Genomic DNA, 41,636 nt, shown 5'->3' with positions numbered 1-41,636 from the left:
GTGGGCGCAGACGGTTTCGAACCGCCGACATCTGCTTTGTAAGAACATCGTTTTGACGCTACCTCACCTGCAATGATGTCACTTCTGAAGATCATTTAGGGGAAATTTAGGAGATCAACTCCCCCAGATCTGATCCCACCCCAGGTTGGCCATCGCCTGCTCGTAGATGGCCTGGAGGCCGTCGAGCCGCTCCTTCCGCATCTCCGGCGTCGGGTGCTGGTACACCGCCTTGATGCCGCTCATTCGGTGGCCGGCCTGCTCGTAAGCCAACACCGCCTTCACGCCGATCTGCGCCTGGAAGGTGTCGTGGAGGTGCCGCAGCAGATCCATCGTAAGGTTCGGGAGGATCGGTTCCCATGCCTCCCGTGCCTTATGGCCCTTGGACACCGGCAGCGCCTTGCGGCCATCTGCCGCCGGTCGCATGACCTGCCGGCCGAAGTTGGAGTTCCGCCACCAGGTACCGGAGCGCGTGCAGAACAGGTACTTGCCCTTCACGCGGCTTTCGTGCTCATCGAGCAGCGCGTCCAGGAAGGGCGGGACGTCGATGTCTCGCAAGGAGCCGTCCGTCTTGACCGGCTCCAGGTCGAAAAACATCGGCCCCTTCTTGCCGGTCTCCGGGTCGCGCGTCTGATACTCGGCAACTTCCTGCCTGATCTGCAGGGTCGGGCAGGTGAAGAAGCCGTTCCCGTAAGGCTCTTTACGCTCCCCCCGACTCTCCCGGGTCAGCGCGAGCCCCTCACCCCACCGTGGCCCGAGGAATGCGGTCGTGAGGATGTGCATGCCGTCGATCGGCCCAACACGGCGCGCCAGCTGGAGGACGCGCTCGGGCGACGCGGGCGCACTCTCCTTGGCCTTCAGCTTCGCTTGGGTCTTCGCCTTGATGGCGGCGGTCCGGCTACGTCGGCGCCCGAACAAGGGATTGACGGTGATCTTCCCCGCATCGACCGCGCCAGTCATGATCTGAGACATGATCGTGAGGCACTGCGTCGCCGTCACGTCGTCGTGCGTCTCGCCTACCTTGTTAGCCCAGTTCTCGGCGTCGAACCAGGTGATCTGGTTGAGCGGCGTGTGCTTCCACTTCGGCAGGATGTGCGTGTCGAGGCGGTCCCACCGGGTGGTGTTCGTGCGACCGCGCGGCGCCTTCGCCGCCATCCACTCCCGCGCCCAGACACCGAAGTGCGTGCGAGGCAGATCCGGATCGATCCACCGGCCAGCCCGGATGAGGGCTTCCTGCTCATTGCCCCAGTCCTCGGCCGTCTTCTTCGTTGCGAAACCTGGCTCGCTGCCCAGCTTTCCGTCAGGCTTCATGTAGCGGGCCCGCCAGGTGTACTGGGTGGTCTTCTTGCCGTTCCGAACCTTGTAGACCTTCTCGGCATGCGCCATAGGATCCCCTCCCTGTTTACGGCAGGCGGGGCCTGCCGTCCCGCAGTCCCCGCCGTGCCACAGGGTGGTGCTACACGTCGGCTCCGCCGAGCGCCGCCAGGAAGTCCGGGTCCGAGCGGAGCCGCTGGCTGAGCTGTTCCGCCTGATCCTCGGTCACGAGGTCGGCGTTCAGCAGGACCAGCACCGGCGTGCCGGGCTTCCTGATGACGGCGGCGAGACCGCCGTGGGGGATGTCCGATACGCGCTGGATCCGCATGGGGCGGTCCTCCCCCTTACCTGGTTGGGTGACCCCCCTCTCAGGTACCCGGAATAATCGCACACCTGTGGCATTTGCGCGTGGGATTTGCAGGTGTTTCACATGATTGTCGACTTATTGGCCTGGTTCGTCCTCGGCGAAGATCTCGTGCGCGGCCCGCTGGAGCCGGGCCCACTTCCTCCGGACGTCAAGCAGCTGCTCGGGCGTGAGGTTGGGCTGGTCGCCGCGCTTCCAGATCAGCACCACGCCCGCATCCGGGTCGTCTGAGCCGAGATCGATTGCTGCGGCGTCAGCCACCTTCCCGCCGAGCAGGGTCTGACGAACGCGCTCGGTCAGGTCATCGAGCAGCTCGTCAACCTGGCCAGGATTCTCATCGGCCGGCGCTGCCAATGCCACCGGCTCGGTGGCCGGTTCTGTGGGCGTGGGGTCACCCCCCGCCAGCACCGCCTCGACACTCGCCTCAGTCCACCCAATCGCCCGAGCTACGGCACGGTGCACCGGCAGAACCTTGGGCTGGGTGCGCGCGCCGCGCTCCAAGGTCTGAATGGTCGACAGGCTGACGCCGACGGCCTCTGCAAGGCCAATCTGTGTCATGTCCCTGGTGAGGCGTTCGGCCTTCACCATGTGACCCAGCCGGGCCCAGTCTCGCTCCATGGGTCCCATGATGCCGCATGATCATGCAACTTTGACGGCCGGATCCAGCCTTTTGAGCTGCACTTGAGGCTCAGCATGTGCGTCGGACTGTTGCATCGTGAGCGCCCCACCACTGCAAGCCTCAACTCTTACGCTCTGAAACTGTGGCCAGACCGTAGGCAGAACCCTTGAAAACTGAGGCTCACTGTGGTGTCCTTCTGGTGTGACACCGAACGGCACCGCCATCAGGGCCATTCGAAAGGCTCAGAAACTGAGCCTTCGCGAAGTGGCTGCCCGTACCAGTCGAGACGCCGGTTTCCTCTCAAGAGTTGAGCGGGGCGAATCCGGAGCAAGCGAGGACACGCTGCGGCGAATCGCTGCAGCCCTGACGGTGCCTGTCGCCGCCATCAACCGAGAGGAACAGCCGTGACCAAGAAGGTCGCGCTCGCACTGCCAGAGTGGCTCACCGCCGCCGAACGGCTCCGGCTCTACACGCCGGAAGAGGTCATCGCGATGCAGCTGCTGCCCTACACCGTCCGCACCTTGAAGGACGCCGCGTACGGCAAGCGCATCCCGCACACGACGGTTGGCCGAAAGGTCCGGTTCCGTCTGGACCACATCTGGGCCATTCAGCAGGCCAGCGACGTTGACCCGGCCGCCCGCGGCCGCCGTCGCGCCGCCTGATCCACCCACAGACCTGGGCGGGCCGCCCGGGGGGCAACCCGGAACGGCCCAGCAGCCCACCGATCAACACCTCACGAGAAGGAGGCAGGCCGCAAATGCAGCCTACCGAACTCCAGCTCCAAGCCGACGCCCTGATGGTGATCGCCGAGCTGGCCGACGCCGCCATCGAGGCCGGCGCCCCGCCGATCGCCCCCACCTGGACCATCCACGGCGGACTGGTCTCGGGTCACTTCCGCAGCGCCGACGACACCGCCCTGCGCGTCCTCGACCGCTGGCGCCGCGCCCTCGGCGCGCACCGCGTCGGTTCCTACTCGGCCGCCGGCCCCGAGGGCCCGCTGACCGTCTGGGTCGTCAACGGCATCGTCGGCGAGGTCAGCGTCCGGCTCACCGCGGCCATCCCGCCCGCCGCCACCACCTCCCGCCCCGCCGACCGACAGTTGGTGACCGCATGACCACCCAGCACCAGAAGTACCGCGCGGCACTGAACGTCGCCGAGATCCTCCTGCCGATGCTCAACCCGGCACCGAACCAGATCACCATCACCTGCCGTCCGCAGACGCCGGAGAAGGTCAAGATCGAGGCGTTCGTCCTCCGGGACGTTGAGGCCGTGACCCGGTGGCACGCGGTCGTCGGCGGCGAACTCACCAGCGAGCCCCACGGCGAGCAGTCCGTCCGATGGTTGGTCCGCGCCGAGCTCGCCGGAATCCCCCTCGAACTGTGGACGCTGGTAGACGCCCCCACGGCGGTGCCGCTGCCGGTGCGCGAGCGGCACACCAATGCCGCGCAGGCCGCCCTCGGCGAGTGGATCGACGCGCACGGTGACCCGGGCGACTGGTCCGAGGACGTCCGCCTCGCCTACGCGGCGCAGATCGCCGAGCTCCGCGCCGACGGCCGGACGGAGGGCGCGCAGTGATCTGGTCCCTGCTGATCATCGCGATCTGGGCCGGGCTCGGCCTGTACGTCGCCCGCGGCGAGATCGTCGCTGCCGTCCGCCGCCGCAATTCCCGGAAGCGGGGCCACCGATGAAGGCGCCCCTGCGGATCGTCCGCATCGACGACCCCCGGCCCGCCCTGGAACTCCAGCGGCCGGACGGTGCCGGGTGGTTCCTCGTTCCGCTGCCGCCTCGGGCCCGCCTCCGCTTCCGCTTCCGGGCCTGGCCCATGCCGCATCTCCGCCTGGAGGACACCCCGCGGCCCGGCTGCCCCGACTGCGACGGCACCGGCGAGATCGAGACCGGCGGCGACGAGGACGGCCCGTACGAACCGTGGCCGTGCCACTGCTGGATGCCTTTCCGAGACCCGGTCCTGACGATCCGCCTGCCCCTCTGGGGCGCCCGCCGCTGGTTCGGCTGGACCGAGCCGACCTACAGCACCGAACCCCCGTTCTGACAGCACCCCGGCGGCCGGGCACCGTCCCGGCCGCCGGCCAACCCCGACGAGGACACGTGAGCTACCTGTATCCGTCCGGCGCGCAGGTCATCCTGCCGCCGGACGCCACCCCCGACGATCCCGCCTGGCACGCCGCGCGCCGCGGTGGCCTCGGTGGGTCCGACATGGCCGCGATCTGCGGACTCGACAAGTACACGTCGCCGCTGGAGGTCTGGCACACCAAGACCGGCAGCACGGTGCCGCGCCGCGACGACCCGGTGCTGTCCGAGGCCGCGCTGATGGGCCACATCCTCGAACCCGTCGTCGCCCAGCGATTCAGCGACATCACCGGCCTGCCCGTGTACGACGGCGGCGGCACCATCCAGGCCCTCGACCCGGCATGGGCCCTCGCGAACGTCGACAGGGTCACGCAGGAGAACGGCGAGTACGGCGTCCTGGAGCTCAAAACACGCAGCTCGTACGCCCTGGACGAGTGGCTCACCGAGCCCCCCACCGGCCCGTGGATGCAGGTCCAGCACTACCTCATGGTCACCGGCTGGCGGTACGGCCACATCGCCTGCCTGATCGGCGGCCAGCGGACCATCGTCCACCGCGTCGAGCGCGATGACGACCTAATCGACGGACTCCGCACCATCGGCGCCGAGTTCTGGCAACAGGTCCAGGACGGCACACCGCCGCCCGTCACCGGCAGCGCGGCCTGCACCGACCTGATCAACCGCCTGCACCCGACTCCGACCACCCATCAGGTGACCGCCGACGCCGCAGAGGTAGGGGCCCTGCTCCGGCAGCGCGCGGCAGCGCTTGCCGAGCTGGCCGCACCAACCGCCGCGATCGACGAGGCCGAGAACCGCCTCCGGGCGATCGCCGGCGACGCCACCGAGGTCCACGTCCGAGGCGAACTCGCCTACAGCTGGCCGCAGTACAGCCGCCGCGGCTCGATCAACTGGCGCCGACTGGCCAGCGACTACCCGACCGTCGACCTCGACGCCTACCGGGGCCCCGACACCACCTACCGAGTCCTCCGCATCCCTCAGGAGACCCTGTGACCCTCGCCGATGCCCGCGCTGCCGTTGCCCAGCGCGCCCAGACCACCGGCCAGCCCGCGCAGCAGGCCCCGGCGACCCTCGCCCAGCAGATCGACCGCATGCGGCCCGAGATCGCCCGCGCCCTGCCCAAGCACATGGACGCCGACCGGATGGCCCGCATCGCCCTAACGACCCTGCGTCGGACGCCGAAGCTGGCCGCCTGCACCCCGGAGTCGTTCCTCGGCGCGCTGATGACCTGCTCGCAGCTCGGAGTCGAGCCCGGCGCAACCGGTGAGGCTTACCTCGTGCCGTACGGCCGGGAGTGCACGTTCATCCTCGGATACAAGGGCATGGCCAAACTGTTCTGGCAGTCCCCGATCGCGCGGAGTCTCGCCGCCGAGGTCGTCTACGAGAACGACCACTTCGAGTGGGAAAAGGGACTCGAACCGCGGCTGGAACACCGGCCGGTCCTCGCCAACCGCGGCCGGCCTGTGGCCTACTACGCCGTCGCCACGACCGTGAACGGCGGCTCCGCCTTCGTCGTGATGTCGCCCGAGGACGTCGAGCAGCACCGCAAGCACTCCAGGTCCGGCAACTCGGGACCGTGGCGGGATCACTACGACGCCATGGCGAAGAAGACCTGTGTACGCGAGCTGTTCAAGCTGCTGCCGGTGTCCGTCGAGCTCTCGCAGGCGATCGCCCACGACGAATCGATCCGCACTGACCTGGACACTGCGGTGATCGACGTCGAGCCCGAGTACATCCCGGGCGAGCTCGTTCAGGACGGTGCCGAGTGACCCCGACCGAGCGCAGCGACCTTGCCGAGCGACTGCTCCCGATCGCCGCCGGCCTCGCCTGCATCACCCACGGCGATGGGGGCCCGGACGACATCGCCCAGACCCTCGCCGACCTCGACCAGACGGAGCGGGATGCCCTGATCGTCGTCCTCGCCGCCCTGGTCGACCCGGACACCACCATCACGGACGCACTCGGATACGTCACGTGGGACGAGCACGGCCGGCCCAGCGCGCCGATCCGGTCGCCGGAGACCCTGCGCGACATCGCTGTCTACCAGCACGCCCCCAGCGGGGTGCACCAAGCGCTCCAGGCCGAGCAGCAGATGACTGCCCGTGTCCTGCACCGGCAGTACGGCCACGCGCAGACCGACGTCGCGCGCCGTCTCGGCGTCCACGAGCGCACGATCCATCGCTGGGTCAATCCGGCCGCCTGACCCTCCTGTACGGCCCGGGGCGGAGAGGCCCGAACCTCCGCCCCGGGTGACCAACCCCCGCACCGCTAACCGGAAGGCAGCCAGTTGAGCACCGAAGCAGTGAAGTGGGCCATGGACGACGCGCCCATGCTGCTGACCGAGAAGGGCCGGCCGGACACGACTGCCCGGCACGTCCTCCAGGCGCTCGCCGAGCATGCCCACAAGGACGGCGGCGGCGCTCGCCCCTCGAACCGGCGCCTTCGATACCGCACCGGCTACGACGAGCGGACCATCCGCCGCGCGCTGCGTCGACTCGAAGACGGCGGCCTGATCGTGGCCGACGGCACGGTCAGCGGCTGCACCCAATACCGGCTGATGCTGGCGAAGGTCCGACCTATGTCCGATTGGGAGGCGTTGGAGGTGGAGGAAGAGCGTCTGCGGGAGGCGGCTGCGGCTCGGAAACGGAAGTCCCGGGCGAAGACGGTCACGCACTCAGACCGCGTGACCGTCACGTCGTCGAACGACGTGACAGGCCCGGTGTCACGCACTCTGCGCCCGGACGTCACGCACTCAGGCGACGTGACAGAGGGGGATGTCACGCACTCAGAGTGCGTGATGTCACGCACGCAGTGCCCCCCGAACCATCAGGAGAACCACCCAACTACAGAACCACCAGGGAACCACCACCACCCGGACCCCCTGCCCAACCTGCCCGCCGTACCGGCCGCCGCCGAAGCAGACGAGCGGCCCGCATGGCTCCGCCAGCTTCAAGACGCCCTCAGCGCCAACAGCATCAACGTCCCCTGGACGTTCAAGGGCAAGGAGGAACTACTCCTCCAGAACGACGTTCAGCGCCTCGGAATCCCGCTCATGGTCCGCTTCGCCGTCCAAGCCGCCCAGGCCGCCCAGCGCGGGCCATTCAGCAGCCGGTTCTTCTACCCCGGTTGGCGCTCCATCCCCACCCCCGTAGACCCCAACGTCATCCCCATGCAGCCCAAGACCCGCCAGCAGCAGGAAACCGACAGCTGGTTCGACCGGGCCATGGCCCGCGCCCAGGCCCGCGACGAACAACGCAAGGAAATCTCATGATCGAAACCGAATGGGTCGTCCTGTTCCGGTACGTCCGGGCGATGTTCCCCCAGCAGCGATTCGACGAGTACACCCCCGAAGCCTGGTACGACGTCCTCGGCCAGTACGGTGCCGCCGAGACCCGCGCCGCGATCGCCGCCTGTGCCGCGAACAAGCCGTTCGTATCCCCGGCCGAGATCGTCACCGCGATCCGCCAGCACCGCGCCGATGTGGACCGTGACCTCCACGGGGCTGGCCAGTACGCCGAGATCCCCGACGCCGACCCCGACGACGTTCCCGCCTACCTCGCCGCCCTGCGCACCCAGCGCACCCGGGCCGCCGCCGGGCAACAGCTCACCTACCGGCCCAGGCTGGCCATCGCCGCCGCCAGTGTCGGCCGCGAAGTCCCCACCGAGGAACCCGTCCGCCGACCCGGCCCGCGCAGCATCCGCTGCCCCCACTGCGGCGCCGAACCCGGCAAGTCCTGCCGGACCACCGTTCTCGGCCGCCGCATGGCTGACGTCCATCCCTCCCGCCTCGACGCCGCCAAGAGGGCCGCCTGATGGGCCGCCCCATGCCGCCGGGCCTCCGCCCCCAACGGCCGCCCGAGTGGGCCGTCCCCTGCCCGGTCCCCACCTGCAAGGGCCGCCCCGGGAGCCCCTGCACCGGGCTCCGCGGCCGGATCAAGGCGGACGTCCACCCCAGCCGGTACGACGCCTGGATCGTCCAGCAGAACGCCGCATGACGCCCGAGCCGCACCACACCCGCCGCACCCGCCACACACGCCCCTGGAGGGCCTCGTGACCGCCGACATACAGACCCGGTTCGCCCGCGACACCGCCCAGCACGAAATGACCGTCCTGCACACCAACGGGCTCTACCGGCACCTGCGGTTCAAGAACCCCACCAACTTCGCCTACTGGTTCGACCTGATCACCTGGCCCGGCTGCCTCACCATCCGCGGCGACCTCGGCGACAGCTACACCTTCAGCCGCCTGCCCGACATGTTCGAGTTCTTCCGCGGCAAGCAGATCAACGCGCACTACTGGGCCGAGAAGCTCGACACCGGCCGGAACAGCGCCAAGGAGTACTCCGAGGACCTGTTCCGGCAGCTCGTCACCGAGCACGTCGCCGGCGCGATCCGCCACAGCGACGCGCCCCGCGGAATCGGCAAGGCCGTGCGTGCCGAGATCCTCGACCAGGACCTGACCGTGGAGGCCGAAGCGCGCGACCTGCTCGAAGACTTCAGGTACCAGGGGTTCGAGTTCCACGACATCTGGGAGTGGTCGTTCAGCGACTACACCCGGCAGTTCCTGTGGGCCTGCCACGCGATCCAGTGGGGCATCGCGCAGTACGACGCCCGGCCGGCCTCCAGCTCCGAAGCCGCCGCGGTCGCCCGCCTCCGCACCGCCTGGCAGTCCGCCCGGAAACGCGCCGCCCACGCCAGCGCCTCCATGCCCCAGTGCCCCACCTGCGGCGCCTCATGCACCAACCGGACCCACGACCGCGTCTACCGAGAGCAGGGGTACTGACCATGGCCGCCACCACCGCCACCCCGCAGACGATGCGTCTCCTCGTCGAGATTGACGGGGCCGTCCACCCGCTCGCTGACTGCCGGTGGGTCCGCATCGAGCCGAACGACTGTGTCACCGGCTCGCTCGTCGGTAACGCCGTCACCAGCCCCCAGCACGCCGCCGAGCGCTTCACCACGAGCAAGCGGGAGCGGGCCCGCGAGGAACGCGCCGGCGTCCGCTACCAGCTCGTCACCCCCGACCGCTGGGCCACCCACGCGAAGCCGTGCCTGCTCGGCGACTGCGCGCACGAGTGGCTCGCCTGAACGCCTGCCCCCGGCCGCCGCACCGCGCGGCGGCCACCACCCCGAAGGAGCACGCCATGCACCACGACCCGAACGCCCCGGCTGTTGCCCAGTTGACCGACCTCATCGAGCAGGTCATCGAGCACTACACCCGAGAACTGGACGACCTGAACGACCTCGACATCCGCGATCTCGCCGAGAACATCGCCCTCCAGGTCGCGTGGCAGGTACCGGCCGCTGGCGTCCAGGATGCCGAGGAGCGGTCGTGACCGACCCGGACAGCCAGTTGGACACCCTGATCGACCGTGCCGCCCGCGGCGTCCTCACCAGCGCCGAGGGACCCGCACTCCGCCTCGCCGTGCAGGGCCTCCGCGAGGAACTGCAGCAGGTCCGGCGGACCGCCGGCGGACTCCGCACCAAGGTAGAGCGGCTCGGCGGAGAGCTCAGCCAAGCCCAGGCCCGCATCGCCGCCGCCGTGGAGGCGCTTCAGGCCGCCGACGACTACGTGGCCCCCTGCCACGCCATCGACGACGCGCTGACGGAGGCGCCCGGCCGGAGACGACCGGGCGCCCGACGGCCGACCCGTGACGGACAACGTACGCCCCGAACAGCACCAGGAGAAGCACGTGAACAGCACCATCGAGACCCTCCGCCACATCGCCGCACAGTGGCCGGCCCTCCGCGACCAGCTCACCACCCCGGCCGCCGCCACCTGGCCTCCGGCCGGCCTCGGTACCTACCTGTCGCGCCTCGATGATGAGGGCCGCGACGCCTTCCACGACGAGCAGGCCGCCGAGCGTGCCGACCGCACCGCCACCGCGCCCGGCCAGCGTCCGGCCCCGCTCCGCGTCAGCGTCCTGGACGCCCTGATCGAGATAGAGGACGAACTCCTCGCCCTGGCCGACGAGATCGCGTCCGCCGTCCAGCGCCCGGCGTTCACCGTCCGCTCGGCCAGCCCCCTGGACGAGGTGGCCCGCTCCATCGCCCTCATGGGCGCCCGTGATGCCGCCGACCCGCGCCGCTGGCGCTTCAACATGGCGACCCGGACCGGTGCCACCGCCGCGGCGTGGCTCGCCGACCGCCTCGACGGCCCGGCCGGCCCGCACCGCGCCCTCACCGACGCCGAGCACCACCGCGTCGCCGCCGTCGCCTCGGCGTGCCGGACCCGGCTGGATCGCGCCCTCGGCGAGTACACCGACGGAGAAACCGCCCTCGGCCGCGAGTGCGCCTGCGGCGCCGAGCTCACCCTGACCACCGGCCCGGACGACTTCACCATCCGGTGCAGCGGCTGCGGAACCACCTGGACCGGAACCAGCCTCATCCGCGGACTGTCTGCTGCCTGATCACCCCTTCGTGCAGCGCGGTGGACACCGCCGTACACCGCGCTGCACACCCACCATCCACCGCACTGCATCCGGCCATCCACCGCACTGCACACACCCGAGAGGCACACCGATGTACGCCCCCGGCGACCAGCTCGACGCCGACCTGCACGGCATCCACGACGGCTGGACCATCCACGCCACCGCCACCGTTCTGGCCACCGTCCCCGGCCGCCCGACCGGCATACTCCTCGCCATCACCAGCACCACCGGACCCGGCATGTTCTACGCCAACGGCACACTGTCCACCACGCTGAACGGCCCCCACCCCGTCGCCGTCCAGCGCCCTTTCACCACCGGCATGCAGCCCAACCGGATCACCCTCGGAGCCCGCACCGGCCGCCACCCCCAGCACGCCGACCCCATCGCCATGGATGCCATGCGCGAAGCGGCGTACAGCGCGCTGTCGCCCTACAGCGCCCTCGGCACCCGGACACCGCTCGACCCGTACTACCTGCCCATGCTCGACCGCGCCGCCGCCGACGTCGCCGACCGCCGCGACCACATCCCTCCCGCCGAGCAGGCCCGGGACGTCCTCATCCGCCGATTCCTCGCCAGCGGAGTCCAGCCAGCCGAGATCCGCGACCGCACCGGCCTATCCACATCCCGCATCAGCCAGATCAAGAAAACCCCGCAGGACGCCGTCCCAGCCGCTTGACCGACCAGCCGTCAATGATCCATAGTGGTCCGCAGATCCGGCATGCCCGGAAACAAAGACCAACCCGAGAGCCCCGCAGCGAACAGCACTGCGGGGCTCTCGGCGTTCCCAGACCAGCGGGCCGCCACCCCGCCCCCGACGGCGGCCCGCTCCACTCAGCCGAGCGAGCCAGCAAACCGACCGGCCTGTGCGTCGTCGGCCGCCAGCGTGAGCTTCCCCCGGTGGCTGATCTCGATCTGAAAGAACCTCGGCCCCTGCGGCACCCCCGCCACAGACACAGGGAACACACAGGGCGCCGCCGAGTCAGCACTCTCATACTTGCCGGAACCGAGCGACCCCGTAGCCACGACCTTGCCCGCATCGTCGTACACCGTCACCGCCGCACCGGACACGATGTCGCCATACCCACCCGACCCGGCACACGCCTGGTGGTTGAAATCCAGCGGCGTCGGACTCTTCAGCGTCATCGTCCCGGACAGCGCGAACGTCTTCGGCGCCTTCGGCGTGTCCGGCCCGGACAGCACCCATGCCGCGCCGACGCCGCCAGCGCCCAGCACGACGCCAGCGACACCAGTAGCGAGCGGCACAACCCAGCGCCGAGGCTGGCCTCCGACAGTCGGCGGTGCAGGCGGTGCGGCCGGTACATCCGCCGGGGCCGTGATCATCTCGTCAGACATGCACCGGAGCATCCCAGGATCCCGCCGCCTGGACCGGCAGTTGGCCGGATCGTGATCGGAGGACTCTATGACCCGAAGCCGGGCCTACACCGTGTGCACCGTGCCAGGCTGCCCCGAGTACACGACGGGCGGACGGTGCGACGACCACCGGCGCGAGGCCGAGCAGCGACGCGGCAGCGCGCGGGCCCGCGGCTACGACCGCACACACGAGCGCGAGTTCCGCGCCGCTGTCCTCGCCCGCGATCCGATCTGCATCCTGTGCCGCACGGCGCCGAGTCGGCACGCTGACCACTACCCGCTTAGCCGCCGCGAACTGGTCGAGGCTGGCCGCAACCCCAACGACCCGGGCAACGGTCGCGGGTTGTGCGCCCGTTGCCACAGCGCCGAGACAGCTCGGCATCAGCCTGGCGGCTGGGCCAACCGTGACGGAGGGTGACCAGACCCCAGGGGGATACCCCCTCGGCGTGATCGTTTTTAGACCGCCGGGGAGGGCTATCGCCGTTTGTACGGGTCTGGGAGTCCAGAACTGTGCGCCCAAACGGAATACCGTAACTGTGCGTGATACGCGGACGATCGGGGTCGGAGGTGGTCGCCATGGCGGGAATGGGACCCGCACCGAAGCCTGCGGCCGAGCGGCGCCGGCGCAACGCGACGCACGCGACGACCCGGCTCCCGGCCGGCGGCCGGACCGGCGACCCGCCGCGATGGCCACTGCTGGAGGACATCGCGACGATGGCCGAGCGGGACGCGGCACAGCGGACGGCGGACGAGCTTGAACTCCAGTTGCTCGAACCCGAGCTGACCGGCCGGGCCCGCAGCGCGGCACAGCGGAAGCTCGACGCCACGCAGACCCGGGTGAACATCCTGTCCGCCCAGCTCGATGCGGCCCGCACCGTCGAGGCCGAGCTGTGGGCCGAGCTGTGGGCCACACCGCAGGCCGCGGCTTGGGAACGTCTCGGCTGGACACGCGAAGTCGCGCAGTACGTCCGGTGGAAGGTCAAGGCCGAGCAGGGCGACCTCGAAGCGGCCAAGGAAGCGCGCCAGCTCGCCGACCGCCTCGGACTCAACCCCTTGGCGATGCTGCGGCTTCGCTGGGAGGTGGCCGAAGACGAGGTGTCCGAGCAGCGGGCTACCCGTCAGCGGCCGGTCAGTGCCCGTCAGCGCCTGAAGGTGGTCGATTCCGATGGCTTGGCGGGGGGCTGAGTACAAGGGCGAGTTCCCGTCGCTCGGTTGGCAGGTCGGGGAGTGGATCGAGGAGTTCTGCGTCATCCCGGATGGTGACCGGGCGGGCGAGTCGTACCGGCTCACCGATGAGATGTGGACCTTCCTGGCTCACCACTACCGGCTGAGGCCCGAGGCTCAACCCGGGCAGCGCGCGCCCGCGTTCACCTACCGCCGCTCTCAGCTCGTCCGGCCGCAGAAGTGGGGCAAGGGCCCGTTCTCGGCGGCGCTGATCTGCGCGGAGGCGGTCGGCCCGGTGCTGTTCGACGGCTGGGACGCGGACGGGGAACCTGTCGGCCGACCGTGGCCAACTCCGCTGATCCAGATCGCGGCCAACTCCGAGGACCAGACGGCGAACGTCTACGCGGCGTTGCAGCCGATGATCGAGCTGGGCCCGCTCGCCGATCTGATCCCGGACACCGGGGACACCCGGATCAACCTGCCGGGCGGCGGCCGGATCGACCCGGTGACCTCTCGTGCCCGGACCCGGCTCGGGCAGCGTGTCACGTTCGTTGTCCAGGACGAGACTGGTCTGTGGACGACGGCCTCGGGCATGGTTGCGGTCGCTGAGACCCAACGCCGCGGTTTGGCCGGCATGGGTGGCCGGTCGATCGAGACCACCAACGCGTGGGACCCGTCGGAGGATTCGGTGGCCCAGCGCACGGCGGAGTCCCGGGTGAAGGACATCTACCGGGATCACCGGCTCGCCGATCCGCACCTCGACTACAAGCTGAAGCGCGACCGCCGGCGGATTCACCGCGTCGTCTACGGCGACTCGGCGAAGCGTCCCGGTGGCTGGGTCGACCTGGACGCGATCGAGGCCGAGGCCGCCGAACTGGCGGAGCGCGACCTTGCGCAGGCCGAACGCTTCTTTGGGAACAGGATCACGGCAGGTACCGGCACGTGGATCGAGCGGGCCGTCTGGGACACCCGCGCGGAGCCGCGGACCGTCCCGCCCGGTACCCGGGTGGTGCTCGGTTTCGACGGCTCCGACTTGGACGACTGGACGGGGTTCCGCGCCGAGACGCTGGACGGCTACCAGTTCACCCCGCAGTACAGCTCGCTCGCCCTGCCGACGATTTGGGACCCGCGGGAGTGGGGCGGCCAGGTACCGCGCCTGGAGGTCGCTGCCGCGCTGGACGAGCTGATGCGCACGTACGACGTGGTGCGGCTCTACTGCGATCCGCCGTACTGGGAGACCGAGGTAGACACCTGGGCGGACCAGTACGGCGACCGGGTGGTGCGCTGGTACACCTACCGGATCGCGCAGATGCACGCGGCGGCCGAACGTCTCGTCACCGACGTCACGAAGGCCGGCGCGGAGTTCCGACACGACGGATGCGCGGCCACCTCGGCGCACGTCGGCAACGCCCGGCGCGCGGCCCGGCCGGGCGACCGCTACGTACTCCGCAAGGCCAGCACCGCCCAGAAGATCGACCTCGCCGTCGTCTCCGTTCTCGCCCACGAGGCCGCGGGCGACGCGATCGCGGCCGGCCTTGCCCGAACTTCCGCTCCGAGCAGTGTGGTGGTGATGCGCTGATGCCCCTCGACCTGGATCCCCTGGCATGGGTGCGGCGTCTCGCCGAGGCCCACGACCGGCAGATGACCCAGCTGCAGCTCTGGAACGCCTACTACGAGGGCGTACAGCCCCTGTCGTACATGGCGCCCGAGCTGTTGATGGAGGTCGACGACCGGATGCGCCAGGTGGTCATCAACTGGCCTCAGCTGGTAGTTGATTCCCTGGAGGAGCGCCTCGACATCGAGGGGTTCCGGCTCGGCGGCGCGGACCAGGCGGACCGGGACCTGTGGGACGACATCTGGCAGCCCAACGACTTGGACGAGGAGTCCCAGCTCGCGCACGTGGACGCCCTCGCAATGCGACGTAGCTACGTGATCGTCGGCGCCGGGGACAGCCCGGGTGATCCGCCGGTGATCACGGTTGAGTCGCCGCTGCAGGTGTACGCCGAGCGCGACCCGCGCACCCGGCAGATTGTTGCGGCGCTCAAACGCTGGCAGCAGCCGCAAGCCGACGGAGGCGCCGAGGACTTCGCGACGCTGTACCTTCCCGAGGCCACAATCCAGCTCACCCGGAAGGGAGCCGGTTCGGACTGGGAGGAGATCGGCCGGGACGAACACCGGCTCGGCACGGTGCCGGTGGTGGCGCTGGTGAACCGGGCCCGGGTGGCCGACCGCGACGGCGTGAGCGAGCTCGCCGCGATCGTGCCGCTGTCGGATGCCGCCTGCAAGATCGCGACGGACATGATGACCGCCGCCGAGTTCCACGCCATGCCGCGCAGATGGGCAACTGGTTTGGCGGACGACGACTTCAAGGACCCGTCCGGGCGCCCGGTTTCCGCACTGTCGCGGATCGCCGGCCGGGTGTGGGCGACCCGCGGCGACAGCGTCAAGTTTGGCCAGTTCCCGGAGGCGAACCTCTCGAACTTCCACGAGACGATCAACAGCCTTGCGCGGCTCGCAGCTTCATTGTCCGGGCTGCCACCAACCTACCTCGGGCTGGCGACGGACAACCCGCCGTCTGCGGACGCGATCCGCGCGGCGGAGGCCCGGCTGGTGAAGCGGGCCGAACGCAGGCAGCGCGCGTTCGGCGGCGGCTGGGAGCAGGTGATGCGCCTCGCGCTGCTGATCCGCGACGGCGAGGTGCGGCCGGAGGCCGAGCGGATGGAGACCATCTGGCGCGACCCAGCCACGCCAACGTACGCGCAGAAGGCGGACGCCGTAACCAAACTGTTCGCCGCTGGCCTGCTGCCCAAGGAACAGGCATGGGAGGACATGGGCTACAGCGCCGCGCAGATCGCCCGCATGCGCGCCATGGAGGACGACGCCCTGACCCGGCTCACCGCAGCCGATCTGCACGCCCTCTCAACCGCACCGAACGGGCCAGCCGCGCCGATCGGGTCCCCGACCGCGCAAAGCACGGTATCGGGCTGGTCCGCGGACAGCGCGGATGGCTGACGCCCAAGACGAGATCGTGGCCACCTACGGCGCGGCCCAACACCGGGCGGTCGCGCACACCGCGGCAGTCACGGACGGGCTGTGGCGCCAGCTCGCGCCCGACGACCTCACCGGGTCGTGGCTGGCCACCGTGGGCCCGCAGATGGTGCGCGCGGTCGCTGCCGGCCAGCTGCTGGCCGCCTCCACCGGACAGGCGTACGTCGACGCCATGGTGCAGGCCGACGGCCTCGACCCGGACTACCTCCCGGGCGCCGGTCGGGTGCAGGCACGGGCCCTGTCTGGTGTCGCCGCGGACGGCCGCCCGCTCGACTCCTTGCTGTACCTGCCGGTGATCCGGACCAAGACCCTGATCGAGGGTGGCCTGACGTTGCAGGAGGCCCTGCTTGGCGGCTTGGTCGACCTACAGCGGATGGTCGCCTCGGAGGTGGCCGATGCCGGGTCCAGCGCGGCTGGGGTCGCCATGGTCGCCAATCGGCAGGTCACGGGCTACGTGCGGCGCGTCCGGCCGGGGGCATGCGCGCGGTGCGCGATCCTCGCAGGCCGCTGGTACCGCTACGACGCCGGGTTCGCCCGGCACAAGCGGTGCCAGTGCTACGGCGTTCCCTCGACCCGGGCCCGGCCTGGTGAGCACCTCGACCCGCTCGGATTCTTCAACCGGCTCAGCCGCGCCGAGCAGGACCGGCGGTTCACCACGGCCGGCGCCCGCGCGATTCGGGACGGCGCCGACATCTACCAGGTCGTCAACGCCCGTAGGAGCGTGGCGACGTTGGACTCGTACGGCCGCCGGGTTGTCGCGACGCTGGAGGGCAACACCCGTCGCAGCGGGTTCTACCAGCAGATCCGCGCGGAGACCGAGGCCCGCACTGGGCTCCGGTTCGCCCGGACCGGTGCCGACTTGGAGCAGGGGCTGCCCAAGTTCCAGCTACGTACACCCCGGCTGATGCCGGAAGAGATCTACAAGATCACCGACGACCGCGACGAGCTGATAAGGCTCCTGAGGCGCTTCGGTTACCTCATCTGACCTGGCGCAATGCCAGGTTGTCATCACCTTCCGCAACGGGAGACACCTATGCACATCCGACACCCCTGGTTTGACCTGGGCCGCCACGACGACCCGAACCCGGACACCTCGCCGGCCACTGACTCGGACCCGGACGGCGCCGATTCGCTCGGCGACGCCGGGAGGCGCGCCCTCGACCGCATGAAGGCCGAACGCACCGAGGCGAAGCGTCAGCACGCCGCCGAGAAGACCCGCGCCGACGAACTCGCGGCCCGAGTCGCCGAGTTTGAGGATCGCGACAGGACCGAGCTGGAGCGCGCGACCGCCGCGGCCGAGGCCGCCGCCAAGCGGGCCGCGACTGCGACCGCCCGCGCCGTTCAGGCCGAGGTCAAGGCGCTCGCCGCGGAGGACTTCGCTGACCCCAGCGACGCCGCCGCGTTCCTCGACCTCAGCGCCTACGCCAGCGCCGACGGCGAGATCAACACCGACGCCATCGCCGCCGACCTCACGGCCCTGCTGGAGCGCAAGCCGCACCTCGGCCGCCAGACCGCGCCGACGGGCCCGCGCCCGGACCTGTCGCAGGGCGCCCGACCGCCGGCGCCTCCGACCGACTTCCGCACTGCCGACCGCGCCGCCCTCGATGCCGAGCTGTCCCGGCACGGCGTACGGCTCCGCTCGTGATCCGTGTCCGGGCCCAGCTCGGCGACGGCCGCACCTCGATCGAGGTAACCGGCCACGAGGAGCACGCCGAGGGCGGGCGGATCTGCGCGGCAGTCAGTGCCATCACCCAAACCGCCCTGCTCGGCCTGCAGATGATCGCCGAGCAGTACCCGGACCTCGTGTCCGCCGAGATCACACAGGAGAGCTGATGACCCTCACCACCGCACCGTGGTTCCGCCTCGACCGGCACGCCGTGCGCCCCATCCTGCCGGCCGCGATCCAGGCGATCATGCAGAACGGGCTGCTTGACCGCACGTTTCAGGAAGCCCTGCGGCCCGAGTTCCTGTTCCCGGCCCTCGCGGACTCCCACCCGTGGCAGGGCGGACTCGGCGACACCACCACGTTCACACGCAAGGGACTGCTCGCGCCGGCCACGACTCCGATCACCGGCTCGGACCCGAGCGCGTCGACGTACAGCGTCGAACAGTGGTCCGTCACGATGGACCAGTACGGCAACAGCATGGACACCAACATGTTGACCAGCTCCATGACGCTCGCCTCCAAGTACCTCGCGGACGTGGCGACGCTGGGCATCAACGCTGGCCAGTCCATCAACCAGGTGTGCCGAAACAAGCTCTACGCCGCGTACGCTGGCGGCCGGACCTGGGCCACCTCAGGCACCAGCGCGAGTACCTCCCTGGTGGTGCAGTCCGTGTCTGGCTTCTCCACCGTGCTAGTCAACGGCGTGCCCACCCCGGTGAGCGGCGCGAACCCCCTGAACGTCACCATCGGCGGCAACGCGAACACCGTCACCGGCGTCAACACCTCCACCCTCACCCTGACCCTGGGCACCGCGGCAACCGTCGCGGCCGGCGCCGCCGTCGTGTCCTCGACCGCCCCGGTCAGCATCCGGGCAACCGGCGCGAACTCGGCCTACGACCTCACCTCGGCCAACTTGGCCACCTTCCAGATGTTCCGCTCCGCCGTCGCCCGCCTGCGGAAGATGAACGTCCCGACGCTCGGCGGGTACTACGTTGCCCACATCGACGCCGACACCGAAGCCGAACTTTTCTCCGACCCCGACTTCAAGCAGGCCCTCCAGGGCCGGATCGACAGCCCCGTCTTCCGGGACCTGTCGATCGGCCGGTTCGGCGGCATCGACTGGGTGAGGAACCTGGAGACCCCGACCGTCCAGGGCGGATCCTCCGGCAACCTCACCGTTCACCGGCCGATCGTGCTCGGAGCTACCGCCCTGACCGCGGCCCCGTTCGAGAACATGGGCAACCTCCTGTCCGGAACCGGCGTCGAGGACGTCCCCGACATCGCGATGGTGGACGCCGCCCCTGGCGTACAGGTCGCCCGTATCGTTCGGCCGCCGCAGGATCGCCTGCAGCAAGTGCTTTCCACCACCTGGTCCTACGTCGGCGACTTCGGCGTCCCGTCCGACTCGCTGACCGGCGACAGCGCGCTGTACAAGCGCGCCGTGATCGTTGAGCACGCCTGATCCGGGAGGAGACCCGATGCGTATCCGTGTCCTGGCCAACGCCCGCGTGTACTGGGATTACGCCGTGCACGAGCTCCACGAAGGGGCCGAGCACGTCGGCGAGTTCGCCCGCCACCTGGCGCACACCGGTGCCCCGGTCGAGGTCATCGAGCGCGACCCCGAACCGGCGCCGCCATCGCCCGCGGTCGAGGCCACCGGGCAGGATCCGGCCCCGCTGGCGCAGACGCTGCCGGACGGCGCGCTCACGGTGCCGGAGGGGCTGGAGATCGACGGCACAATCGATACCGTCCTCGGCTGGGTCGGCAGCGACCTGGCCCGCGCCCGGCAGGCCCTCGACCTGGAGATGGCGAAGGGCGACCGGGCCCGCGCCACTTTGACCGGCCGCCTAGACGCCCTGCTCCAGGGCGCCGAGTAGCAGAGGGGGCCAACTGTGACCACGCTGCCGCCGCTGGCCCAGGTAGCGGATCTTGAGGCCGCGATGCAGCGCACGATTGACCCGATGCAGGGGGCCCTCGCGATCCGCCGGGCCTCCGCCCGCGTACGCCGCTACACCCGGCAGACGATCACCTTCGTCTCCCAGGAGACGATCATCCTGCCGGGCGGCGACCGGGTGTTGCGGCTGCCGGACCGGCCGCTGATCGTGGACGCCAACAACCCACTCACCGTGGTGGAGTTGGCCGACCTCGGCGGCGTCCAGATCACCTGCATCGAAGGCAGGGACTACCTGCGCCTCGGCGACGAACTCACCCGCGGCTACCCGTGGTACGCGCCCGGCCGCCTCATGGGCTGGCCGCGCCGCAATCTCGGGGTGTGGGCGCCTCGGGTGCAGATCACCAACAGCCACGGCTACCAGGACGTCCCAGACGACATCGAGGACGTCGTGCTCGACCTCGCCACCATGAACCTGACCAACCCGCAAGGGCTGCGACAGGAAGTCATCGACGACTACAGCCGCACGTTCGCGAGCGAAACGATCGGCGGCGCCGTCCTCACCGACGCCCACAAAGAGGCCCTCGCGCCCTACCGCGTCGAGCTCACCTCGGTGAGGCCGTCGTGAGCAGCCCGCTGGATCAGGTCCTCGCCGCCGGCCGACTCGCACACCAGCAACTCATGGTCGATGCCTGCACGATCACGCGCCCCGGGACGCCCACCCTCGACCGCACCACGAGCCAGCTCACCCCGGGCCCGGCCACGACCCTTTACAGCGGCGCCTGCCGGGTGAAGGCCCAACGGGTGCCGCGCGACAAGCACGCCTTCGAGCGGCTCACCGTCACCGCCCGGTACGAGGTTGCGCTGCCGTTTGGTGCCCAGCCCGCGCAACCGCTCCGCGTCGGGGACCAGCTGACCGTCACCGCATCCGGGGATGCCCGGCTGATCGGACAGGTCATGGCCGTGATGGCGATCGACTACGGCAGCACGGCGACCGCTTGGCGGCTGACCGTCGAAGGCATCACGTAAGGGGGTGACCGGTGCCGACTCCGGCCGTACTCCCGCACATCGACGCCGTCACGGCATCTCTGGCAGCAGCTCAGCTCACCGTCTACCTCGGCGGGGCACCGCAGGGTGCCGCACCGCCGTACGCCGTCCTCTACCCGGACGCCGGCATGCCAGTACGGGCATCGCTCGCCGACGACCGGACCACGTTCGTCGGCATCGTCCAGGTGACCGCGGTCGGCGCGACCGCCGAGCAGGCCCTATCCGTCATGGACCGGGCCCGCGCCGCGCTCGACGCGCCCCTGCAGGTGGCCGGCCGCGTCTCGTACCGGCCCGAAGCGCTGGAGGGGACCCCGGTCCAGCGGGACGACGACGTCACCCCGCCCGTGTACTACTCCGCGGCCCGCTGGCGGCTGCGGTCCATCCCCCAGTGAGGAGAGTTTCCGATGGCCCTGTTGTCCATCCAGACCATCAGGCCGGGCGGCATCACCCCGGCCTATGCCGCCGCGTCGGCCACCGGCGACAAGGTGTCCCTGAACGCCCCGAACACGTTCCTGCACGTCAAGAACGGCGGCGCATCCAGCATCACGGTCACCGTGACCACCCAGAACAACTCATACAAGGGGCTGACCGTCCCCGATAGGACCGTGACCGTCCCGGCCAGCGGTGAGCAGATGATCGGCCCGCTCGATCCGTCCCTGCACGCCGACATCACCCAGCAGGCGGCGATCGGGTATTCGGCCGCTACCAGCGTGACCGTCGGCGCGTTCCGCATCTGACCCCGAGGAGGTACCGACCATGGCTGATCTGATCAGCGACGGCAACATCAAGGTGAGCTGGGTCCCCAGCATCGCCACCGTTCAGTCTCCGACTGCGGCGGAGCTGAACGCCGGGTACGACTGGACCCAGCGCCTCACCCCCGACGGGTTGAAGGCCGACCCCACGACCGCCGAGGTCAACACGTCGAGCCTGGCAAGCACTTTCGACACCACGGTTCCTGGCCGCAAGAGTTACGCGGCCGAGATCACGTTTAAGAGGGGCACGACAGCCCTGGAGGACCAGCCGTATACGACGCTGTCGTACGGCGTGACCGGGTTTCTGGTCGTTCGGCGCGGTACCCCGTTCGCGACCGCGTACGCCACGGGTGACCGGGTCGAGGTGTACCCGGTCGCCGCCACCGAGCCGCAGAACGTAGCGCCGACCGCCAATGAAGTGCTCAAGGTGACCGTCAAGCTGTCCGTGACCTCGGACCCGGCCACCCGCGCGATCGTGGCCTGATGCCGGACATCAGCTCACTTCTCGATGCGGCGACGCCGCGCGAACTCGCGGTCCGGGTCTGCCTGGACGGTGCCGCGGCGGCGCGGGAAGCCGAGCTGCAGGCCGAGCTTGACCAGCTCGGCCCGTGGCAGCCGTCCTCGCTTGGCGAGACCAATCCGGGCGCCGTACTGGCCGAGCAGATTGCCGCGGTCCGCGCCGAAGTCGACGCGGCCACCGTGGAGTTCCGGTTCCGCGCCCTTGGGCACCTGGCGTTCTCCGATCTGCTGGCCAACCACCCGCCGGCGTCCGGCAGCCGTGACCTGTACGCAGAAACGTTCCTTCCGGTTCTGCTCGCGGCGTGCTGTGTCTCCCCGACGCTCAGTGCGGGCCAAGTGCGTCAGCTGCTACAGAAGGTCAACCACGGCACGGCGACGTGCCTGTTCGATGCGGCCCTGGCTGTGAACGAGGAGCCCAGTCCGCTCCCTTTCTCGTAGAGCGCCTGCGGGATCCGCGGTTGCCGTACCGCCGTGAGCTGGAGGCCGCGCGGTCGTGGGGAGTGCCCCGCTCAATCTTGCTTGGCCGGGCGCCGGGCCCGGGTGAGCCGCTTTGGCTGCCAGAGGATCGCTGGTGGGCGCTCGCCCTACTGGAACTGGAGGCCGGCAACTGCCGGGACTGCGGGCACCCGCTCGCCGAAACCACCGCTGCCGAGCACGAGTTCGGTTGGGACGCGTCCGTGGTCCGCTGCCACGCCTGCGCGGCCGGGGCCCGCCGGGTCGGTGCCATGCAGGAGGACGGCACCCGGCCCGAGGGCCTGCAGGTCAGCATCTACCGAAGGGAGAACCGGCCGTGACGCTCATCATCACTGGCCTGGACGCGCTGATTGCCGACCTCGGCGCCGCTCCGGCCCGGCTCGCCGCCAACACCCGCAAGGCGATCACCGTGACAGCCCGGACCATCCGGGACGACGCCCGCCAGCGGATCAGCGGGCACCCCCACCTCCCCGCCTACCCCTACTCGATCACCTACGACGTGCGCGCCACCGGGACCGGCGTCGAGGCCGAGATCGGCCCGGACAAGGACCGGAGTCAGGGCCCGCTCGGAAACATCGTCGAGTACGGCACGTCGAAGAACGCCCCGCTGCCGCACCTCGGCCCCGCCCTGGACGCCGCCGCCCCGGACGCCGAGCGCGGCGTCTCCATCGCGGTGCAGGACGCACTGCGCTGACCCCTCCCGACAGGAAGGCACCATGACCAAGCACACCGCCGTGCCCGCGCGGCTGACGTTCGGGGAGATCGCGGCCCGGATCCAGCGTCCCCGCCGGATCGTCGATCTCGTTCTGGACGCGGAGGCCGCAGCCGAGATCGAGGGCCTGGAGGATCTGCTCGGCCGCCTCACCCGGCCCGGCGTCGAGCGGCCCGAGGAGGCGGAGGCCGTGGCCGCGCGCCTGCACGACGCGAGGACGGCCGTCGAGGACTCCCAGGTGGCGTTCACGCTGCAGGCAATCAGCCACCGGGCGTACCAGGACTTGCGGCGCGAGCACCCGGCAACCCGCGAGCAGATCGAGAACGCCAAGAGCCGCGGCGAGGCCGAGCCTGCGTTCGACCCTGACAGTTTCGCGCCGGCGCTCGTCCGGGCCCAGCTGCTCGATCCCGCACCGGCCGACGAAGCCGAGTTCATCGCGTTCTGGCGCGAGCTGAGCGACGGCCAGCTGTCCCGCCTGTGGAGCGCGGCGCTCGCGGTCCAACTGCAGATCACCACCCCGTAGCGGCCAGCAGCCGCCCGCCTGATGGGAGGCTGCCGTGGCCGACCGCACGGTGCTCGTCCGAGTCACTGCCGACACCGCCGGATTCGACTCCCGCATGCGGTCGTCGGCCACTGCCGCCGGCGCGCTGGAGCGGGCTGCGGTCGGCGCCGGCCGGGGCACGCGAGGTCTGGCGGCCGAGGCTGGCGGCGCGCAGGCCGGACTGTCCGCACTCGGCAGCAGCGCGCGAGGTGGCGCGGCCGGTGCGCGCGAGGCCGAGCAGGCGGCCGGGGCAGCGGCCCGCGGTGTCCGCTCGCTCGGCAGCGAAACTCAGGGCGCCAGCGGCCTGTTCGGGCGCCTCGGGTCGGCCGCGCGCGACGGCATGACCTCGGTCCGCGAGGGCATCGAGGGCGCGTTGGAGTCCGCCACGCATCTGGGCACCATGCTGGCTGGTGGCGCGCTGCTGTACGGGCTGCACGACATCATCCACGCGGGCAACGAGTACAGCGACGCCATGCAGAAGTACGGCGAGGTCACGAGGGCGAGCGGTGCCCAGATGGCCGCCGCCGGCCGGGAAGCACAGGCCCTCGGCAGCGACATGAAACTGCCGAGCGCCAACGCCGCCGAGGCGGCCGAGGCGATGACCGAGCTGGCCAAGGCTGGCCTTTCGGCGGAGGACGCCGTGAAAGCGGCCCGCGGCACGATCCAGCTTTCAGCCGCCGCCCGGACCGATGTCGCCACCGCCGCGAAGATCGAGGGCGACATCATGGACCAGTTCGCCATGAAGGCTGACGACGCGTCCAAGGTCGCCGACGTTCTCGCCAACGCCACCAACTCCGCCAGCGGCGAGCTGATGGACATGTACTACGCGATGAAGTACGTCGGTCCGACGGCTCATTCGCTCGGCATCAGCATCGAGGACACCGCAACCGCGATCGGCCTGCTCGGCAAGTCGGGCATCATCGGGGAGACCGCGGGTACCAGCCTGCGCGGCGCCCTGGTCAACCTCGCCAAGCCCACCGCGGAGGCGAAGAAGGGGCTGCAGGAACTCGGGATCGAGGCGTTCGACAGCCAAGGGAATTTCAAGGGCCTCGAATACGTCATCGACCGGTTGCATGATGCACAAGGACGTCTGACTCAGCAGCAGTTCACGGCCGCCGCAGCGATGGCGTTCGGCAAGCCAGCTCTCAGCGCGATGACCGCGCTGGCTCATCAGGGCGGACCGGCCTTCGAGCAGATGGCGCTACAGGTTGGCCGAGTCGGTGGCGCGGCTGCCCTCGCGGCGGCCGAGTCGAAGGGGCTCGGCGGTGCGATGCGCGGTCTCGGCAAGGAGATCTCGTCAGCGTTCCTGCAGATCTACCTCGCCATTTCGCCCAGCCTGGAGAAGATCACCCGCAGCATGTCCTCCGGCGTGTCCGCGGCGATCCCCTACATCCAGCGCGGCATCAAGACCGCAGCAGACCTGTGGGCGATCTACGGGCCGAGCGTCGAGCACACTTTGCAGGGCGCCGGAGCCGGGATCGCTCGGGCGGCTGGCGCCATGGCGGGCCCGGTGAGTACGGCGGTCACCGGGTTTGCGACACGGGCTATCCCCCTGCTGGCCGCCAGCCTCGGGCAGGCTGAGCGCATCTTCCAGAACGCCGAGTCGGCCACGGGTCCGCTGCTGAGTGGCCTGCGCGACCTCTACACCTCGGTGGTGTCCGGAGCCGGGGCCCTCGGTACGTTCACCGGCCGCGTGCAGACCGGGATGAGCATGCTCGGCGACCTGTCCGGCGAACTCCGGCCGCTCGCGGGAATCGTGGGCGACCTGGCCCACGCGTTCGCCGAGCTGCCGGGCCCAATTCAGCTGTCGGTCCTCGGCATGATCGCCATGAGGCCGTTCCGCCCCCAGATCCAGGCCATGCAGGATGCCGTCGTCGGGTTCGGCCGGTCCGGTGTCGAGGCGTTCCGGGGTATTGGCGACGCCGCCCTGTATCAGCGGGTCCTCGCCGCCGGCGCCGGGCAGGAACTCGGCCGATTCGGTGGCTACATCGCCGAGTTGGAGCGCCGGAGTCCCGTCATTGCCAACATGGGCTCGGCGTTCCGCGGCGTGTACGAGACGCTGCCGCCGACCGCGACCGGCCTGGAACGGGTTGGCGGTGCACTGCGCGGTGTCGGTGCGGCCGGCGCTGTCGGCGCCCTGGCCGGACTTAAGAGCGCGGCCTCTGGGCTCCTCGGGGTGTTTGGTGGCCCGTGGGGTCTGGCCGTTGGTGGCGCGTTCGCGATCCTCGACATCTTCGCCGAGCACCAGAGGGCCGCTCGGCAAGCCGTCGCTGACTTCACCCAGGCGATCCAGAAGGACGCGGGCGCCCTCGGAGAGAACAGCCGTGCACTGGTCGCGCAGAAGCTGGAGCAGGCCGGCGCGCTCGATACCGCTCGCCGGTACGGCATCGAGCTTGGGGTGGTCGAGCAGGCCGCCCTCGGCAACAAGGCGGCGTTGGACCAGGTGAACGCGGCGCTTCAGGCGCACGCCACCCACCAGGAGGTGACCACCCGCGCCCAGTACGAGGCCGGCACGGCCACCACGGTGCTGAACAGCGACGCCCGCAAGCTCTGGGACACCCTGTCCGGGACCAGCGGCGAAGTGGCCAAAGCGAGCCAGGCGTACCGGAATCAAGCTGAGGCGACGAGGGGCGCGGCCGGCGCCGCGGCGGACGCCACCAACCCAACCGGCAGGCTGCAGGCCGCGATCAAGACGCTCGGCGATTCCGCGTCCGACGCTGGCACGAGGGCCCGTGCGCTGCACGATGCTCTGCAACTGCTGAGCGGGGGCGAACTGGACGTCGAGGCAGCCACCGCGCAGATGAACCGGTCCATGCTCGACCTGTCCGCTGCCTGGCAGGCAGGCGTCGATGAGAGTAAGGGGTACGGCGCCGCGCTGCTGCAGGTGGACGGGTCACTCAACACCACCACGGAGAACGGGCAGACGCTCTGGACCAAGCTGCAGTCGCTCAACGAGCAGACCGCGGCTGCCGCGCAGGCGACCTTCGACTACGCAAAGGCCAACGGTGACAGCGTCCCAACCGCCCTGGCCAAGGCTGAGAAGTCCATGCAAGGGGCGTGGGAGGCGGCGGTGACCGCAGGCGAGAAGTTCGGCCTCACTGCGGACCAGGCCGCCAACCTCGCGGCGCAGATGGGCTTCATCCCGTCCAGCCTCGCGATCACCCTGTCGACGCCGGGCCTGGACGACACGGCGCGCGGACTGCTGTACGTGCAGGGTTTGGCCGGTCACCTGCCAGCGGGGGCAAGCATCAAGGTGTCCGCGCTGACCGCCGACGCTGTCAAGGACCTGGAGTCGGTGGGGATCAAGGTCAAGGAGATGCCCGGCGGCCGGCAGATGGAGATCACGGCGCCGACTGGTGACGCGATCAAGGAGCTCGATGCGCTGATCGCGAAGAAGATTCCCGGTAAGACCGTGGTGGTCGACGCGCCGACGCAGGCCGCGATCGCCGCGCTGGAGGAGATCAAGGCCGAGCTTGGCTCGGTCCCGGCCGGGAAGTCGATCACGGTGCAGGCGCCGCCGGCCGAGGCGATCCGCCAGCTCCGGGACATCGGCTACACGGTCGATGAGCTGCCGGATCACCAGGTCAGCATCACCGTGCCAACTGGATCCCCCATTTCGAACCTCAACGCCATTCAGGACCGCGTGGACAACATGCGGGACGGCAATGTCACGGTGCATGTCCACTACGACATGCCAGCCCCCGGGCACATGGGTGAGGCTTTCGCCAACGGCGGGATCACCGGGTACGCCGCGGGCGGCATCACGGCGGCGGCGGACGGCCTGCACAACCGGCAGGCCGGAATCTCCAACCGGGCGATCCTGTGGGCGGAGGCCGGGCCCGAGGCGTACATCCCGCTCTCGCCGTCGAAGCGGGCCAGGTCGACGCAGCTCCTCGGCCAGGTCGCCACCGAATTCGGCTACCAACTCGTCCCGTCGACCGCGGGGTTCATGCCCGCGCGGTCGCTGGCCCCGGTCGGCGCCGCACCGGCTGCCGCATCGTCGGCGCCGGGCGGCCGACCGCTAACCATCGAGCACTACTACGAGGCCGCCGGGTCCTCGGCCAGGTCGACGGCCGAAGAGTTGTGGTGGCTCAGCAGGACGAGGGGGTAAACGGATGCCTCGGCCGCCTGTTTCCTGGCTGGGGTCCCAGCCCGGGGACCTGCAGTACGGCACGCTGCTGATGGGCACCGGCCGTCCCTGGTATCTCGCTGGGGACGCGCAGGTGACCGGGTGGGAGTCGATGCCCGCGCTGGACTCCGGCACGACCCACCGGGCCCACCAGCACGGTGCTTACCTGGGTCGGCTGTTGAGCCAGACCCGGATCGTCAGCGCCGACCTGGTGGTGCGGGCGGCGCCGGGCGGCATGGACGTGGTGACGCGCCAGCTGGCCGCTGCGATGCCGGTGTCCGACACCGAGCAGCCGCTGATCCTCCAAGTCGACGACGTACCGCGGCTGGTGTGGGCCAGGGTCCTGCGCCGGGAGATGCCGATCACGGGTACGTGGAGGCTCGGCGTCGGCCGGGCCTCGGTCCAGTGGGAAGCGACCGATCCGCGCCGCTATCAGATCACCGAGCAGACCGCGGCTACCGGCTTGCCGCAGCCGGAGTCCGGCCTCCAGCAGTGGCCAGCCGACACCGGGATCCGCAACCTGGTCTACAACCCCTCGGTGGAGGTGGACCTCTCCAACACCTCGGCGTACGGCAGTTCGCTGACCCGGACCCGGATCACCACGGACGCGCAGTCCGGCACCGCCTGCCTGCAGCAGACGGCGACGGCGGACACGACGGCCGGGACGACGTGGCTGATGGAGCCAGTTACCACGGCTGGGGTCACGGTCCAGGTCGGGGCGTGGGTCAAGACCTCGTCGGCTACGGCGATGCGGATCGTGTGGCGTAACGGCGGCACGACCATCACCACGGCTGCCGCCGGCACCACCACGGCCGGGACCTGGAGCCGCGTCAGCGCCTCGTACACCCTGCAGCCTGGCGACACGGTCGACCGCGTCGGGGTGTACGCGATCGTCACCAACGGGACGACGTGGCTGACGGACAGCGTCCAGGCCGAGACCGGCCCGACCCTGCACGCGTACGCGGATGGCAACTCTTCAGGCTGGTGGTGGGACGGCGTGGCGCACGCCTCCACCTCCCGCACGATCGTGCCCGGGACCGGCCTGAACTGGGGCAGCCCCGAAGGGTTGGTCTGGGGTACGCCGGGCAGCACCGGGGACGCGCTCGCTGTCAACTCGGGTGACGCAGCGACACCTATCGTCATTGACATCACCGGGCCAGTCACAACGCCCTCGGTCACGATCGGCGGCCGGGTCCTGGAGTACGCCGTCACCCTCGCCGCTGGCGAGACGCTGGAAATCGACACCTGGGACGGCAGCGTCCTGCTCGCCTCGGGGCAGTCCCGGGCGAGCACCGCCACGACTCGATCCGCGCCTGAGCAGTCCATCCGCCTGTCCCCAGGCACCACCACCATCTCCTACCGCTCCCTGGACGGCGCGCTGACCGCGAGCACCGCCACCGTCCGCTACCGCTCCGCCTACTGGTAACCCTGGAGGGCCCGTGACCGTACGATCCGCCTGGCACCTGCCGACCGGCCAGACCCGCCAGGACACACGCCTTGCCCCCCTGGATACCCCGACGCCCGTCACGGAAATGACGAGCCGCTCCGGGCTGATTCCCGGCGGCAACCCCTGCGTGCTGACCGGCTCGGGGATGACCGGCACCATCGGCGTTGGCCGCGCGGTGATCCAGGGCACGGCCAGTCAAGGCGCGTACCCGGTTGCCGTGACGGCCCCCGAGACGATCACCGTTGCCAACGGGCACAACAGCCTGCCCCGGATTGACTCGGTCTTCCTGGTCGCCTACGACGCTCTCTACGACACGTCCGGACTGACCGCCGCTGCCGTGGTCTACGTCCAGGGCACCGCCGCAGCCACCCCGGCTGCCCCGACCATCCCGCCGACCGGCACTGCCTACATGAAGTTGTGGGACATCGCGGTTCCGGCGGGCGCCTCGGTGTCTGCGCCGATCAACTGGTCCACCGCGCTGACCGACCAGCGGCAGTACACCGTCGCGGTCGGCGGGATCACGCCGTCCGGGAGCGCGGTCGGTGCTTACGTCGGCCAGTACCGCGACAACCCGGCATCCGGCACGCTGGAACGCTGGTCCGGCACGGCCTGGGCGCCGCCGTTGGGGGTCTGGCAGGCATTCTCGACCACGTGGGCCGGCGCAACCACGAACCCGTCCATCGGCAACGGCACGATCACCGCGAGGTACTGCCAGGTCGGGAAACGGGTCGACGTGGTCATCAAGATCGTTGGTGGCACGACCACTAACTACGGCAGTGGAACATGGACATGGACCACCCCGCCGGGCCTCCCGTTCGCCGCGCACTACTACTCCGGGCTCGGTGCCACGGTGGGTACCGCCTACGCGGACCGTTCGCCTTCCGCCGGTGCCGGGCCGTCGCTGGTCTGGGTCCAGGACAGCACCCACGTGAGGGCGTTCACGACGGTGGCGTCCACCTCGTGGTCCGATTCAAACCCGTGGGTTCCGGTCACCACCAGCATCAACAGCTACAGCCTTGAGTTCACGTACGAGACGCCGTGAGCATCGAGTACTCGCTGACCGTCTGTGACCTGGTCACCGATCGGTTGATCGACCGGCTACCCATCGCCCAGGTCCAGTACGAGGACTACATCGGCCGCACCGGGACTCTGACCGGCACCATCCCGATCCCGGACTCGGCGACCGCCCAGCGGGCCCGCGCGGCACTGATCCCCGGTCGGACCATGGTCTACCTGACTGACTCAGCCGGGACGATCGCGTGGGGCGGCCCGCTGTGGACCGCCACACCGACCCGGGACGCGCGCGGCTACCTCACATGCCCGGTCCAGGCCGGCACTCTGGAAGGCGTCCTCCGCAGCCACCGGATCGCGTACGACAACCTGACCTGGACCGCGACGGATCAACTCGACATCGCCCGCGGCCTCGTGGACTACGCGCAGGCCCAGCCCGGCGGGAACCTCGGAATCGAGATCGACCGCACCCAGCTCTCAGGGGTCACAAGAGACCGCACGTACTCGAGTTACGACCTACCCCACATCGGCGACTTGCTCGACCAACTCGCCGCCGTCGGTGGTGGCTTCGAGTGGCGGATCCAGCTCTACACGGACACCAGCGGCGTCCGGCACCGGGCCCTGCGGCTCGGCTACCCGATCCTCACCGCAGGCTCGGCCGACGTCCTTCTGTCCAGCCCGGGTGAGATCACCGCGTACTCCCTGCCGCAGGACGCGGGCGGCATGGCGACGACATGGCAGAGCCGCGGCGCGTCCAGCCAGGACGCCACCGGCAACAGTGTCCCGCTGATGTCCGCGCTGCAGACCAGCCCGGACCTGATCGCCGCAGGCTGGCCGCGCCTGGACGGCAGCAGCGACTACAGCACGGTCTCGGTGCAGGCCACCCTCGACGGCCACGCGACGGCCGATCTCGCGCGGGCCCGGCAGCCGGTCACCATCCCTGCCGTGAGCTGGCTGCGGCTCGACACGGCCAGCGTGCCCCCGCTCGGCAGCTACATCCGTCTCCGGATCGCCGACGACTGGTTCACAGAGGGCCTGTCCGCCCGCTACCGGCTGGTCGGACTGCGCGTCACCCCGGTCGAGCGCGGCCGGGCAGAGTCCGTTGAGCTCTTCCTGGAGGCAGCCTGATGGCACCACACGTCCCCGAGGACCTGATCACCCGTATCCAGGCCCTGGAACGCGATCTCCGCGCTCTGCAGGGCCGGGTGAGCACGCGGGCCGCGATCAGCACAATCCTGGACGCGCTCGGCTCGATCGTCCTCGCCCCGGATCCGGCCGGCGGCCTCGCCCGACCCTGGACCACCTACACCGCGCCGGCTGCGGACTCGATGGCGCTCTGGCCGTCCACCACGGCCGGGACCTGGACGACGATTGCCCGCTCGCGCGGCATCGTTCAGCACCCGGCTCTGATGATCCGCGCGTCTCTCGGCGCGGATCCCGGTACGACGGGCCAGCTCCGGCTCAGCGTCGGTGGCACCCCGGTTGCGATTGGCCAGCCCGGAGCCGACCTGATCGCCACGGTGCCGATCGGCGCGCCCGTCGGCACGGAGGTCGAGTTCACGTTGGACGCCCAACGGGTCGGCGGCTCCGGCACCGTGTACGGCGTCGTCCGCTACCTCTACGGCGTCGCTCTGCCCCCGCCCCCACCCAAGTAGGAGGCTCCCATCTACACCATCGGCACCGTCAGTGCCCAGACCACCGACGTCCTCGGGCCCATGCTCGACCAGCTCGCCGGAACGGAATACCGCGCCGGCCGCGCCGGGATGCCCGCCCCGCCTGTCGCCGGACAGCCGACGGCGTACGGCGAACTGTGGCTGATCGCCACCCAGCGCCCCCAAACCGGCAGCACCGCCGAGTGGATCGTCTGGGCCTGGACCAGCACCGACATCCCTGGCTGGCCGTGGTCAACCGACAGCTACACCGGCGGCATCCGGGCGGCGTCCGACGTCGCCCACGCCCTCCAGGCCGCTGGCGCCACCGTCGTACTGCGGCACTACGCCGGGTTCGGCGTCACCACCACCACGGCCGAGACCATCCCCCTCACCTGACCCACCACACACCAACCGCCCCCGCGCCGCCCGGCCGGGGGCTTGTCATTCCCAGGAGGAATTCATGCAGCTCGTGACCCGAGACCAGCTCGGTTGGCCCCCGTCAGCCGCCGCCAGTCAGCCCACCACCCTCGGCACCAAGATCCACTACGAAGGCACGCCGGTTTCCACCGACCTCCTCAGCGACCACAGCGCCTGCATCCAGGAGTGGCAGGACATCCGCGCCAGCCACATGGCGAACACCGCCGAAGGCTACGTGGACGTGGCCTATAACTTCGCCGCCTGCCCCCACGGCTACGTGCTGGAGGGACGCGGGCTCGGGCGAGAGACTGCCGCCAACGGCAACCAGCCCCTCAACCACGCTCACTACTCAGTGTGCGTCCTGGTCGGTGACGAGGGCCTGACCCAGCCGACCGATGCCCAGCTCAACGCCGCCCGCGACGCGATCGAATACCTCCAGGCCAACGGAGCCGGGGACGAGATCAAGGGTCACCGCGACGGCTACCCGACCGACTGTCCCGGCGACCTCCTCTACACCTGGGTCCAGCAGGGCGCACCCCGGCCCGGCGGGGGATCCAACCCGTCCCCCTCGCCCGCCCCCGCTCCGGCTCCAGCTCCGTCCGGACCCGCGTGGCCCGGGGAGTACCTGCGCGCCCAGACCCCGATGATCCACGACGACACCGCGCGTGCCTGGCAGCAGCGCATGTCCGATCGCGGCTGGCGCATCACCGTGGACGGCTGGTACGGCCCCGCCTCGGCCGCCGTGTGCCGCCAGTTCCAGGCCGAGAAGGGGCTGACCGTGGACGGCATCGTCGGCCCCGACACCTGGGCCTGCGCGTTCCGCACCGACAACGTCACCAACTGACCCCCGCAAAGAGGAGATGCCAATGTCTGACGCTTCCCGCCGCACCGCCCGCACCGTGCTGCAGGTGGTTCTCGGCCTCGCTGCCGGCCTGCCCCTGCTGGTCCACGACGCCGGTCTGCCCAGCGCCCTGCCCGGCCTCGGCGCCGCCCTGGCCGTGGCCACCGCGGTCACCCGGCTGATGGCCAGCCCTGAGGTCGATGCTCTGCTGCCGTCGTGGCTGCGGACCGCGCCCGCGAAGGCACCGCTGCCGCCGATCGTCCCGGCCGAGCCGGCCGTCCAGGCCCCGGCCGTACCGCCGGCCCCGCCGGAGGCTCCGTGACGACCGCTACCCCGCCGGACGGCGTGTACATCTCGCCTGCACAGACTCACGCGGAGGTGAGGCGCATCGCCGACGGACAGATCCGCATGGAGGCCAAGTTGGACGCCATCCTCGGCGACCAGCGCGAGCACCGGGAGACGATCGCCGACCACGAGCAGCGCATCCGCCGCCTGGAGAGTGCCCGGTGGCCGCTGCCGACGATCGGGGTTCTCGGCGGTCTCGCCGGAACCGTGGTCGCCGTAATCGCCCTCATGCGCCCTTGAACACGCTGCCCCCGCTCGGCTTCGGCCGGGCGGGGGCGACCTGCGTTTTGCACCGGTCCAGCTTCTTCGGAACTGGTAGCCAACTCCGTGTCGGCTGGTACGTTGAGAACAGCCTCCACTGTGCCGGTGGGGGCTTTTGTGTCGCTCAGGCTGCCTTCAAGCGCGCCACCTCGGCCGCCCGCTGGTCGAGCTGCTGTACCGCTCGCAGGCCCGCGTACGGGGCGATCTCAGGCCGGAGCGTCCGGAAGTGTTCATCTCCCCGGGCCGAGCTGATCGTCACGTAGTCGTCGAGGAATGCGTTCCACGTCTCCGCGGCGGCTTCGACGTGCCGCATCTTCATCTGCCGGCGCGCGAGCAGCCCGTTCGCGTGCACCCTGCCCTGTTTCTCGTTCGTTGGCCGGGCCCGGTTCGACGCGCGAAGCGCCCTGACCGAACCGGCCTGGTCTCCGAGCTCCCACAGCACGTGAGATACGTGGAAGTGGTACGCCGCCTGGTCGTAGCCGCCTACGGCGTCATTCCGACCGTCGGCCCTCGACAGGGCGTCTTCGGTCTCGCGCAGCCGGGCGAACGCCTGCCGTTGGTCCTTCACCATCGCTGCCCCGTGGGCCTGTTGGCCGCGCAGGAATGCTGTCAGACGCGGGCCAGCGGCCGGGGCAGCCTCGGCGGCGCTGTCGGCCAGCTCCAGCGCCTTCGGGCCGTGCCCAAGGCTGGAGGCTTGCAACGCCATCCCGCGCAGGGTCCGGCAGTAGGTGATGTGGTCACCAGCTGCCGCCGCCAGTTCGAGCGCCCGTAGGTAGTAGCTCTGCCCGAGGCCGTGCGCGGTCTCGTACATCGCCATCCACCCGGTGAGGTAGGTCAGGTCGGATGCGGCGGCGAGCATCTCGGATTTCACCCGCTCCGGACCGGAGGCCTGGAGATACGGGCTGACGGTGTTGACCAGGAAGGCTGCCGCCATCGGTCGGGCGTGGCCGCCGCCGAGCTCGTCCAGGATGTCTGCGATGCGGTCCGTCATCGTCCGCACCGTCGCCACCTCGGCCGTTCCGATCCGCACTGTGCGGCCGGCCGCCTTGTCCATCACTCCCTTGTCCAGCCGACCGGCAAGGTCCGAGTACGCCGGGACCATTAGTGCAGCCGAGTACAGGCCAGCAGCGAGCACTCCCCGGCGGGACGGGTCCATGTCCTGCCTCCCGAGATCCACGATGCCGGACACCGTGTCCGGCCACTTTCCGGTGTTGGTCGCGCGGCCGAAGCCCGCCTGCTCGGACGTTACCGGCCGCCGCAGCTTCCGTGAGAGCGCCTCGCAGATGAGGGGCTGCACCCGCTGCCGGGGGATGGTGCCGGAGAGCCAGTGCGAGACCGCCGACTCGTCGTACGACAGGGCAATACCCGCCTCACCGCCGACGCGGTTCACTTCCCTGGCGAGCTGCCCGTTCTTCCATTTCGTCTCTGCCAGAAGGGCAGCCAGAGCTTGGTTTGGTGTGCGCTTCCGTGGTGCCGTCACGGTCGCCTCCCGGAAATTCAAGGCGTTCAAGGTTCTACCCAGCATGGACCGTTCTCACCATGAGCGGGGAGCGGTTGACTGAACGTCACCAGCAGGAGCCGGAGGGGAAACCGCCGTGACTACGACTACCGAACCAGGTACCACCACGGACACGCCGTCCGGCACGCCGAGTGCCGACACTCCGAAGAGTCAGTTGTGCCGGACCTGCGGGGCTGAGAACGTGCAGCTGCACTTCGACTCTGTGGCGCCGCCGGAACGCGTCAGCGACCTGGTGGTGCGCGATCGGGGCCGCTGCATCTCCTGTGTGGTGCACGGCCGGTGAGAGTCGCGCGAACGTACGAGGAGTACAAGGCCGATCGGCGCCGCCAGCTGCTCCCGCCGGACGGCTGGCGTCCGCTAGACGACTACGACCCGGCCGCCGCCGACAAGGTGCTTGGCCGCCGGGGCGTCCCGAGCGGCTTCCCGTTCTGCGAGTGCGGAGCCACCAACTGCCCCGACACGGGCGCCTACCAGCTGAACATCTTCCGCCGCCCCTGAGAGAGCAGCATCATGCCCGCAGCCCCCGGCATGGCGGGTGACCGAAGACTCCCACCTCGGCCGAACGTTCTGCGACAGACCTATGGCCGAGGCGGGGCACGACCCTGCGCCGCAATGGTGCGGGACTGACCTTTCGTGAAAGGAAGGACCTCCTATGTCCAACGACATTCCGGTCAACAACCTGACGCGGCGGCTGGACCACTCGGTCCCGGACGGCGTCTTCGAGCCGGAGGCAAGCGTCGAGTCCCTGACGCGGCGGCTGGACCACTCGGTCCCGGACGGCGTCTTCGAGCCGGAGGGAACCGAGGCCTAACCGCAGTTCCGAACTGATGCCGGCTAGTTGACGGCATGGGCGGGTCGGCGCGGGTGATCATCCGGGCCGACCCGCCGCTCGGCGTCGCACACACCCCAATCAAGGAGAGTCCGCATTGAAGACCGCCATCGCCACTCGCGTCCCCGCCGGCTCCTTCTTCGACCTCGACCGGAAGGACCCGGAACTGACCCGGCTCCGCGAGGAGGGCGCCGACTTGGCTCTCCCGTTCGCCCTGATGGAGCGCCTGGTGAAGTCGGGCACCCCCTACGCTGCGCACGCCCGCGCCCTGCGCAGCGACAACGTGACCGTGACCGGGACCAACTTCGACTGGTTCGACGCCGAGCTTCCCTGCGAGATCGCCAACGAGATCAACCTGACGGACTACGAGATCGTCAAGCACACCGACGAGCGCCGCGCGGTGCTGACCCAGGCCCTGGAACGCCTGTCGCTGGTCCACCCCGACGGGTTCGCCCGCGTGCGGGAGTTCGTCCGGGGGCTGCTGTGGGTGGGCCTCAAGCCCGACGTCCGCACCTCCTCGCTGACCAGCTCCAGCGACCCGGCGCTCCCGTACGTCATCACGTTCTCCGACAAGGCTTCCCGCCACATCCCGCCGAACACCGTCAGCGAGCAGCCGTCCCACCTCTTCCTGGCGGAGAACATCCTGCACGAGGGCACCCACCAGTCGATCAGCTTCCACGTCCTCCAACACCAGGTTTTCGCCGACGGGTACTCCTCCAAGACATCCCCCAAGATCGAAATCAAGTGGCGGGCCGGGCAGGGAGAGGCCCGCAACCAGTACTGGGAGATCGACAGGGCCTTCCACGCGACCTGCGTGTACAACCAGCTGCTGCGGTTCCGCCAGGTCGAGTTGGCCCGCGACGACCTGACGCCCACCGAGCGCGCGAGCTTCCAAAACGCCTACGACGAGGGTCTGCCGGCCGTCCGCTACCTCATGCGCGAACTCGAACTCCTGAGTGAACACTTCTCCCCCCACGGGGTGGAGCTGCTGGCCGACCTGCGCCACCAGACCGACCAGCTGTAGTGCCACGCTGAGCAGAACCGAACGAGGGAAGGTCTAGTGCTCCAGCACCTCATCGACCAAGACGAGAGCCTGCGTATGGTCCCCACCAACCGGAACGAGATGACCACCGCGGTCGGCCAACTCCACGAGGAACTGCGAGCCTTGCCCGACGGAGACGACCCCGCTCGTGCTCGGCTCCTGACCAGGTGGATCGGCATCGGCCAGATGTGCCTGGGCCACCACGAGGAAGCCCGTACGTTCCTTCGGCGGTCACTCGACCTGGCCGCCGCGATTGGCAACAGCCGGGCCGTCGTCGCCACCGGGCTCAACCTCGGCGACGCGCACCGCTACGCCGGTGACGTGCAGACCGCGGACGCGCTCTACCGCAGCGCGCTGAACACCGCGCGAAGCCAGCACCCGGAACTTGTCGACTTCGCGCTTCAGCACACCGGCAAGCACCTGATGGAGCGAGGCGACCTCACGGGCGCGCAGGCCCACCTGCAAGAAGCGCTGCGGCTGCGGATCGCCAAGGGAGACGCCGGGCTGATCGAGTCCACGCAGGCCGCACTCGCCCGGGTGGAGCTGCTGATCGGCCGGGCCGACGCATCGGCGGTAGACGGCGCGGTACCGCGCCACTGGAGCAGTCGGTGGACCTCATGGCTCCAGTCCCACACCACGGCCCGGTCCCCGGCTCGGTGGGCAGAGGACTTCCCCACCCTCCGGGACACTGTGCGCAGGCTCACCGCACACCAGCGCGTGCACCCGTGCCACCTGCGTGATCAGTCGTTCCCCGCCGAGCTGATCGCCGCTATGGCGGAGGAGGCCGAGAACGCCGTCACCGCTGACGGATACCTCCACAATGGCAAGTGGAACGCGGCCGTCGGCGACGCCGCGAACCGCTTCGCCGAACAAGTCGATCTCGCCGCAGTCGTCTCGCGGTCCACCGGCCTGGACGTCGAGCGGCCCCACGCCGGCGTCTACATCGCCTACCTGGGGGAAGGGCAGTTTCTCGACTTCCACGTGGACGAGTTCGGCTTCGGCGAGGCCAACCTGATCCTGTGCCTCAAGCACGCGCACCTCACCGCGGCCCCCACCACCACGAGCTCCACCGTCTTCATCGGCGCCGACGGCTACCTCGAATGCGATCTCGCACCGGGAGACAGCGTCGTGTTCGACGGCGCGCTCACGCCGCACGGCCGGACGCCCCTCAGTGCCGGGGAGAGCGTCGTCCTCATTAGCTTCGGCTTCCGCGCGCGTGATCAGGCTCCGCGTACGGTCACCCACCTCCCTCCGGTCCCGCGCTGAGGACGACGTGCCATGCCCCGCAAACTCTTTCGATTCCTCGACTGGACCCTGACGCCGGACCGCGAGCCGGACGCGCCCCCGATCCAGCACTTGTACCGGTGCCTCGGCGAGGACGAGGACGGCAAGCCGTGCGGCGCCGAGGGCCCCGTCCACGAGGACTTCGCAACCGCGCAGAAGTGGCCGTTTGAGCACATCAAGGAACAGCAGGAGCACCGCAGCTACGCGCACGTCGCGGTGGTGCCCTGGCTCGCGGTGCCGAAGGAAGAGCCGTCGTGACGTCCACCGATGATCCGCAGGCCGAGTACCACGAGGTGGCCGAGCGCCGGCGCCGCGGACTCCCCGACCCGATCGCCTCGATGGTGGCCTACGTGCTGTCGAGCAGCTGCATCGCCGGCCTGGCCGCTTTCCTGCTCGTGTCCGCCCGGCGCCGTTGAGCATCCAGTCTGGTCCGCCAGGCGATTCGCAGATCCCTGGCAGACCGCGCACGCCCGGCCGTTCTCCTTCTCCCGGCCAGCCCGTGCGCACCCTCCCGCCCTGCCGACCGGCCGGCAGGGCGGGACCCCAGACTCCCGCTGCAGCCCCGTAGGCACGCCGGCGCAGCGGGACTCAGCCCCGGCCAGCCGCACACCCCCGAAGCGGCCGGCCGGGGCACCACCTGACCCGGCCGTGCGCTCCCCACAGCGCACGGCCGCTTTCAATTTTTCCAAGGAGGTTTCATAATTGGACCTCACCGCAGCCCCGGGGGGATGAGATACCGGAGCACGACCTGACCAGCTACATCCTGACTGCTGATGGGGTCTGTGACCCAGCGACCTACGACAGTCTCTCCGCCGCCCTCGATGCCCTGCGCGAGATCCTGGACGTTCTGCCGATTGAGCAGGGCGCCGCCTATCGGACGTTCCTCGCGGTGGATCACCCCGAGCGCGTCCGCGACTTCCTTGAGCGTGACGGCAGGCTCGTGCTGCCAATCACTCTGGGCAGACATGCCCGAGAGATCGTGTTGACCCGCACGTCAGCCTGAGAAGGCATCAGAGCTGATACTCACGCCGGGCGTACCAGTACATGAGCTGGGCCAGTGACCGCGAGCCGGTTCGCTCCTTCAGCAGGGCAACGTGCTTGGCGACCGTCCGCTTCGACAGCTCAAGGCCAGTGGCTATCTCCTCTTGCTCCTGCCCTTGAGCCAACCCGTCAAGGATGCCCCGGTCCAGCGGACCCAGCTCCACGCCTGGATCCCTACCGTCCCAGCGTTCGGCACGGGCCCAGTCCCGCTCGAATGCCGCCAGGATGGTCCGGACGACCCCCTCGTCCGTGACAAACAGAGCCTGCCCTGACACTTCGCCGTCGGCCGTCCGGACCGAGGTAACGGCGACGCGCCGATCGACGATAATCGCCCGGCCGAACGAGTTGCTCGTCCGGATCTCGGCGCCCCGCTCGGCCATCGTTTCGGCCCATCGCGCGGTCGGGCGGTCATGTCGGGCGCTGGGCAGGTAGAGGGTGCGCATCTTCGCCCCGCGCGCCAGCACCCCGAGGTCACGTTCGTAGCTGATCGCCAGGACGTGGGCTGGCCGGGGCCCGGTCGGCTGAGCGGTGATCAGCTCGGTCTGGCAAGAAGGTACGAGTACCTCCAGTCGGGCATTGATCTCCTCCAGGCCGACGACGCACTCGATGCCGTCGCTACTCCGGGTCGGGTGCGCCAGCCGGTACGCCGCGACGAGGTCGTCAAGCTGACTCGGAACCAGCTGAGCCTCAGCCATGCAGCGCGCCGCGGTCAGTTGGAGAGCGGACTGCCACTGGCGGGTTGCCTCGGTCGGGTTCAGCGCTGCGTAGTGGCCGTTCCCTTTGCGGGGGTCGGGAGCAACCAGGTCCGCATCGAGGAGGTGGTTCAGAGCGGTCGACGGCTTCTGCTGGGAGGCGCCGGAGAGGATGCGCAGGTAGAGCGCTCGGGATGCACTTGTGAGCACGGGGCGGGAGACCGTGATGTCCGATTTCAAACGTTGACCCCGATTCAATCGTGCACTCAAGTGCATTTTTCCGGAGCATACCGCGCCACTGCTTGATTCAAGTCGGAACGAACCCGAACACTGGTGCGAGCAATGATCGTTGCCACCCCCTGACACTTCCCCAGTAGCGAAAGGGGCAGCTCATGCCCATGACCCGCAGAGGCATCGCCGCACTCGCGGCCGGTGCTGCACTGATCATCGGGGCGGCACTCTCGCTCGGCGCCGCCGATCACGGCTCCGTTCAGCGCGTCGCCGACTCCGTCTGGACTGCGATTGCCCCCGGCGCCGCCCCGACAGCCCAGGCGCCTCAGCCGCCAGCCAGCCTCGATGACTCCGTTTGGACCTGATCTCGCCAATCACAACGCCCGGCCGACTCGCGGATGAGGCGGGCCGGCCGGGCTCATGAACCCCCACTCGGAGTGCCCGATGGAAGCGGGCGCTACGAGGGGGAACCTATGGGGCCGATGGTTGCTCGGCGCGTGGGAGTCGCGCTGGGCATCCTACTGACCCCACTGCCGCTCGACACCCCTCCGCCCGGCGGGGGTCGGCGGTCGGCGCCAGGGAAGACCTGACCCCCCTCTCTCCTGGCCCAACGGAGCGCCCCCAGCCGTGCAGTGCGACTGGGGGCGCTTCTCGTTCATCGCCCCCCTGACCTGGGATAACACCATGATCATTTAGGGGCTTTTTAGGGGTGGATCTTGTGTAGCGAGGGTGTAGCGAAACTGTCTGAGACTGTAGGCAAACCGCCGAACGAGAAACGGCCCGAGGTCTGGGATATCCCCTGACCTGGGCCGTTTCCTGTATCAGTACTGCTCTACGAGGTGGGCGCAGACGGTTTCGAACCGCCGACATCTGCTTTGTAAGA

56 protein-coding genes are annotated in these 41,636 nt (G+C 69.9%); 49 read left to right on the top strand and 7 right to left on the bottom strand.

Annotated features, from left to right (window positions below):
* Nucleotides 1–114 precede the first annotated feature (114 nt).
* From ACWDAK_RS33485 to ACWDAK_RS33475, 3 genes are all read right to left on the bottom strand, one after another.
* The gene (locus ACWDAK_RS33485) at nt 115–1,383 is read right to left on the bottom strand and encodes a phage integrase central domain-containing protein (RefSeq protein ID WP_427392977.1); all 1,269 of its coding nucleotides are present in this window, start codon (nt 1,381–1,383) and stop codon (nt 115–117) included.
* Between the two features lie 70 nt (nt 1,384–1,453).
* Nucleotides 1,454–1,639 carry a hypothetical protein gene (locus tag ACWDAK_RS33480; RefSeq protein WP_427392976.1) on the bottom strand — a complete coding sequence of 62 codons (186 nt, stop codon included), beginning with the start codon at nt 1,637–1,639 and terminating at the stop codon, nt 1,454–1,456.
* Between the two features lie 114 nt (nt 1,640–1,753).
* Nucleotides 1,754–2,293, bottom strand: a complete 540-nt coding sequence (locus ACWDAK_RS33475; protein ID WP_427392975.1) for a helix-turn-helix domain-containing protein — start codon at nt 2,291–2,293, stop codon at nt 1,754–1,756.
* A gap of 202 nt (nt 2,294–2,495) precedes the next feature.
* On the opposite strand from ACWDAK_RS33475, the gene ACWDAK_RS33470 reads away from it, so the two are divergent.
* The 16 genes from ACWDAK_RS33470 to ACWDAK_RS33395 all read left to right on the top strand — a co-directional run bounded on the left by ACWDAK_RS33470 (nt 2,496) and on the right by ACWDAK_RS33395 (nt 11,503).
* Nucleotides 2,496–2,702 (top strand): helix-turn-helix domain-containing protein, encoded by a 207-nt coding sequence (locus ACWDAK_RS33470; RefSeq protein WP_427392974.1) that lies wholly within the window; start codon nt 2,496–2,498, stop codon nt 2,700–2,702.
* A complete protein-coding gene (locus tag ACWDAK_RS33465) occupies nt 2,699–2,956 on the top strand; it encodes a hypothetical protein (protein WP_427392973.1) in 258 nt (85 codons plus the stop codon). Before ACWDAK_RS33470 ends, ACWDAK_RS33465 begins: the two co-directional genes overlap by 4 nt.
* Nucleotides 2,957–3,051: 95 nt before the next feature.
* Nucleotides 3,052–3,408, top strand: coding sequence for a hypothetical protein (locus ACWDAK_RS33460; RefSeq protein ID WP_427392972.1), 357 nt, complete (start codon nt 3,052–3,054; stop codon nt 3,406–3,408).
* Nucleotides 3,405–3,869, top strand: a complete 465-nt coding sequence (locus ACWDAK_RS33455; RefSeq protein WP_427392971.1) for a hypothetical protein — start codon at nt 3,405–3,407, stop codon at nt 3,867–3,869. The genes ACWDAK_RS33460 and ACWDAK_RS33455 overlap by 4 nt, the downstream gene beginning before the upstream one ends.
* A gap of 109 nt (nt 3,870–3,978) precedes the next feature.
* The gene (locus ACWDAK_RS33450; RefSeq protein WP_427392970.1) at nt 3,979–4,344 is read left to right on the top strand and encodes a hypothetical protein; all 366 of its coding nucleotides are present in this window, start codon (nt 3,979–3,981) and stop codon (nt 4,342–4,344) included.
* A 56-nt stretch (nt 4,345–4,400) separates the two neighbouring features.
* Nucleotides 4,401–5,390, top strand: coding sequence for a YqaJ viral recombinase family nuclease (locus ACWDAK_RS33445; protein WP_427392969.1), 990 nt, complete (start codon nt 4,401–4,403; stop codon nt 5,388–5,390).
* A complete protein-coding gene (locus tag ACWDAK_RS33440) occupies nt 5,387–6,166 on the top strand; it encodes a recombinase RecT (protein WP_427392968.1) in 780 nt (259 codons plus the stop codon). The genes ACWDAK_RS33445 and ACWDAK_RS33440 overlap by 4 nt, the downstream gene beginning before the upstream one ends.
* Nucleotides 6,163–6,600 carry a helix-turn-helix domain-containing protein gene (locus ACWDAK_RS33435; protein WP_427392967.1) on the top strand — a complete coding sequence of 146 codons (438 nt, stop codon included), beginning with the start codon at nt 6,163–6,165 and terminating at the stop codon, nt 6,598–6,600. Before ACWDAK_RS33440 ends, ACWDAK_RS33435 begins: the two co-directional genes overlap by 4 nt.
* 84 nt (nt 6,601–6,684) lie before the next feature.
* The gene (locus ACWDAK_RS33430; RefSeq protein WP_427392966.1) at nt 6,685–7,668 is read left to right on the top strand and encodes a helix-turn-helix domain-containing protein; all 984 of its coding nucleotides are present in this window, start codon (nt 6,685–6,687) and stop codon (nt 7,666–7,668) included.
* Nucleotides 7,665–8,210, top strand: coding sequence for a zinc finger domain-containing protein (locus ACWDAK_RS33425; protein WP_427392965.1), 546 nt, complete (start codon nt 7,665–7,667; stop codon nt 8,208–8,210). Before ACWDAK_RS33430 ends, ACWDAK_RS33425 begins: the two co-directional genes overlap by 4 nt.
* Nucleotides 8,210–8,392, top strand: a complete 183-nt coding sequence (locus ACWDAK_RS33420) for a zinc finger domain-containing protein (RefSeq protein ID WP_427392964.1) — start codon at nt 8,210–8,212, stop codon at nt 8,390–8,392. Before ACWDAK_RS33425 ends, ACWDAK_RS33420 begins: the two co-directional genes overlap by 1 nt.
* 55 nt (nt 8,393–8,447) lie before the next feature.
* Entirely contained in the window at nt 8,448–9,179 is a 732-nt protein-coding gene (locus ACWDAK_RS33415; RefSeq protein WP_427392963.1) for a hypothetical protein, read from the top strand.
* A gap of 2 nt (nt 9,180–9,181) precedes the next feature.
* Complete coding sequence (locus ACWDAK_RS33410) at nt 9,182–9,484, top strand: hypothetical protein (protein ID WP_427392962.1); 303 nt, start codon at nt 9,182–9,184, stop codon at nt 9,482–9,484.
* A 56-nt stretch (nt 9,485–9,540) separates the two neighbouring features.
* Nucleotides 9,541–9,732, top strand: a complete 192-nt coding sequence (locus ACWDAK_RS33405; RefSeq protein WP_427392961.1) for a hypothetical protein — start codon at nt 9,541–9,543, stop codon at nt 9,730–9,732.
* Nucleotides 9,733–10,047: 315 nt separating this feature from the next.
* Entirely contained in the window at nt 10,048–10,806 is a 759-nt protein-coding gene (locus ACWDAK_RS33400; RefSeq protein WP_427392960.1) for a hypothetical protein, read from the top strand.
* A gap of 112 nt (nt 10,807–10,918) precedes the next feature.
* On the top strand, nt 10,919–11,503 hold the full coding sequence (locus ACWDAK_RS33395) for a hypothetical protein (protein WP_427392959.1): 585 nt from the start codon (nt 10,919–10,921) through the stop codon (nt 11,501–11,503).
* Between the two features lie 155 nt (nt 11,504–11,658).
* On the opposite strand, the gene ACWDAK_RS33390 is transcribed toward ACWDAK_RS33395, so the two are convergent.
* Nucleotides 11,659–12,180: a hypothetical protein gene (locus ACWDAK_RS33390; protein WP_427392958.1), complete on the bottom strand. Its 522-nt coding sequence runs from the start codon at nt 12,178–12,180 to the stop codon at nt 11,659–11,661.
* A 67-nt stretch (nt 12,181–12,247) separates the two neighbouring features.
* Here ACWDAK_RS33390 and ACWDAK_RS33385 point away from each other — a divergent pair, with 67 nt between their 5' ends.
* From ACWDAK_RS33385 to ACWDAK_RS33255, 27 genes are all read left to right on the top strand, one after another.
* A complete protein-coding gene (locus tag ACWDAK_RS33385) occupies nt 12,248–12,616 on the top strand; it encodes a holin (RefSeq protein WP_427392957.1) in 369 nt (122 codons plus the stop codon).
* Nucleotides 12,617–12,774: 158 nt separating this feature from the next.
* Nucleotides 12,775–13,383, top strand: a complete 609-nt coding sequence (locus tag ACWDAK_RS33380; RefSeq protein ID WP_449806526.1) for a hypothetical protein — start codon at nt 12,775–12,777, stop codon at nt 13,381–13,383.
* Nucleotides 13,364–14,941 (top strand): hypothetical protein, encoded by a 1,578-nt coding sequence (locus ACWDAK_RS33375; protein WP_427392955.1) that lies wholly within the window; start codon nt 13,364–13,366, stop codon nt 14,939–14,941. Before ACWDAK_RS33380 ends, ACWDAK_RS33375 begins: the two co-directional genes overlap by 20 nt.
* The gene (locus ACWDAK_RS33370; RefSeq protein WP_427392954.1) at nt 14,941–16,374 is read left to right on the top strand and encodes a phage portal protein; all 1,434 of its coding nucleotides are present in this window, start codon (nt 14,941–14,943) and stop codon (nt 16,372–16,374) included. The genes ACWDAK_RS33375 and ACWDAK_RS33370 overlap by 1 nt, the downstream gene beginning before the upstream one ends.
* Nucleotides 16,367–17,395 (top strand): hypothetical protein, encoded by a 1,029-nt coding sequence (locus ACWDAK_RS33365; RefSeq protein ID WP_427392953.1) that lies wholly within the window; start codon nt 16,367–16,369, stop codon nt 17,393–17,395. Before ACWDAK_RS33370 ends, ACWDAK_RS33365 begins: the two co-directional genes overlap by 8 nt.
* Nucleotides 17,396–17,443: 48 nt before the next feature.
* A complete protein-coding gene (locus ACWDAK_RS33360) occupies nt 17,444–18,055 on the top strand; it encodes a hypothetical protein (RefSeq protein ID WP_427392952.1) in 612 nt (203 codons plus the stop codon).
* Complete coding sequence (locus ACWDAK_RS33355) at nt 18,052–18,243, top strand: ribosomal-processing cysteine protease Prp (protein ID WP_427392951.1); 192 nt, start codon at nt 18,052–18,054, stop codon at nt 18,241–18,243. The genes ACWDAK_RS33360 and ACWDAK_RS33355 overlap by 4 nt, the downstream gene beginning before the upstream one ends.
* Nucleotides 18,243–19,538, top strand: a complete 1,296-nt coding sequence (locus ACWDAK_RS33350) for a hypothetical protein (protein WP_427392950.1) — start codon at nt 18,243–18,245, stop codon at nt 19,536–19,538. The genes ACWDAK_RS33355 and ACWDAK_RS33350 overlap by 1 nt, the downstream gene beginning before the upstream one ends.
* A 16-nt stretch (nt 19,539–19,554) precedes the next feature.
* Nucleotides 19,555–19,953 (top strand): hypothetical protein, encoded by a 399-nt coding sequence (locus ACWDAK_RS33345; RefSeq protein WP_427392949.1) that lies wholly within the window; start codon nt 19,555–19,557, stop codon nt 19,951–19,953.
* Nucleotides 19,954–19,968: 15 nt separating this feature from the next.
* Nucleotides 19,969–20,595: a hypothetical protein gene (locus tag ACWDAK_RS33340; protein WP_427392948.1), complete on the top strand. Its 627-nt coding sequence runs from the start codon at nt 19,969–19,971 to the stop codon at nt 20,593–20,595.
* The gene (locus ACWDAK_RS33335; RefSeq protein WP_427392947.1) at nt 20,592–20,996 is read left to right on the top strand and encodes a DUF6093 family protein; all 405 of its coding nucleotides are present in this window, start codon (nt 20,592–20,594) and stop codon (nt 20,994–20,996) included. The genes ACWDAK_RS33340 and ACWDAK_RS33335 overlap by 4 nt, the downstream gene beginning before the upstream one ends.
* 11 nt (nt 20,997–21,007) lie before the next feature.
* Nucleotides 21,008–21,406, top strand: coding sequence for a hypothetical protein (locus tag ACWDAK_RS33330; protein ID WP_427392946.1), 399 nt, complete (start codon nt 21,008–21,010; stop codon nt 21,404–21,406).
* Nucleotides 21,407–21,418: 12 nt separating this feature from the next.
* A complete protein-coding gene (locus ACWDAK_RS33325) occupies nt 21,419–21,751 on the top strand; it encodes a hypothetical protein (RefSeq protein ID WP_427392945.1) in 333 nt (110 codons plus the stop codon).
* Nucleotides 21,752–21,770: 19 nt separating this feature from the next.
* A complete protein-coding gene (locus tag ACWDAK_RS33320; protein WP_427392944.1) occupies nt 21,771–22,250 on the top strand; it encodes a phage tail tube protein in 480 nt (159 codons plus the stop codon).
* On the top strand, nt 22,250–22,723 hold the full coding sequence (locus tag ACWDAK_RS33315; protein ID WP_427392943.1) for a hypothetical protein: 474 nt from the start codon (nt 22,250–22,252) through the stop codon (nt 22,721–22,723). Before ACWDAK_RS33320 ends, ACWDAK_RS33315 begins: the two co-directional genes overlap by 1 nt.
* Nucleotides 22,724–22,785: 62 nt before the next feature.
* Complete coding sequence (locus ACWDAK_RS33310) at nt 22,786–23,079, top strand: hypothetical protein (protein ID WP_427392942.1); 294 nt, start codon at nt 22,786–22,788, stop codon at nt 23,077–23,079.
* A complete protein-coding gene (locus ACWDAK_RS33305; RefSeq protein ID WP_427392941.1) occupies nt 23,076–23,453 on the top strand; it encodes an HK97-gp10 family putative phage morphogenesis protein in 378 nt (125 codons plus the stop codon). Before ACWDAK_RS33310 ends, ACWDAK_RS33305 begins: the two co-directional genes overlap by 4 nt.
* 22 nt (nt 23,454–23,475) lie before the next feature.
* Nucleotides 23,476–23,994 carry a hypothetical protein gene (locus ACWDAK_RS33300; protein ID WP_427392940.1) on the top strand — a complete coding sequence of 173 codons (519 nt, stop codon included), beginning with the start codon at nt 23,476–23,478 and terminating at the stop codon, nt 23,992–23,994.
* Between the two features lie 34 nt (nt 23,995–24,028).
* Nucleotides 24,029–28,123: a phage tail tape measure protein gene (locus ACWDAK_RS33295; RefSeq protein WP_427392939.1), complete on the top strand. Its 4,095-nt coding sequence runs from the start codon at nt 24,029–24,031 to the stop codon at nt 28,121–28,123.
* A 4-nt stretch (nt 28,124–28,127) separates the two neighbouring features.
* Nucleotides 28,128–29,567 (top strand): phage tail family protein, encoded by a 1,440-nt coding sequence (locus ACWDAK_RS33290; protein WP_427392938.1) that lies wholly within the window; start codon nt 28,128–28,130, stop codon nt 29,565–29,567.
* A gap of 106 nt (nt 29,568–29,673) precedes the next feature.
* Nucleotides 29,674–30,630 carry a hypothetical protein gene (locus tag ACWDAK_RS33285; RefSeq protein ID WP_427392937.1) on the top strand — a complete coding sequence of 319 codons (957 nt, stop codon included), beginning with the start codon at nt 29,674–29,676 and terminating at the stop codon, nt 30,628–30,630.
* Nucleotides 30,627–31,727 carry a hypothetical protein gene (locus tag ACWDAK_RS33280; protein WP_427392936.1) on the top strand — a complete coding sequence of 367 codons (1,101 nt, stop codon included), beginning with the start codon at nt 30,627–30,629 and terminating at the stop codon, nt 31,725–31,727. Before ACWDAK_RS33285 ends, ACWDAK_RS33280 begins: the two co-directional genes overlap by 4 nt.
* On the top strand, nt 31,727–32,254 hold the full coding sequence (locus tag ACWDAK_RS33275; protein ID WP_427392935.1) for a hypothetical protein: 528 nt from the start codon (nt 31,727–31,729) through the stop codon (nt 32,252–32,254). Before ACWDAK_RS33280 ends, ACWDAK_RS33275 begins: the two co-directional genes overlap by 1 nt.
* Before the next feature lie 60 nt (nt 32,255–32,314).
* On the top strand, nt 32,315–32,647 hold the full coding sequence (locus ACWDAK_RS33270) for a hypothetical protein (RefSeq protein ID WP_427392934.1): 333 nt from the start codon (nt 32,315–32,317) through the stop codon (nt 32,645–32,647).
* A 64-nt stretch (nt 32,648–32,711) separates the two neighbouring features.
* A complete protein-coding gene (locus tag ACWDAK_RS33265) occupies nt 32,712–33,512 on the top strand; it encodes a peptidoglycan recognition protein family protein (protein ID WP_427392933.1) in 801 nt (266 codons plus the stop codon).
* 22 nt (nt 33,513–33,534) lie between these two features.
* Nucleotides 33,535–33,831: a hypothetical protein gene (locus ACWDAK_RS33260; protein ID WP_427392932.1), complete on the top strand. Its 297-nt coding sequence runs from the start codon at nt 33,535–33,537 to the stop codon at nt 33,829–33,831.
* The gene (locus ACWDAK_RS33255; RefSeq protein WP_427392931.1) at nt 33,828–34,094 is read left to right on the top strand and encodes a hypothetical protein; all 267 of its coding nucleotides are present in this window, start codon (nt 33,828–33,830) and stop codon (nt 34,092–34,094) included. Before ACWDAK_RS33260 ends, ACWDAK_RS33255 begins: the two co-directional genes overlap by 4 nt.
* A gap of 145 nt (nt 34,095–34,239) precedes the next feature.
* Here ACWDAK_RS33255 and ACWDAK_RS33250 read toward each other — a convergent pair whose 3' ends face one another.
* The gene (locus ACWDAK_RS33250; RefSeq protein ID WP_427392930.1) at nt 34,240–35,640 is read right to left on the bottom strand and encodes a hypothetical protein; all 1,401 of its coding nucleotides are present in this window, start codon (nt 35,638–35,640) and stop codon (nt 34,240–34,242) included.
* Nucleotides 35,641–35,913: 273 nt separating this feature from the next.
* Here ACWDAK_RS33250 and ACWDAK_RS33245 point away from each other — a divergent pair, with 273 nt between their 5' ends.
* The 6 genes from ACWDAK_RS33245 (at nt 35,914) to ACWDAK_RS33220 (ending at nt 39,205) form a co-directional block, all read left to right on the top strand.
* Nucleotides 35,914–36,132 (top strand): hypothetical protein, encoded by a 219-nt coding sequence (locus ACWDAK_RS33245; protein WP_427392929.1) that lies wholly within the window; start codon nt 35,914–35,916, stop codon nt 36,130–36,132.
* A 154-nt stretch (nt 36,133–36,286) separates the two neighbouring features.
* Complete coding sequence (locus tag ACWDAK_RS33240) at nt 36,287–36,445, top strand: hypothetical protein (RefSeq protein ID WP_427392928.1); 159 nt, start codon at nt 36,287–36,289, stop codon at nt 36,443–36,445.
* A 115-nt stretch (nt 36,446–36,560) separates the two neighbouring features.
* A complete protein-coding gene (locus tag ACWDAK_RS33235; protein ID WP_427392927.1) occupies nt 36,561–37,487 on the top strand; it encodes a hypothetical protein in 927 nt (308 codons plus the stop codon).
* A 36-nt stretch (nt 37,488–37,523) separates the two neighbouring features.
* On the top strand, nt 37,524–38,771 hold the full coding sequence (locus tag ACWDAK_RS33230; protein ID WP_427392926.1) for a tetratricopeptide repeat protein: 1,248 nt from the start codon (nt 37,524–37,526) through the stop codon (nt 38,769–38,771).
* Between the two features lie 12 nt (nt 38,772–38,783).
* Nucleotides 38,784–39,047 carry a DUF7848 domain-containing protein gene (locus tag ACWDAK_RS33225; RefSeq protein WP_427392925.1) on the top strand — a complete coding sequence of 88 codons (264 nt, stop codon included), beginning with the start codon at nt 38,784–38,786 and terminating at the stop codon, nt 39,045–39,047.
* Nucleotides 39,044–39,205 (top strand): hypothetical protein, encoded by a 162-nt coding sequence (locus ACWDAK_RS33220; RefSeq protein ID WP_427392924.1) that lies wholly within the window; start codon nt 39,044–39,046, stop codon nt 39,203–39,205. The genes ACWDAK_RS33225 and ACWDAK_RS33220 overlap by 4 nt, the downstream gene beginning before the upstream one ends.
* 293 nt (nt 39,206–39,498) lie before the next feature.
* Here ACWDAK_RS33220 and ACWDAK_RS33215 read toward each other — a convergent pair whose 3' ends face one another.
* Nucleotides 39,499–39,756, bottom strand: a complete 258-nt coding sequence (locus ACWDAK_RS33215; RefSeq protein ID WP_427392923.1) for a hypothetical protein — start codon at nt 39,754–39,756, stop codon at nt 39,499–39,501.
* Nucleotides 39,757–39,799: 43 nt separating this feature from the next.
* On the bottom strand, nt 39,800–40,798 hold the full coding sequence (locus tag ACWDAK_RS33210) for a LuxR C-terminal-related transcriptional regulator (RefSeq protein ID WP_427392922.1): 999 nt from the start codon (nt 40,796–40,798) through the stop codon (nt 39,800–39,802).
* Nucleotides 40,799–41,636 lie beyond the last annotated feature (838 nt).

The organism is Kitasatospora sp. NPDC001175, from assembly GCF_053598215.1.
This window is presented reverse-complemented; position numbering and strand designations above follow the sequence as displayed.

Bases quoted from the DNA above. Each gene is read 5' to 3' on its own strand.
- ACWDAK_RS33485 (WP_427392977.1), bottom strand. From the start codon at position 1,383: ATGGCGCATGCCGAGAAGGTCTACAAGGTTCGGAACGGCAAGAAGACC.
- ACWDAK_RS33480 (WP_427392976.1), bottom strand. From the start codon at position 1,639: ATGCGGATCCAGCGCGTATCGGACATCCCCCACGGCGGTCTCGCCGCC.
- ACWDAK_RS33475 (WP_427392975.1), bottom strand. From the start codon at position 2,293: ATGGAGCGAGACTGGGCCCGGCTGGGTCACATGGTGAAGGCCGAACGC.
- ACWDAK_RS33460 (WP_427392972.1), top strand. From the start codon at position 3,052: ATGCAGCCTACCGAACTCCAGCTCCAAGCCGACGCCCTGATGGTGATC.
- ACWDAK_RS33455 (WP_427392971.1), top strand. From the start codon at position 3,405: ATGACCACCCAGCACCAGAAGTACCGCGCGGCACTGAACGTCGCCGAG.
- ACWDAK_RS33450 (WP_427392970.1), top strand. From the start codon at position 3,979: ATGAAGGCGCCCCTGCGGATCGTCCGCATCGACGACCCCCGGCCCGCC.
- ACWDAK_RS33425 (WP_427392965.1), top strand. From the start codon at position 7,665: ATGATCGAAACCGAATGGGTCGTCCTGTTCCGGTACGTCCGGGCGATG.
- ACWDAK_RS33420 (WP_427392964.1), top strand. From the start codon at position 8,210: ATGGGCCGCCCCATGCCGCCGGGCCTCCGCCCCCAACGGCCGCCCGAG.
- ACWDAK_RS33410 (WP_427392962.1), top strand. From the start codon at position 9,182: ATGGCCGCCACCACCGCCACCCCGCAGACGATGCGTCTCCTCGTCGAG.
- ACWDAK_RS33405 (WP_427392961.1), top strand. From the start codon at position 9,541: ATGCACCACGACCCGAACGCCCCGGCTGTTGCCCAGTTGACCGACCTC.
- ACWDAK_RS33395 (WP_427392959.1), top strand. From the start codon at position 10,919: ATGTACGCCCCCGGCGACCAGCTCGACGCCGACCTGCACGGCATCCAC.
- ACWDAK_RS33390 (WP_427392958.1), bottom strand. From the start codon at position 12,180: ATGTCTGACGAGATGATCACGGCCCCGGCGGATGTACCGGCCGCACCG.
- ACWDAK_RS33385 (WP_427392957.1), top strand. From the start codon at position 12,248: ATGACCCGAAGCCGGGCCTACACCGTGTGCACCGTGCCAGGCTGCCCC.
- ACWDAK_RS33380 (WP_449806526.1), top strand. From the start codon at position 12,775: ATGGCGGGAATGGGACCCGCACCGAAGCCTGCGGCCGAGCGGCGCCGG.
- ACWDAK_RS33375 (WP_427392955.1), top strand. From the start codon at position 13,364: ATGGCTTGGCGGGGGGCTGAGTACAAGGGCGAGTTCCCGTCGCTCGGT.
- ACWDAK_RS33370 (WP_427392954.1), top strand. From the start codon at position 14,941: ATGCCCCTCGACCTGGATCCCCTGGCATGGGTGCGGCGTCTCGCCGAG.
- ACWDAK_RS33365 (WP_427392953.1), top strand. From the start codon at position 16,367: ATGGCTGACGCCCAAGACGAGATCGTGGCCACCTACGGCGCGGCCCAA.
- ACWDAK_RS33360 (WP_427392952.1), top strand. From the start codon at position 17,444: ATGCACATCCGACACCCCTGGTTTGACCTGGGCCGCCACGACGACCCG.
- ACWDAK_RS33350 (WP_427392950.1), top strand. From the start codon at position 18,243: ATGACCCTCACCACCGCACCGTGGTTCCGCCTCGACCGGCACGCCGTG.
- ACWDAK_RS33345 (WP_427392949.1), top strand. From the start codon at position 19,555: ATGCGTATCCGTGTCCTGGCCAACGCCCGCGTGTACTGGGATTACGCC.
- ACWDAK_RS33325 (WP_427392945.1), top strand. From the start codon at position 21,419: ATGGCCCTGTTGTCCATCCAGACCATCAGGCCGGGCGGCATCACCCCG.
- ACWDAK_RS33320 (WP_427392944.1), top strand. From the start codon at position 21,771: ATGGCTGATCTGATCAGCGACGGCAACATCAAGGTGAGCTGGGTCCCC.
- ACWDAK_RS33315 (WP_427392943.1), top strand. From the start codon at position 22,250: ATGCCGGACATCAGCTCACTTCTCGATGCGGCGACGCCGCGCGAACTC.
- ACWDAK_RS33300 (WP_427392940.1), top strand. From the start codon at position 23,476: ATGACCAAGCACACCGCCGTGCCCGCGCGGCTGACGTTCGGGGAGATC.
- ACWDAK_RS33290 (WP_427392938.1), top strand. From the start codon at position 28,128: ATGCCTCGGCCGCCTGTTTCCTGGCTGGGGTCCCAGCCCGGGGACCTG.
- ACWDAK_RS33285 (WP_427392937.1), top strand. From the start codon at position 29,674: ATGACGAGCCGCTCCGGGCTGATTCCCGGCGGCAACCCCTGCGTGCTG.
- ACWDAK_RS33275 (WP_427392935.1), top strand. From the start codon at position 31,727: ATGGCACCACACGTCCCCGAGGACCTGATCACCCGTATCCAGGCCCTG.
- ACWDAK_RS33270 (WP_427392934.1), top strand. From the start codon at position 32,315: ATGCTCGACCAGCTCGCCGGAACGGAATACCGCGCCGGCCGCGCCGGG.
- ACWDAK_RS33265 (WP_427392933.1), top strand. From the start codon at position 32,712: ATGCAGCTCGTGACCCGAGACCAGCTCGGTTGGCCCCCGTCAGCCGCC.
- ACWDAK_RS33260 (WP_427392932.1), top strand. From the start codon at position 33,535: ATGTCTGACGCTTCCCGCCGCACCGCCCGCACCGTGCTGCAGGTGGTT.
- ACWDAK_RS33250 (WP_427392930.1), bottom strand. From the start codon at position 35,640: ATGCTGGGTAGAACCTTGAACGCCTTGAATTTCCGGGAGGCGACCGTG.
- ACWDAK_RS33240 (WP_427392928.1), top strand. From the start codon at position 36,287: ATGTCCAACGACATTCCGGTCAACAACCTGACGCGGCGGCTGGACCAC.
- ACWDAK_RS33225 (WP_427392925.1), top strand. From the start codon at position 38,784: ATGCCCCGCAAACTCTTTCGATTCCTCGACTGGACCCTGACGCCGGAC.
- ACWDAK_RS33215 (WP_427392923.1), bottom strand. From the start codon at position 39,756: ATGTCTGCCCAGAGTGATTGGCAGCACGAGCCTGCCGTCACGCTCAAG.
- ACWDAK_RS33210 (WP_427392922.1), bottom strand. From the start codon at position 40,798: ATGCACTTGAGTGCACGATTGAATCGGGGTCAACGTTTGAAATCGGAC.